Below are 50498 nucleotides of genomic sequence, written 5' to 3' on the forward strand. Positions count from 1 at the left end.
GTTCCTGACAGAAAGACTGAAATATCGGCAACTGTTTTGATCTTCCTTTCGTCCATCTGGATAAGCATCCCCATATGATGGACAGGACAACTACGTTTTCAGACTCATTTCATATTGGAAAAGACTGTAAATTGACATTCGAACTCAAACCAGCTATGAGTTAGCTATAAAGATAGTTCTTCTTGAGCTGCGCCCATCCCCTCCCTATTGTGGGTGTAGCTGCGCCCCGACCAGTTCTGCTGGGCGGGGCGTTCGGTTATACCCGGATTCGACAAAGCATTAGCCCCACAAGCCCTACAGTTGACTAACTTCCCCAAGATCAAGACGATGCCGCCTCATAACACACGATTAACGAGGCCCCCATGGTAGCTGAATCCGATATTCTTAATGCACTTTCTGTCATCATCGATCCTGATTTCAAAAAGGATATTGTGTCACTGGGTTTTGTAAAAAATGTCGTTATTGATGGTAGCAGCGTGGCATTCACGATTGAGCTGACTACACCTGCCTGTCCGGTCAAAGAAGAATTCCGCCAGGCTGCAGATGCAGCTGTATCAGCACTTCCAGGCGTCGAAGCTGTTGATATTACCATGAGCTCAAAAGTCACCGCCTCGCAGGGCAAACAGGCTATTCCGGGTGTGGCCAATATTATCGCCATAGCATCAGGTAAAGGTGGCGTTGGAAAATCAACGACTGCGGTCAATCTCGCCGTCGCCATGGCCCAGACCGGTGCACGTGTAGGCCTGCTCGATGCCGATATTTATGGCCCATCAATTCCGCGCATGATGGGGCTTGCCGGTTATAAACCGGAGATTGATCATCAGGCCAAGAGGATTTGCCCACTCGAAAATTATGGTGTGAAAACCATCTCTATCGGTTACCTGGTAGATGATGATCAAGCCATGATCTGGAGAGGGCCGATGGTGGCCAGCGCACTCGGGCAACTACTTACCGACGTAAATTGGGGTGATCTGGATTACCTGTTTATTGATATGCCACCGGGTACGGGTGATGCACAACTGACACTAACTCAGAAGGTGCCGGTCACCGGTGCAGTGATGGTGACAACACCACAGGACATTGCCCTGCTCGATTGCCGCAAAGGCATCGATATGTTCAAGAAATCCAGTGTACATACGCTGGGCATCGTAGAGAACATGAGTCAATTCATCTGCCCGCATTGCGGTGAATCCAGCTCTATTTTTGCTGAAGGTGGAGCAGAACGCCTCAGCCAGGAATACAAGACTGAAGTACTGGCTCATATCCCACTTGATATCTCTATCCGTGAAAAGGCTGATGAAGGCATACCGATTGTCGCAGCGGCTCCGGATTCAAAGCAAGCCAAAGGTTATCAGGCTCTGGCTGGAGAAGTCGCGCGCAAAATCAGCATTCAGAACAGTCGCAAAATTGATATTCCAATTATAGTTCAGGGCTAAACTGACGGTGCGCAACCCGCACTATTCAACATGCAACAATTCATGCAGGGCGGTCTTCAGGCCCGCCTTCCCGATCAGATGCCCTGGTTTTCCACTCACCCTTCTTGCGTGATGCTTTTTCTGTGAAAAACAACGTAGCGCCAATGAGCAAAACACCAACTGAGAAGGTCAACAGATCTTTGATGCCATCTATGTCCATACCGATGGCCATCTCAAAAAACTTTACGATCAGAACCATCATAATTACTTTACCCAAACGTGATTTTAGATCATCGAGACTATTAACTGACAACATATGTTCAGCAGATTCATCATTATTTTCATAGGCATGATCAATTTTACTGATATAAAGCTCATACATTCCCAAACCAAATATCATCAGCACAATGGCCAGCAGGAAAATATCAATCACCTTCACAACCATACCTACTGCTTCAGCGCGCATAACACCCCTAGCCATAGCGCTGTCTAGCTCATAATAATCTAACAACAGTTGCACCGCATAAAAAGTATCAACAGCAGAAATATAAAACATGACCAGCGCAGCTAGAATGCTGCATACCACTGCAAGCAGGACCGCCCAACGAGTTTTCCACAAAGCACGCTCGAAACCTTGTCCAATTACCGATTTATCTTGCATATTCCCTCTCAAACTCTAGCAAGCACTTTTGGAAAGTGCGCCAGTTACTTATGAATTTCCATTCAGCAAAACTCAATGCTTCACGAACGTCTTTTTACCCCGCTTCGTGTCGCCATCTCAGTAAATATTAATGCCCCAGCACTCATCAACACACCGCCAGCAAACATAAGTAAGCTCATCGTATCATCAACTTCCATGCCTATGGCCATTTCGAAAAACTTTACGATCAATATCATCATAATCACCTTGCCAAGGCGGGATTTCAAATCATCCAGACTGGAGATTGAAAGCAGATGATCAGAAGCCTCATCACCATCTTCATAAGCATGGTCAATTTTACTGATGTAGAGTTCATAGAGACCTAGGCCAAAAATCATCAACACAACTGCCAGCAGAAAAATGTCAATAATTTCAACAACCTGAGCGACGGCTTCTGCTCTAACTTCTCCCCGTTCGACATGGTCCAGCACACCAGCATAAGAAACTAGATGTTCTATCGTATAAAATGTATCAACTGCAGCAATGTAAAACATAAGCAAAGATGCAATAATACTACTGATAACCGCCACCAGAACAGACCAGCGGGTTTGCCACAAGCTATTTTCAAACACTGCCTCAAGAACTGAACGATCTTCAGATTTTTTCACGGTTTTATTCCTCCAATATCAGGGAAAGCAGGTTCAAACTGGGTATCAACCTTTATCAAAAGGCCTACAGCCAAACTACCTTTTAGACTAAATAATGTTATAGATATTTCCTGCCTAACCACGAATACAAATATCTTATCGGAGAAAGCAAGAGCAACTTGAGTGCCATAAATGCTTGATTTGCCACAAACCTAACCATTCATAAATTAAGGTTACTTTCTTGGTTCGCGTATTCATATCGATTGTTTGCCCTTTTATGCATAAGCACTAGGTTTCCGCTCCCGATATATGGAGGATATTCATGAATATACCCGCAAACAAAAAGAAAGTTTCCATCGTCTGCTTCTCCGGCGATTTCGATAAAATCATCGCCGCATTTACCATTGCTACGGGTGCTGCCGCCACTAATCGTGAAGTGACCATGTTTTTCACATTCTGGGGTCTGAATGCCCTGAAGAAAAACAAAGGGCGTGCCGCCACGGGCAATAGCATCATGGCCAAGGCATTCAATTTCCTCATGGGCGGGCTGAATAACCTGCCACTTTCTCGCCTGAACTTTTTTGGCATTAGCCCCAAACTTATGGGCGGCATGATGAAAAAGCACAATGTCGCCTCGCTTCCCGAACTGGTTGAAGCAGCACATGCGCTGGGTATTCGCATTGTCGCCTGTGAAATGGCCATGCACATACTGGAAGTTAGCAAAAGCGACATGATTGAAGAGGTGCAGGATGTGGCAGGTGTCGCAACGTTCCTCAATGAGTCTGAAGACGCACACATCATCTTTATTTAATCAAGGACGACTGATATGAAACATTTTCTCGATATTACACGCGAAACCTGCCCGATGACCTTTGTAAAGGTGAAGTTAAAACTGGCACAGATCAATGAAGGTGAACTGCTCGAAGTACTCCTGAATGAAGGGGAACCTCTGCAAAATGTGCCTCGTTCTTGTGAAGAGCAGGGTTTTAAAGTGATATCCAATGAACCAACTGATGAAGCCGGCAAACACATGCTGGTGATTGAGAAGTGACTGATCGCGCATTCTGGGAAGCCAAGTACGAGAACAAGGAAACCGGCTGGGACCGTGGTGGTTTCAGCCCGGCCCTTTCAACATGGTTGGAAACGCTAGAGCCTTGCCGCATTCTGGTGCCAGGCTGTGGGCGTGGCCATGAAGTCATTGAACTTGCTCGTCGCGGTTTTGATGTCGTTGCGGTTGATGTCGCAACACCGGCAATCAATCACATGCAAGCCATGCTGGAAAAAGAAAAACTCAGTGCCACACTCATTCACGCTGATCTATTTGAGCTTGAACTGGAACCGTTTGATGCCATCTATGAGCAAACATGCCTCTGTGCTCTGCAACCCACACAATGGGAAAAGTACGAGCAATGGTTACATACTCAGCTGAAACCCGGTGGTCAGCTGTTGGCCCTGTTCATGCAGACAGGTGCCGAAGGCGGCCCGCCATTCCACTGTGATTTATCAACCATGAAACCGCTATTCGATGTTTCCCGCTGGCAGTGGCCGGACAATAATGAGACAGTGGTTCACCCATCAGGCCGTCACGAGTTGGCTCACCTGCTTATTCGGATTTAATTCTTTAAAGCCAGCTGTTGTCGAAGCACCGTCATCATCTCATTTGCCTTGGCACTATCATATGACTTTGCTGGAAATTCACCCCAGACAGGTGCTGGCCAGGCGGGGTCGGACTTGTAACGCACGATGTGGTGGATATGCAGTTGTGGAACCATATTGCCGAGAGCTGCGATATTGATTTTGTCGGCGTTGAACTCTTTTTCGATACAACTTGCCAGCATAGATGACTCACGCATCAACTGCTGCTGATCAGCTTCAGATAGCTGATGGATTTCAGTGATGCCTTCGCGCTGCGGAACCAGAATAAACCATGGGTAATTGGAGTCGTTCAACAGCAACAGTGTACAGAGTTTGAACTGACCAACGATAAAACAGTCTTTTTCCAGTTGGGGATGCAGGATCATGATTGTTGCTCCTTGAAATGTTTCGTCAGAAACCTGTCCAACTGATTGGCAAATTTCATACGGTCTGCCTGATTAAATGCCGGAGGACCTCCGGTTACCACACCTGCACCCCGCATTTCATCCATCATGTTGCGAACACTCAAAGCCCTGCGCACATTATCCGATGTATAGAGTTCACCCCTCGGATTCAGGGCAAAGCCACCTTTTTCAATCATGCCAGCGGCAAGCGGAATATCAGCGGTAATGGCCAGATCTCCCGGTTCAGCGTGATCGACGATATAGGCATCTGCCACATCAGCTCCGGCGGCCACTTGAATGGCGTTGATATATTCCGATCTGGGATGCTGAATTTTCATATTGGCAACCAGCGTCAATGGCATGCGGGTACGCTCTGCCGCACGAAAAAGAATTTCCTTGATCACTTTCGGACAGGCATCCGCATCAACCCAGATACGCATCACAAAACACTCATAAAACGATTCGCCCGCATCAGATCACGCGGCCGACCAATATCAAACCACTGACCACGACAAACCAGCCCTGCACAACGTTTTTCAGTGATCAGTTCACGCATTGGCTGGGTTAAAGAAAAGATGTCACCAACCTTGTACTTTTCAAATCCAGCTTCATGCCAGACCGAGACACCTGAAAAGGTGAACTTCTCATCTCCATCCGCCATAACGTATCCCTGTTTCAATGCGAAATCTCCATGCAGATGATGTGAGGGATTGGGAACCAGGCCAATGGAAACCCCTGCATCAGGCAACACTGCTGCCAGCTGTTGAACATTGATATCAGATAAGACATCCGCATTGCAGATGGCAAACGGACCGTCACCGGGCAACAGTTCCAATGCTTTTTTTACCCCGCCACCGGAATCGAGCAGATGCTCTTCATCACTGATCATCAGACGACAACCGAATTTTGAGCCGTCGCCTAGAAAGTGCTTCATCTGATCGGCATGATGAAAGGTATTCACAGCGATATCCTGCACGCCCTGTGCCACAAGCCTGCGAATCACATGGGTGATAACCGGCTCACCTGCCACCAGCATCAATGCCTTGGGACGATGATTCGTCAGCCATTTCAGACGGGTTCCAAGTCCGGCTGCCAACACAACTGCCCTGTCCACATGTTGTGTCATCATGCTGCCAGTTTTTCGATGAGTTCAGGCATCTTTTCATAAGCAGCTTGCCGACCCCGATCAATTTCCTGTTCCGGATTACTGAAATCATTCCACTGGGTAAATCCTACCAGAGGTTCAATCATCACATCCGCATGTTGACGATTGGTCTTGCGCAGATGATAAGACTTCACCTGTGTCGTCCAGTCCAGCATGCCATAAACATTGCCCGGCTCGATATCACTACCCGGCCTTGAACCCACATTCACTCCAACTACCAGCTGATCAGAGCGTGCAATCATCTGCGCCTCGATCACCGGCAGATCTGAAGCCACACCACCATCAACATACTTTTTTCCGCCAACACTAACCGGATCAAAAATTCCGGGAATAGCCATACTTGCTGCAATAGCACAGGGCAGTTTTACATGTGAATCGGCTGAAAACAGATGACAATCACCACGAGGGAACTCCACTGCTGTCGTATACAAAGGGATTTTGGCATCGCTGAATGATTCGCCGCCACAAAATGAGTATGCAATATCAATCAAGGCATCGGTATCACCAATTGCACGATCAGTTGCTGCCCGGGTTAACATCATGGTCTGCTTGGCTGCTGAAGCCAGTCGGTCCAGCCAACCGGATTCCTCATCCGCTCGCCCATCCATATCCGGCAGTGATAATCTGGAAAAAGACTCATGCGCCATAATATCCATGGCGCGCTCGGTAACCTGCCTGGCGTCAGGATTGATTGCATACATTGCCCCGAACAGTGAGCCGATACTGCAGCCTATGATCGCGTCAGGCTTAAGATGATGTTCATCAAGCACTTCTAACACGCCGAGATGTGCAAGACCGCGCCCGCCACCTCCACCAAGTGCAAGCACAAAACCGTGCTTCTTTTTCCGACGGGCAGAAAACATGCGCTCAAGCAGTGTCATTCATTTTCCGGTAATGCAGCCACATCAGACAATTTATCACATAACACCTCTATCTGTGCAGTCGTCAATGGCCCTGAATCCTTACCTGCAACAAAAAAGACATCTACAGCTCGTTCACCAAAGGTTGAGACCGAAGCACCGTGCAGTGCATAACCTTCTTTGGCAATGGCATCGGCAAGCCTTGCCAGCAGGCGCGGCTGATCGGCAGTAGACACCTCTATAGCTGTTTCACGGAATGTCGCTTTGGGTAGTTCCCGCACACGCACGGGCACATTTCGCATCAATACATTCACCTTGAATGATTTATCAAACAGCAAGGCAGGCAACTGTTCTGTTGCCAGTAGTTTTTCTACCCGGGTCTGCAAACGCTCCAGATCGGAAGCGATATTAAAAGGCGTTCCATCAGAGCCCTGCAGATGGAACACATCAAGCACCCTGCCATCTTGCAACGCATAGGCCTGAGCATTGAGAATACTGGCGTGCCCTGATGTTAAAGTAGCAGCAAGCGCTGCAAACAGACCCTGTCGAGGGTGAGCAACCACGTAAAACAGTGTTTCCGAACGGTCATTATCAACCCAGAATTTCACTTCATTGCCATCGCTTTTTTTAAGCATTGGCACAATATCCATCATCTGGCGCGGAGGAAAATGCATGACGCATTGCCTGGACATCAAACCCAGAGTGCCTCGCAACCCAGCCTCATCACCCTCAAGCCCTGCAAGTACAGCCTGCACACGGGTTTGATAAAGGCGTTCGGACGTCTCACTAATGCTCTCATCATTGAGGAAATACTGCTCGGTTAAGCGATATAATTCGGCAAGCAGGGAGCCTTTCCAGTCATTCCAGACATTGGGGCCAACCGCTGCAATATCAGCCACCGTCAACAATAGCAGATACTGTAAGCGTTGCTGACTACCTACACGTTCAGCAAAAGCCCGGATCACTTCCGGATCAGTTAGATCAAAACGCTGACTTTTGACCGCCATCAGCAGATGCTCTTTCACCAGCCACGAAACCAGATCTGTAGCATCAGCATCCATGCCGATTCGCCCACAAAACTCTCTGGCCATCACCGCTCCGACATCCGAGTGATCACCCGGCAGCCCCTTGGCGATATCGTGGAAAATAAGAGCGATATATAGCAATTCGGGTCGATTAAGTTTATAGCAAACATCCTGCGCCAGCGGCAATCGGGCTTTGCGCTCCCGATGCCAGAAATTACGAGCCTCACCCACCGCCCGGATCGTGTGTTCATCCACGGTAAAAGCGTGATACTGATTAAATTGTCCCAGCCCTACGACATCACGAAACTCGGGAATAAAACGACCCAAAATGCCGGTATTATTCATCTCCGTCAGTGCCCAGTGTACATTGCGTTTGGAACGTAAAATCTGCAAAAAAATTCGCTGAGCGACAGGATTCATCCTGAACGCATCATCAATCAGCAGCACATCAGCTCGAACCTGTCTAAGCGCCCGGCTGGAGAGATGACGCTGCCCTTTCTGGGCTTCAAGAAAAATACGTAGCAAACGAAGCGGATCTTCCCTGAATACTTGCTCGTCTTTGATACCCAGGCGTTTGCCTTCCAACGTAAAACCATCTCCAATATTTCGTGTGAAAGAGAACAGTTTTGGATTCAGTTGTTCCTGAAAATGCATAAACAGCATCCCGGACACACGAGCGATTCGACCGACATGTCTAAAGTAATCTTTCATAAAGGCATCTACTGCCGGCCTGTGTGATACAGCCCGGTAACCCATTTTTTCTGCCAACAAAGCCTGCTGCTCAAAACCCAGACGATCAGAGGCCCGTTTCACCTCCAGGTGCAAGCCGGTACGACAGCGCCAGAGAAAGTCCTGCGCACTTAACAGATTGTCTCGCTCTTTCCCGGAAATCGCACCAGCGGAAACCAGACCGTCAATATCATCGTTGCCATACCAGACTTTGGCCATCCAGAATACAGCCTGTACATCACGCAAGCCCCCTTTGCCCTCTTTGATGTCCGGCTCCATCCAGAAGGCCGTTCCATCAGTACGCCCATGGCGGGTTTCCACTTCCAGAAGCTTGGCCTCTACAAATGCCTTGCGCTGTTTTTTAAAGAAGCTGTCGAGCATAGTCTGCAACTGCCCATAAAGTTCACCGGAACCAAACAGTAGCCGGGACTCCGTGGCCGCAGTGGCACTGGACCAGTCTTCGTTCACATGCTCAATCGATTCATTAACTGTACGTACAGCATGACCGATCTTGGCTCCCATATCCCAGAGTGACAACAGGAATGCCTGAAGCTCTTCCTCAACTTTTGTCGGACATTTTTCCGGCATAAGAAACCAGATATCCCAGTCTGAATGGGGAGAGAGTTCACCGCGACCTGAACCACCGACGGTAACCAGATCCACGCATTCAACTGCAGATGGTGCCTTCTCTTTCCAGAGCTCAATGAGCAATGTATTGACCTGCTGCCACATCATTCTGCTGAGTTCAGAGCCGCTTTTTCCGGCTGCAAAGGCCACCCCTACCTGATCATAGATCTCCTGCAGCTTTTGCTTGTTTGTCATCACTATTTACACTGGTAAACGTTAAATACACGTTCGCCGTCAATCACCTTGCTCATCGGTACGATGGTATCACCGTCCATTTCCGCTGCACTGTTGCGGCCCAATCGCTCAAGCTCTTCTTCCACCTGTTTTTCACCTCTGGAAACAAACAACACCTTATCGAGCAATGACACAGTCGCCTTGCCCAGATGTTTACAGCTTGTCACCTGAGATAACTCGGCCACACGCACACCCTGTGCCTGAGGATCAACCTCAACCCAGGTACAGGCAGATAAACCTGCTACCAGCAGTGCAATCAAAATCAGTTGTTTGTTCATTGTTCAACCTCATTTTTCAGTTCGTCCAGTAACGTTAATGCATCAAGCGGTCGCATGCTCTCGACATCAATGGATACCAGCCTTTGTTCCAGCCGTTTCAACCGCTCCAGGTCATTTTCCTGTTGCCGCTTCTCAGCAACAGCAAACAGCCCCAACTGTGGCTTACCTGTCTCGGCTGCCAGCTCTGAACCATGCTCCAATCTGAATAGATGCTCGCGCGCCCGTTTGATCACTTCCCGGGGTAAGCCGGCCAGCTGAGCTACAGCGATGCCATAAGACTGATCGGCTGCATCTTCAATAACCTGATGCATAAATATCACCGAACCATTCCACTCCCGCACGGTTACAGAGGCATTAAAAGCCACCTCATTATCATCAGGAAGTTCGGTCAATTCATGATAATGTGTAGCAAACAGAGTCATTACATCTTTCGATTCAATCAACCGCTCTGCCACAGACCAGGCAATAGCCAGTCCGTCCCATGTGCTGGTGCCACGACCGATTTCATCAACAATCACCAGTGAGCGAGGCTCCAACTGATTCAGAATAGTGGCCGTTTCCATCATCTCCACCATAAATGTGGAGCGCCCGCTGGTCAGTTCATCACCTGCCCCTACGCGAGTAAAAATACGTTTGGTCAGTGGAATACGCGCTTCATCAGCCGGCACAAAACAACCGGTATGCGCCAGCCATACAATCCAGGCGACCTGCCGCATATAGGTGGATTTACCACCCATATTCGGGCCTGTCAGCAGCATAAAGCGACGGGATTTCAAATCCATATGGGTATCATTGGCCACAAAGGGTTCATCACTGCCTAGATGCTTTTCCACCACAGGATGACGGCCACCGACAAGTTTCAGATTGCGCCCCGAATGCACATCCGGCCGTACATAATGACAGCTTCGGGCAAGGTGCGAAAAGCAACTGATCACATCCACACCGGCTACTGCACGGGCAGCTTGCTGAATGGCCGATGCATGCGCACATATCTGCTTGCGGATAGCTTCAACCAACCCCTCTTCACGCGCAAGAGCCGCATCGCGTGCACCGAGAATTTCAGATTCAAACTGGTGCAACTCATCCGTAATAAAACGCTCAGCATTAACCAGCGTCTGTTTGCGCACGTAATCCGATGGTGCATCTTTAGCCTGTACCTTTGAAATCTCAATAAAATAGCCGAAAACTTTATTATACTTCACGCGCAGATTCGCCAGTCCTGTCCGTTCACGTTCGCGTTTCTCATAATCGTTCAGCCAGTCTCCGGCATCTTTGGCGAGCGAGCGCAGGCGATCAAGTTCTGCATCGAAACCCGCACGTATCACACCACCATCGCGAAACACCTGCGGCGGCATCTCAATGATCGCACCATCCAGTTCATCAGCAATGGGCTCTAATCCCTGCATAGCCTGCGTCATATCTGCAAACAGACCTGTGCGATCAGCAAGCAGCTTATACAGGTCCGGCAATGCAACCAGTGCTTCTGTCAGACCACGGAAATCACGCGGACTGGCACGACTGAGTACAATACGGGTCAGCATGCGCTCCATATCACGCACCCCGCCCAGAGCATTGCGCAACGCGCTCAGGGTATCTGAATCATCGGTCAGGCTCTGTACTGCATCCTGGCGATCATTCAAACGGCCCAGATCCGTCAGTGGGTGATCTATCCACTCACGCAACAGACGTGCACCCATTGGTGTCTTCGTTTCATCCAGCACGTGGATCAAACCGCCTTTAGGATCGCCATTAAGCGAACAGTACAGTTCAAGATTGCGACGCGAGCGCATATCAATAGCCATGCCCTGTGAACGCTCAACAAATACGGGTAGCGAAAGGTGCTCCAATGCGCATTTCTGCGTTTGGCCCAGATAGACAAGTACTGCCCCTACTGCCGCACTGGCCAGTTCATGTTTATCCAGATTCAGCGATAACCAGTCGGTAACACCAAAATGCTGCTGCAACTGTTCCTGAGTAACCGATGATGAAAAGCTCCAGTCACCCGGACGGCTGACCGGAATATCAACTTGCAACTCTTCCGCTGTGGGTAGCAGTAATTCAGCAGGCGCAAGCACAGCCAGCTGCTCATCGAGCATCATCTGCCCTTCTCCTTCAAGCAGACGCCAGTGTCCACAGGAAAGCTCTACTGCAGCAAGCCCCCACTTTTCGCCCTGCCGATAACAGGCAACCAGGGGTGCGGATCTGGAATGATCGAGTAGAGATGCTTCAGTAATCGTACCCGATGTTACCACACGTACAACATCACGACGCACAGGCCCTTTCGATCCGTCAGGTGCCTCCATCTGTTCGCATACAGCCACCCGTTTCCCGGCTGCAACAAGACGGGCAAGATAACCTTCAGCCTGATGCCAGGGCACACCGGCCATGGGAATGTCATCGCCACCCGCTTTGCCGCGTTTAGTCAGCGTAATATCGAGAATTTTTGATGCATCAACAGCATCATCGAAAAACATCTCATAAAAATCCCCCATACGATAAAACAGCAGACAATCCGAATACTCGGATTTGATCTTCAAATACTGCTGCATCATGGGGGTGTGAGCTGTTGCGCCCGTCTTCTTTACCATGGGCGGTAATGTAACACGTGAGTTTGCGATGCTTAAGCCTGAGAAATAAAAAATGACTTTGACTTAAAAACGCTGAAGCCCGGGAAATATGCTTCAGGAAGGGGAGGGGGGGAATGCATATTTACCCGGGCTATATTGTTATAGCGTCTTGTTTCACTACTATCTATCGGTAGTAATGATCCATGCTTTAGCAATAATTCCACTAAAACGCTGTAGGCATACGATAGCAGTGACGAGAATGGGCTGATGTGATCTGCATCAATATTTTTCTAATGTATTGGCGAAACAAAAAAGGCTGATTGACTTCCCCCCTCATCAATCCAGAGTTTTGCCATATGACCAGAACCACTCAACAAATTATCCTGTTCATCCTGTTACTGGCAGCCGACCAGATCAGCAAATGGTGGATACAGCAGCCTGACTTCCATCCCTTTGTCGTCATTGACGGATATTTCAACATCGTGCGTGCCTATAACTACGGCGTTGCCTTCTCCATGTTTGCCGATCTGCCCGGCGCATGGCGTCTGTATCTGCTGCTGGGGGTTACTATCGGCATTTCCATCGCTGTAATCTTCTGGTGGATACAGGAAAGAAAGCGCAGGGGTATTACCTCATGGCTACTTGTACTTATTCTTGCCGGTGCTGCGGGCAATATCTGGGATCGTGCGCAACTCGGTTATGTGGTCGATTTCATTGACTGGTTTGTACGCACAGGTTCGACTGAATATCACTGGCCGGCCTTTAATATTGCTGATGCCTGCATCTTTGTTGCTGTTTCACTGCTCTTACTGACAAGTTTCAAAAAAGGCTGAGCAGCCATTACTCACCAACATCGTAGCTCCTGGGTACTTTTCGCCCTGCTTTCGGCTGCAAGTTTTGCTCTTATGGCCGCCTGCATTCGTATATTGTCCGAATACCTGCCGCAATCGGAAGTTGTATTTTTTCGTAATTTCCTAGCCCTGCTCCTGTTATTGCCACTGATGTATCGCCAGAAGATTTCATTGAAAAGCAGCGTCTGGGGCTTACATCTATTCCGCGCATTCATCGGTTTGTCGGCCATGTATCTCTACTTCTATGCCCTGTTCCATCTGCCACTGGCCGATGCCTTGCTGCTCAATTACACCTCACCACTGTTCATCGCCATGTTTGCCACCATCTGGCTGGGCGAAACATGGACACGCAGTCGTAAAATAGCAGCCATCACCGGCCTCATCGGCGTAGCCCTGCTGTTCCATCCCTCCTCTGAAATTGCATCAACTGCAGGTTTAATCGGCCTTGCTTCAGGCGCGCTTGCAGGCCTTGCATTAACCACAGTAAAGAAACTTTCAAATACAGAACCGGCTATCCGCATTGTAATCTGGTTTGCCATGCTCGCGAGTCTGATTTCATTTATTCCCATGCTGTTCGAATTCCGCTGGCCGGATGCAGAGCAATGGGGCTGGCTGGTTGCTATGGGCATATTCGGCAATATCGGTCATCTGGCTTTAACCCGAGCCTACAAACAGGCCCCCGCTTCCCAGGTTTCTCCACTGGGTTATAGCGGCCTGATCTTTGCCGGTTTGCTTGGCTATCTGCTGTGGAGCGAGATCCCTGACCTACTCGGATTGCTCGGTACTACAGCTATCGTGATCGCTGGCATTCTGGTGGCGCGTGAGCGCAGTGAACCAATGCCAGAACCACCCGGAGCAGTTCCAGCCATTGATGAACAGGAGAGAATTTAGCCTTTCTTTCTTCTCGCCGGTTTCATGCGAATATCGAACATCAGCCTGGCAACGTCTTTGAAATGTTTTGCATAATGGATATTCAAACCATCACACACACTGTCCGGCAATTCATCCACATCCACCTCATTGGCAGCGGGCAGGATCACTTCAGAAATACCCAGACGTTTGGCTGCAAGCAGCTTTTCACGCTCGCCGCCAATAGCAAGCACATCACCAACCAGCGTCATCTCACCTGTCATGGCCATGCGGGCAGGTGCTTTTCCTAATGCCAGCGATAACAATGCTGTTGCAATGGCTATGCCTGCCGACGGTCCATCTTTCGGCACAGCGCCTTCCGGCACATGCAGATGTATAAATGCCTTGTCATAAAAATCAGCCGGTGCACCAAAACGAGCCAGATTGGCCGTGACGTATGAGTAAGCGATTTCAGCAGACTCCTGCATCACTTTGCCGAGCTGGCCTGTCACCTTCATGCCACGCCGATCATGATGAGCGACAGTCACCTCCAGCGAAAGTGTAACGCCGCCCATGGCTGTCCAGGCCAGACCCGTGGACAGCCCTACTTCCTGCTTGATCGCCGACTCACGATAACGCGGTTTGCCGATATAATCTGACAGATCAGATGCCGCGATTCGCACAGGTACAGTCGCACTGCCCTCTGCAAGTTTTCGCGCTACTTTACGCAAGGTTTTCTTCATCAAGCCTTCAAGCCGGCGTACACCGGGTTCGCGGGCATAATCCTCAACCATATGCTTGATCACAGAGGCTGTAATGCTGACATCAGCACGTGTTAAGGCATGCTCTTTCAGCTGGTTCGGCCAAAGGTGTTTACGACCAATCTCAATTTTTTCACTGGTCATATAACCGGGCAGACGAATGATTTCGGCACGATCCAGCAATGGACGCGGAACCGTATCGAGCTGATTGGCTGTCAACAGGAACAGAACCTGTGACAGGTCAAAACGCACATCCAGATAATGGTCCATGAAATCGGAATTCTGCTCCGGATCAAGCACTTCCAGTAAGGCTGAAGCCGGATCACCACGGAAATCGGAACCGATCTTGTCCACTTCATCAATCATGACTACCGGGTTGGCCACTTCCAAACGCTTGAGCGCCTGCACGATCTTGCCAGGCATGGCACCGATATAAGTGCGGCGATGACCTTTAATTTCCGCTTCATCACGCATGCCACCGACTGAGAATCGATAAAACGGGCGCCCTACTGCTTCGGCAATAGCTTTACCCAAAGATGTTTTACCCACACCTGGCGGGCCTACAAACAGAATAATCGAGCCGCCAACCGCTTTCTTGCGTGCACCAACCGCAATAAACTCAAGAATTCTATCCTTCACATCATCAAGCCCGGAATGATGTTTATTCAAGGCACGTGATGCAGTTTTCAGATTATATTTTTCGCGAACAGTTTTACCCCATGGCAAACAGGTGAGCCAGTCCAGATAACTGCGTGTGACGCTGTATTCGGGGGATGAGGTTTCCAGCATGGCCAACTTCTCAAGCTCTTCATCAAATGCTTTGGCTGCTTCCTCGCTGAACTTCAATTTTTCCGCTTTCTTCTGAAATTCTTCAATCTCTTTTTCGCGCGGGTCTTCATTCATGCCCAGTTCGCGCTGGATCTCCTGCAGCTGCTCATGCAGAAAGAACCGGCGCTGCTGATCAGACACCTTCTCTTCAATATTATCGCGAATCTTGCGCTGTACCTTGCTCACATTGAGTTCACGATTGAGTAGCGTAACCACCTTTTTCAATCGTTCATAAATCGGATACGTTTCAAGGATATCCTGCAAATCTTCACGGCTGGCCGTGGTCAGACTGGCAGCAAAATCCGCCAGTCGATTCGGTTCATTCACATCAAATCGGGAAGCAAACAGGCGCAGCTCTTCCTCATACAGGGGATTATGTTTGAGCAATTCCTTGATCGTATTGATCACTGCCACGGTGTAGGCGCGAAGTTCAATATTATCTTCATAGGAAGTTTCTTCGCGGTAGTGCGCAAGCACTCGAATCGGATTTTCACTGCTAAGAAAACCTTCAATTTTGAAGCGCTGCAAACACTCCACCACCAGATGCAGGCCATGCCCTTCAATTTCTACGGCTTTGGCAATGCGGGCAACTACGCCTACATCATATAAATTCTCCGGCACATAAGACTCATTCTCATCGCGCACCATCACCAGTCCAATATGCTGCTCATGCCCTGCGGCCAGATCACGGACGATTTTTCCCATTTCATCGCCTTCATACACCAGCGGCACAACCAGTCCGGGAAACAGAGGCCTGTTCGACAGCGGCAACAGCGTCAAATGCTGCGGCAACGTCTCCTCTGAACGCACCAGTTGCGATGTTTGATCATGGGCTGCTTCATCTACAATTTCGGGATCATGTATGGTATCTGAATTCATAAGTTCTTTTTAAGGTAAAGTTAACCTGAATTCAAGACTTGAATTTGCAAAATGATGCCCCCATATTCGTTAACTAGTCACTTAAGGAGTTTTATGATGCAATGGTTTAAAGGGATTTTCCTGTTAATTGTCACCAATTTATTGATCTTTTTTACTCTGGCGATTACCGGCACCATCCTCATCAATTTCGTATTACCGGGTTTTGGTATCGATTTACGCGGCTCGCTGGCCATTCATGAATTTGCCTGGGCCATGGTATTCGGTTTCGGTGGCGCTTTTATCTCACTGTTCATGTCCAAGTTTCTGGCCAAGCGCGGCATGCGTATGCAGCAGATCACCGATCCATCAACACCCAAGGAAAAAGTCGTTTATAACACTGTTGCTGAACTGGCGCAGTCTGAAGGCATCAAAATGCCGGAAGTCTGGGTCTACTGGGATGATGTGCCTAATGCATTTGCCACAGGCCCGACACGCAACAATGCCATGGTCGCCGTTTCCTCGGGTTTGGCGATGAACCTCACCGATGATGAATTGAAGGCTGTAGTTGCGCATGAGGTCGGGCATGTCACCAATGGTGATATGATGGCTACCACCCTGTTACAAGGACTGATGAACACCTTCGTCTATTTCCTGGCCCGCATGATTTCCCGCCCGCTGATGGAACGCAACTACTGGATGGGATTTGCTGTATATATGGCGCTGCAGTTCATGCTGTCGATTCTGGCCATGATTCCGATCTGCTGGTTCTCCCGCCGTCGGGAATTCCGTGCCGATGCCTTTGCAGCTCATGCCGTGGGTGCTGAGAATATGGCATCTGCCCTGCAAAAGATTGAGGCGCTGGCACAGCGCACACTCAACTCCGAACATCGAGAAGAAGGTATGAGTGAAGATGCGCTGGCCACCATGAAAATTCATGGTCAGAGCAAAGGTTTTGCTCACCTGTTTTCCACGCATCCACCAACTGAAGCTCGTATCGCGGCACTGCGGTCTTTGCCACGCAACTAATCATAATCTAACATGGCTGCACGATGAAATATCAGACTGCAGCCATGTTAGTGATTGGCAACGAAGTACTTTCTGGACGCACCCGCGAGGCCAATGCCTATTATGCGGCCGGTAAACTGTTTGAAGCAGGCTGTAAACTGGCTGAAGTGGCCATCATTCCCGATGATCGTGAAGCCATTATCTCTACCTTGAACCGTCTGAGAGCAGAGTTTGATGCTGTCATTACTTCTGGTGGCATTGGCCCCACCCATGACGACATCACCATGGAATCCATTGCTGCGGCATTTGGCGTCGAACTGATTGAGCACAGTTATATTGTTCAAGCCATGACAGAGCATTTTGGTGTAGAGGGCCTGAATGAAGGGCGCAGACGTATGAGCCGGGTTCCTGAAGGCTCGCGCCTGATTCGTTGCGAAAAGACCATTGCCCCGGGCGCACATATCGGCAATGTCTTTATCCTCGCCGGAGTCCCCTACATTTTCGAATCGCAGATTGATTCCATCCTGCACCGCTTCGGTGACAAACCCTATCAACGCATTGAAATTGAAGTGGAACTGCCTGAAAGTCTGTTTGCCAAGCAACTCACCGACATTCAGGAGCAGTTTGCAGATGTTGAAGTTGGATCTTACCCGGGTCGTTGCGGCCCCAACCCCTGCGGCAAAATTTGCCTGAGCGGACAGGATGCAGAGCGACTTCAGCAAGCCCGGAATTCAGTCGAACAAATGCTGGAGAAAATCTCTACATCTCAATAACAGGCATTAAATCCGAATTGGAATGCGTCGGGCACCAAATGCGTCATAAAATTCATCAAAACAGCCGGGGACTTTCGCACCGCACATGATGCACTCACCTGTATCGCTAAGCCGGTGTTCAATGATCTCATACCAGTCCCGCACAATGACTCTTTCTCCACAGCCCGGGCAGAACGTCGTATCACCGGTCTGGTCATGCACATTACCGGTATAAACATAATGCAGCCCTGCTTTCAGGCCAATATCCCGTGCCCGGGAAAGTGTGGCTGATGGCGTAGGCGGCAAGTTCATCATTTTCCAGTCCGGATGAAATGCGGTGAAATGCAGCGGCACATCGAGTCCCAGATTCTGCGCAATCCAGTCGCACATGGCCGTGAGTTCCTCATCGCTGTCATTCTGCCCCGGAATCAGCAAGGTGGTTATTTCAAACCATACATCTGTTTCATGTTTCAGATAGAGCAGCGAATCCAGCACCGGTTGCAACTGCCCCGCACATAGCTTGTGATAAAATTCTTCCGTAAATGCTTTCAAATCAACGTTGGCCGCATCCATATGAGAAAAAAATTCAGCCCTCGCTTCAGGATGAATATAAGCTGAGGTGACAGCTACCGTCCTGATGCCCTGTTCATGGCAGGCTATTGCTGTATCAACTGCATATTCGAGAAAGATAATCGGATCGTTATAGGTAAAAGAGACGCTCCTACAGCCATGCTCTGCTGCAGCCTGTGCAATCTGATTCGGCTCAGCCTGATCACACAGGCGATCAAACTCGCGAGATTTGGAGATATCCCAGTTCTGACAGAATTTACATGCCAGATTGCATCCAGCCGTGCCAAAAGAGAGTACGCTGGAGCCCGGATAAAAATGATTCAGCGGTTTTTTCTCGATCGGATCAATACAAAAACCAGACGAACGGCCATATGTAGTCAGGACAATCTTGCCATCCTCGCAACGTCGTACAAAACACAAACCCCGCTGCCCTTCGTGCAACTTACAATCACGCGGGCAGACATCACACTGAACACGGCCATCTTTAAGCGCATGCCAGTAACGGGCAGGGTGATGAGTATGATCCATGGCTACTCTTTTGAATGCTCCTGTTCCCGGAATTTATTGACCTGATATTTGTAAAGCAGCACCTCTGGATGCCAGAAATCAGCTGAAAGACCCGCCTTGACCTTTAACTGGCCAAGAAACTCTTTCGCTTCAGGTATTTGTGTCCACACCTGTGGTAAAAATGTCGCTTTGTAGAGGCCGAATTTAAACACCACACCATCAACACCGGGGCGTAGCTTGGACAAGGCAATACTCTCATTGCGTGCATGCATGGCCTCCAGTGACGACAATACAGAAACCTCAATCTGAACATTGGCAAATTCATCTGCCGTAAGCGGAGCAAAACGATGATCATGAAATGCTGAAGCCACTGCATTTGCAGACACATCTTCAAGCAATGAACGATAAGTCTCCAGTGACCCTATGCAGCCTCGCAAAACACCTTGCAGATACAGTGTCACAAATGATGCGCCAGGCTCCTGCAGCCATTTGATACCATCAGTATTTATATTCCCCGCAGCCAAATCAAGTTGCCTGGCAATTGCAGCGCGTGCAATTCCCGTAAGTAACCTGCCCTTATTGACTGACTCACTCATGAGCACTCCTGTGTTCATAACACCCTATTGAAGCATAACCTACCACGCGATCTTTATCTCCAGCCGTATCACCTGAATTCCGGTAATCCAGTAACTTCAACGACATGTGCTTCTCGCGGGCAATCTGTTGCAAGGCATTGATTGCCGTGGCACCGCAAGCCTGATCATGGCTTAAATCATCTGTTTTCGCCAACACGGTTTCAATACTTTTTTCATCAATCGCCCGGGCTTCTTGATAGGCATGAAAATGGGAAAGGTCAGAGCTGATCACAACAAGTGTATCATCACCCCCCCAGAGCGCAGACATTACTTCGGCAACAGCTTCGGGCTCTACCATACCGACACACAGAGGTATCAACTGAATGTCATTCAATACTATTTGCAAAAAAGGAAGCTGCACTTCCAGCGAATGCTCCCGGGCATGGGCCTGATCATTCAAGCAGACATGTGGCAATTCAAGAGCTGCAGTCATGGACTCCTGATCCAGCTCAATCCTCCCCAATGGCGTTTCAAAGACATCACATTCCGGCAGTGCCATGCCGTAAAAGGGAACACGATGAGCCGGTCCGAATAGAAGCACACGTCTGATAGCTGTCGATTTAACAGCAGCATAGGCAAAGGCGGCAGTCAAACCGGAATAGATATATCCGGCATGGGGAACAATGACAGCTTTGGGACATCCAATAATCAGTTTGCCTGTCGCATTTTCTGCAGTTGCCACAGAGTTGTTGATAAACTGCGACAACTCATCCGCATGATCAGGATAAAACATTCCGGCAACTGCAGCAGGACGAACAGACATCAACATCACCTCATAAAGCTGGGTGATTGTAGTGTAGCTTAATCGTAGTTGTATGTCGCCTGAGCATGGAAACTGCGCCCGATATCAGTCAGGTTGAAGCTTGTTGAATCAAGATACTGTGGTCGGCTTTTATCAAACAGATCGTTTGCAGCCAGACTCAGCTGCAGCTGTTTGTTTGGCGACCAGGCAATGCGGGCATCAACACGGTTGTATGCAGGGGTAACGATACCTCCGGCTGCCTGCAGACTGGCAACATAATATATCGCACTATCAAACTGCAGCTGCCATGGTAAATCCAGCCTGGACTGCAGCGAAGCCATATTTCGAGCATTGCTCTGCAATACTTCCAATCCTGCTGTCCGGGCCGTGGACCATGATTCAGGCTTCAGGCTTTCCATATTGATATGACTATAGCTGGCTTTAAGCAGCCAATCCTTCGAAGCCTGCCACTGAAGCGTTAATTCGCCTCCGTGCACACTGCCCCCAAGTCCGTTACCAATGATACCGCCAAAGAATCCGAAATCCTCACTGGTACTCAGGCGCTTGTAACGATTGAAAAAAAGTGACAGCGATAGGTGAAGATTATCAGCCAGCATACCGCGATAGCCAGCCTCATAAGACAACTGAACCTGACTTTCCAAATCAGGGTTGGGTTGTATCAGGTTAATGCTGGGAGGAAAAGGAAAGGGAAGTCCTGATAGCGCTAGTGAAGCTGCGTCATCAAATCGGGTCGGTGTAGATACAGTACGGGAGATTGCCCCCCAGATAGTATGGTTCTGTTCGATATGCCAAAGTAATTGCGCCGAAGGCTGGTACTCAAAACCGGTATAGCTGTTGTTCTCAAACTTTGAGCCCAACGTCAGCTGTACATTACGCTCGTGCCAATATGACCTCGCCTGTACAAAACCACGATAGGTGCGGGTGTGAGATTGGGCGGGGTGATAGGATAGTAATGGATTCGCGCCAGTGGTATTGATGTTGTTAAACCGTGTCTTTCGATAACCAAGGCCCCAGTTGACTGCAAGCTGCTCTGCGAGCTTAAAATGGTGAGACATATCAAAATCATACGTATTGATATGATCAAACCTTAGCTGTTTAAAAGTCTCTTTTTTCGTTTGGTCAACGTAGGCCTGCATGCGTAAAGCGGACTCCTCCGAAAAATCATGTTGCCACTCTCCCATTAAATGGGAGCCAGAAAAAATGCCACTGCTCGGAATATTATGCAGCGTACCACGGTTTCTTGCACCCTGCAGGGAAATATGATCAACAGAGGACAGCCTGGAATCAATACGGAAATCAATACGACTCTGGTCCCAGTCATCATTGTTGTAGACAAGACCATTGCTGTTCATCTGCCGGCCATGAGCAGCGTAGCGACCACTGATACGATATGAGGTATTATAACCCAGCTCGCCCCCATATCGCAGCTTACCCATGCTATGCAGCCGGTTCCCACCACTTCCCGCAACCAGAATCCCTTGTGTATCCAGCGATTTCTTGGTAATGATGTTGATCACCCCGGTCATGGCATTGGCTCCCCAGATGGCACCTCCGGGACCACGAATCACTTCAATGCGCTTGATGTTTTCCAAGAGGAGGTCTCGGCGAAACCAGTCCACACCCGATGTAAGCGGCGTGTAAATAGAACGGCCATCAACCATCACCAACATTGTTCGGGCAAATGTCCCATTGAAACCACGTGCTGAAATCGCCCATGCCGAGGCAGATGTTCGGGCGACTTGCATGCCGGGAACCATGCGCATCAATTCAGGTACCGTCTGCATGCCGGAGCGTAAAATATCTTCACTACTCAGTACGGTGACCGCAGCTGCAGCATCATCCAGCGGCATGGCCCATTTATCGATGGTCGTTACTTCGACATTCATCAATTGCGCCATATCCATTTCAAGCAGTGTAGATGTATCTGCTTCGGCAGCTGTGACCTGCGTAGAAGATAAACTTGCAGCCATAATCACTGGCAGCATTAACTTCACTACGCACGTCCACCGCAATGTGTTGATTTCCATCCCCTCTCCTTATTATTCGATTTCCCATTCATAGGAGTACAGCTGTACATGCCCAAACGGCATGGCCTCCACAGCATGCGAAAAATTAATCCAAAAAGACGATAAACATAATCGTTGCAACACGTACAGCTACAGCAGAGCGAATAAATTGAGGTAACTCACCCCAAAATGCAAGCCGATCAGCAAAAGTGTTGAAAAAGGTGGCTACAATATCAAGCCGCTCACTTGAGCAGGGCGCTCTCTGAGCGTGTTTCTTTTTACAGGTCTTTAAGCTTCTGATTGCTCAGTAGTACAATTAGTTCTGGCTCCGTCCTAAACCAAACCAGTGATCCGACAGCTAGCTTACTAAAATTTTTCCGAAACGCTTGAGCTTCCCTATCTTCAAAAGCGGTCAGGAACTTAACACTGTCAACGGGTATCTTTGACCCTTCTACAATCTGCAAAAGAGTTTCCCGGCGGGCCTCAGTAATAGCTCCATCAGAAGCCACAATTTCGCAAAACAGGAATTCAATAGGATCTCCAAATTCTGCTAGAATTAGGTCCGGAAGTTCCATATTAAGGTCAAATCGTAACCCTACACTTTCGGAGAGTTCCTTGAGATGCAGGTGCTCTTTCTGATCACTCTCGCTTATCCATAGTACAGCGGGGTCCTCCATGTGCCGCTTTGTATAGTCTTCAATCAACCCTTGAATGATTAGAGATGACGGTCCCGCAGAAATACGGATTTTAGTTTCATCTGGCATTTCTATGAGTATGTCGCCTTTTTTGGCCTGAATGCCTTTAGCCTTAAGTGCCATCCGCTGCAGAACAGTTTGGTCAAGATGGGTCTTTCTCCATTCTTCAATAGCGGTATTCAAGGCTTCATCAGTCAAATCAGGAGCAAACAAAGCTGAAAAGTGATTAGCCAAGGCTAAAGTTGGCTTTGGGGATGTTGTTGCATAGCCAGGAAGCTTTGTCACAACACCAAATTTAATTAATTCATTTTTTATAAGATCATCTCGAATAGGCTCCCTCGTTCCATCACTATACCACCTGACACCTTCTGGCTTGAACTTGGGCTTTGTTGTTGATGAGGACCATTCTATTCGCTCTTGGTCTGATTTCTTCTTTGCCTGCTCTTCGGTAAAGAGGTAAATGAAGGAAGGTCTTAAATACTGCTCATTGCCATCTATGAATCCGCCATATTGAAAGACAAAAATGACTTTGGCTGCCATGTCACCAACAAGAATTGTTCTGTCTGGGAAAGATTCTGGAAAAATCAAATTTAGCCGTCTTCTTATTTCCTCTAAGGTTGATAGAGCTGGGAGTTGAACCAAGCCCCCAGTATCGTTATTATACATTCCTTTCCCTCCCAATGTTCTTATGCGGCCAATCTCTCTCTATTCTCGTTTGCAAGAGCATTTTCGACAACGGCATCAATTTCATCCAGCGACAAACCCAACGCACTTTGGCCTATGTATCTAATAATATCCAATGATGGAAGAGGAAGCCTACGAAGGTCGGTTGCATTGATTTGAGTATTACCAGCAACAGCTCTTAGGTATTGATTTACAACTCTGCTATTTAGGTAGGCCGCAAGCCCCACCGCTTCTGCCTCAGTCACATTACCACCAGGGCGATAAATGTAATTGGTATGGTTTTCCAAACCTATGACCGCCCCTGGAAGCGACCCCTCAATATAGGGAGCTGCAACAACCCTTCGCTCATCTTCTTTCGGGCTAAAGCGCCTCATCACAACCATGTTTTCATTCGGAACCAGCATCCAAGCGGATGCAGCATTTGCAACAATATGTTCCCGTTTCTTTTTGATAGGCCATTGAACCGCCATGTGTTTTATATGCTGCATCCAAAGAAAAGGGACGGTTTGCTTGGATTTTCTCAAGCGGACAAACTTATCAGCCCTGAATGCAACAATAGGACCAGTGCTAACTTTTAAGCTATAGTTTTCGAGGGTCGATCCCCATGCTTTCAAATCGATGCCATTTACATGGGTTGGGAGAATAAGCATTTGGTCATCATCGTCATCAATGACTTGGTTCAACGGCATATTATTCAATTGGGAGTTATGCAAATCAGCCAAACCAGCACTTGAGCTTACGATCACATTCTGGTTTGATTTAGCTTTCGTAGTAGCCCAAGTAATCATCGCCTCTTGAAGAATTTCATCATCAGTAAAATGTTCTGTTCTGCTCTCAAATGTGTGCATTGCCTCTATGTGCAGATTGTTGAACAAATGTTTCCTCATGGCAGCAAAATAAGCACCGTTAGTCCAGCTTCGTGGGGTTATGAAACACCACTTTCCATTTCTCTTAAGCAGCTTTGCGCAAGCCGCCATGAACAACCCATAAATGTTTGGCTGGCCATAAACAGCATAGCTATGCTTTTCAGCTCGCTCATCAGAAGCATTGATTTTGAAATAAGGCGGATTGGCTATGATCACATCGGCAATAGCCTTGGAAGATAGAGCCATTTGAGATAGCAGGAAATCGCCATGTTTTATAGAGACAGTTAGTGAAACTCCCTTAAGTTTTGCCCTGTTGCGAAGGTTGTTAGCGAGCTTTTTTAAAGTTGGGATCATTCGGCCATCTAGTTCACACAAAATCAATTTGATGTTTTTTGGCTTAGTGTCACAATCCATCAGTCCTTCTATTGCGGCGGCTGCAAGAACCCCGCTGCCTGCTGCTGGATCAAGCACACAAAGGGAAGACTTGTGTGCATGAGGAATGCACCGTTGAGACATAAACCGAGCCACGCTTGGCGGTGTCATGTACTGCCCCATTTCCTTTTGCTCTGCGGCTTGCAGTTTGCGAGTGGCTTCTATCCCATTTCGATAAGCGTTATCTACAATTTCGTTTTGTTCCATACCTGTCCACTCTCCCTTTTGTATAATAAGCTCAATACAGAATTACTTTCAAGTAGAATTCCTATTACCCGAAATAAATAATATCTTCCAAAGGCACGACACCCTTAGCTAAACCAATCCGCATTGCGGGTGTTTGCTTATCTTTTCCTGCAAGACAATAGTTGTAATAAACCCTGAATATGTCCAATAGCTTGATAATGCTTTCAGGATTATATGCTGAATAACCAAACCATCTACGCGCCGTGCTACTTGCCGAAGATATAGGACGTTCAAGCAATGATAACCTGCGTCTAACCTGCATAAAGAAGCAATCAATCCCGTGCATGGATGCCTTGTTGTATAACCATGCTTGATGATCCTCATCATAATCATCATAATCGGTTAAATAACATATCGCCTTTTCAGGCTCGCTCATATTTGGAAATGGATGCAACAACCATTTATCCTTCCATTTGCCAATCTCTGCCATGGATGCCATGCGCTGCTTAATCAACATCAATTTGATTTCATTTTCTGAAAGGTCGGGGTATTGTTTTTGCACTGCCTTGAACTCTTTGCGTGAATCAGCCAACACATGCCTTTTTTCATCAACCGTAAGGTTCTTATTTAACCTTACATAAAATGCATCACAGCTACGATTGCTAATTTCTTTCTGAAACGCTGATAAGCAAGCGGCTCTGATACCTGAGTCCTGATCGAGAAAGAAGCGAACTTTATCCACATTGCCAAGCAGCTTGTGCAAATGGAAGAAATGTCCATACATCGTATAATCAGAATGAACCTGCATACCCCTCGCTGGTAGCCTATTTGTACTACCAAGGGCTTCTGATACTTCCACATCATCACGGTTGATTGCTTGGGCGTATGTACCTTCAATATCACCAGTCAAATCCATAGCAAGCCTCTTATTCGCCTGTGACCGCATGGCACCCTCATCATAATCACTCTGCAACCAGAGTCGTGCATGCCTTCTATAGGCATGCTTATATCCCTCATCAATCAAGGACTCTGTTTCTATTAATTCATGATCAGCCGATGAATCATAATTAAGGTGCATACCAAACACATAACCTGTTTGATTATCGGCACTACCAATAGCTGTGAGTTTTACATTGCGCTTGTCATCACGCCTTGACCAATTTACCACATATTCTTGCCTATCCACACTCACATAAACGCGATCAAGATGTTTACCCATAAGCCTACGTTCTCTTTCACCAATAAATACAAGGCACTGGCGATGTAAGAAGTCTATTTTGCTATAAATAGTTTCCATGTGAACATCCGCAATTTCACAAATTCGCCTGAATGGTGATTTGTTCATAAGCAGCTTAAATATCAGTTTGTTTTTATGTGGCGCTTTATGCCCAGTGGTAGCCTGCTTTACTGAAAAAGACTTTTTACATAGTTTACAACGATAGCGTGGTGAGCCTGACTTGGTTTTACCAAAAGATTGATAAGCCGCTTTACCTGCGCTAATTCCAACAGTGTGATTGAGGCACAGTTCATCAGGGCATGTTGGTTCATCAAGAGGCTCAAGGTATGCGCCAAGCCTATTCACTTCCTCATCAATGCCTTGGTTGCTTTTTATCGGAAAAAGCTCACCACAGTCCTTACAAATCAATTTAGCCACAGGCTTTTTACTTCCAGCCGTTAGGTGATAGTTATCACCTTTACTGTTTTGACTGGCTGCGACACCGTAATGATCACAAATAGGGTTCTTGCAAAAATTCACCTGAATTTCACCTCTTTCAAGTGGAATCCTTGGTATATTGTTTTGACAAGATTTCTTGCTCAAGTGACGTATCCTCTTAACCGTTAGCGTTAAAGGGATTGTATCTTATTAGGGCTATACTATCAACACCTTTATTGATCGGCTTGCCCAAAATGGGGGGATTGTGTTTCGCTTAATCGTAGCTGTATGTCGCCTGAGCGTACCAGCGCTGCTGGACCAGGGATGAGTATTGCATCGAGTTGTCTTCATTTTCCCGATGTTTCAAATTCATCAAATCCTGTCCGACAAAGCTTATCTCGAGCTCTTCAACAGGTTTATAAGCCACGCGCACATCCAAACGGTGATGGCCTGTTACGTTATTGTCTCGGAAAGGACCGTTAAAATAGAGGTTCGCATCAAACTCGATTTCCTTGATTGGATTCCAGCTCACCCCTGCATGGAAACGACTCTTGGGATCTTGCTCTCTGTTTGAACGTACGGTCCAGATAGTTTCGCCATCAGCAACAGGATAATCGACATAGTTCTGATGCAAATAGGTATAAGAGCCTTTGAATGTCAGTCCTTCTGAGGCTTCAATTCTGAAATTAGCCTCAATACCATCACCTTTGCCATTCAGCACGTTGGTTAAATACTCAGGGACAATCGCCTGCGGTATGAGCGGATTTGCCAGGTTTCGATCCTGCCAGGTATCCAGAACTCCCTTATAGATCGTTTTAAAAGCCGTGACTTCAATCAGACTTTTACTGGTAGGGCGTACGCGAGCTCCAATCTCATAGGTCTTCACCTTCTCAGTCTGGGCTCTTCCGTCACCAATCTGTCTGACCAGACATGCAACCCTGGTAACTGGCGAAGTCCAGCATCCGGAAGCTTTACGATTCCAAACCAGACCATTTTCCAGGTCATTCGGTGTACGTACTGATTTCGATGCAGAGGCCCATATGGCCCAGTTATCATCAGATGCAATAGCGCGAATACTCGGTTGGGACTCCCATTTGGTGTAGGAGTTTTTCTCCATTTTCACACCACCAATAATACGAAATTTGCCATCAAATAGAGACAGTTCATCATTGACAAAGAATGAAGCAAGACTAGTGCTTCGTGATGGCATCTGAAATTGTGGCGTGCTATCAAAATGTGATCGAATACCGCGAAGATTAGTACCAATAGAAATATTCTGGTTCAGCACATCGGAAAAATCGAGCTGGAAGTCACCATCAAAGCTCTCTTTTTTCTCACGGATAATTCTCGTATGTACCTTGTATTGATCATAAAACAGCTGCCCTTTAAAGGCGATATTAGAGGTCAGTTCCTTTTCCATACGCAACACAAGATTTTTGCCACTGTATCCGTTATCGCTATTCGACAGATTGATGAAATTCAAAGGTGTTGGATTCGGCATCCAATACCCAAGCTGTCCACTATGAATCTGATAAGCATCACCATGCAGGGAAATATTGGTTGTAGCATCTGCCTGCCAGTCAAGACGGAAGCCCTGCTGCTTCATGCGTCTGAAGTCATAGGCATCAGTAATACCGTTTAAAGATAAACCACCATCTCGGGTTTCGCGCATGGCATACAGCCTGTAATCAAGCTTGCCGATGCTGGCTCCATATCTGATGTTGCCAAAGCCTGTTTCTTCAGTGCCGGTGCCGGCAGTAACGCGCAAACCCTGGGTGGCTCCGGCGTTTTTAGTGATGATATTGATCACACCATTCACTGCGTTCGAGCCCCAGATCGCCCCCCCGGGTCCACGCACAACTTCAATGCGCTCTATCTCTTCAAGCGGGTAATTCTGAGCCACCCACCAGACGCCGGAAAATGTTGTATTATAGACAGGACGACCATCGACCATGACCAGCAAAAGGTCGGTCCAGAAATCGGTCTGGCCACGAATGCCTATCTGAAACTGGTTTGAGTTGGTCTGGGAAACCTGCAGGCCCGGAGCAAGCCTCAAAGCATCTGGAATACTGCGCACACCGGAGCGGCGAATATCATCATTGGTGATAACAAATACCGCACCTGCCGTAGACATATATGTCTCTTCACGTTTGGAGAGAGTTGTAACTTTCACATTCACCAGGTCTTCAATATTCATCGAAAGCAGGTCATCCGGAGAATAGCGCTCTGCAGCCATTACCGGTATCGACGATAACCCTGCAGCCATTACCGGCAACACAAGCTTAATCATGCGCGTCCAGCGCGATGTGATGGCCTCCATTCCCCCTCCTATCAATATGATTCCCCAAACAGAGTAGTGTTAGTGCTGGCCCCGAACTTTAACGCATCAGACAGCAGATTTCGACAGTTGCGCTAAATGTACATCAATACTCATCATCTCTGTCCTTATGACTTCGTACTTATCATATCAAGCACTTCTCTCAACAATTTCAACGAAAACGGCTTCTGTAAAAAACCGCTTGGCTGAACTGTGTCGAACTGGCCTGACACTGTGTCATTGCTGTAACCACTACAGATAATCACCGGCAATGTTGCATTTAGATCACGCAGCCTGGATAAAGTCTCCTTGCCGCCCATCTTCGGCATCGTCATATCCAGCAGAACCAGATCAATTTCTGCCCGGTGCTGCTTGTAGATTTCAAACCCTTCCACACCATCGGAGGCAAGCATCACCTTGCAGCCCAACTTCTTCATTAATCGGTCAACAACTGTTCTGACCATGACTTCATCATCAATCAGCAAGATTGTACGCTCACTATCCCTATACGGCGTTATTTCAACATCCTCGTCCATCAAATCAATCATTTCACCATTACTGACCGGCAGAAGCACTTTAAAGCGTGTTCCTCGACCCGGCTTGCTGCTGACCTGAATCACGCCCTCATGTGATCGTACAATTCCCAGTACAGCACTCATTCCCAATCCACGTCCTGTAAATTTAGTGGTAAAGAAAGGATCAAACATTTTATCCATCGTTTCTTTATTCATGCCGCAGCCGTTATCAACCACCTCAAACAGAACATACGAACCGGGCTCTCTGATCTCATCAATAAATTTACTTTGCAGGTCACTTTTACCGGCCTGAATCAGGCTGGTAGTAATGGTGATATTGCCCGGCGTTTCATCCCCGATACTTTCAGCCGCATTGGTGACCAGATTCATGATAATCTGCTGCATCTGGGTTTTGTCTGCATTTACATTCGGCAGGGCATTGGAAAGATCCAGCTTCAGAGAAATATTTTTGGATATCGACACATCAATCAGTTGCAATGCTTCCTCGATAAGCATCGTCATATTCACTTCGCTTCTTAAAAATATACCCTGGCCGGAATAGGCCAGCATCTGCCTGCACAAATCAGCCGCCCTGTTTGACCCTGTAAGAATATTTTTCAGCTCATGGTCAACAGACTCCCCTTCCAGAGCATTGATCTCTGCCAATTCAGCATTCCCCATAATACCTGCGAGAATGTTGTTAAAATCATGTGCAATACCGCCGGCAAGAACGCCGAGCGACTCCAGTCGCTGCACATGTGCCATTTGTTCTTCCATATTTCGTTTCTGCTCTTCAGCCTGAACCATCAGGGTAATATCACGCACAACGCCTTCTACACCGGATAGTTCACCCGGTTTGTTATCAATCCGATGCGCAGAAATTGATACCCAGATTGCATAACCCTGTTTGTGTTTCAATTGTACTCTTTGGTTAATTACAGCTCCGCCATGCTGCTCCAGTGCTTCAGTCACCTGAGGGAAACGTAATCCATCCACAGACAGACTCTCGAGCGGCATACCAGCAATTTCACTGGCCTGATAACCGAGCAAAGCCTCCACCGAAGCCGACACCCAATTCACAGTACCGTCGGCATGAACCCGGTAGTAGGTATCAATCATATTATCCAGAGTTGACTGCAGTTCATCTCTTGCAGACTGCAACTCACTGGTACGTTCAACGACCCTCTGTTCCAAAGCCTGATTATTCTGCGCCAATACCCGCTCTACGCTTTTCTGTTCCGTAATATCCACAAAAGCACTGAACAGGACCTGTTCTCCTTCGAAAAACATCATGCTCATTGATAACGATATCCAGAGAGACTCACCGTCACTGCCAACTACTTCCAACTCATGACCATGGAATTCACCCTGTTTTTTCAATTTCTCCAGTATCACATCACGATCTTCCGGATGCCGGTAAAAATCAACTGCGTTAAGTTGCATCTGGCCCTGTTCATTAACCCCGATCAGCCTTGCCGATGCCTGATTGTAAAACAGCACATGTCCGTCAGACGGGCGCGTCACGATTACTGGCACCGGAGCAAGTTCGACAATATTGCGGAAGCGCTCCTCGCTCTCTTTCAAGCGCACATGATTCTGCTCAATCGTATCAAAGCTCTGCTGGATTTTTTCAGCCATCTGGTTGAAACCCTGCAGCAAATCCTGAGTTTCTCTGTTATAAACAGGCTGATCCGCCCTGATCATATAATCCTGATGAGTGCCCATCTTCCGCATCAGGCCAGCCAGCGAACTGATCGGCGAAGCTATTCTTGCCTGCAGTCTGGATGCCAGCAGTAAGCCAAACACGAGACACCCGACCATCACCATGATCACCGTGATAAAGCCGGCATTTTTACTCTTTTTCAAGTGATTCATGTCGGATTCAAGATAGATTACACCTACAGGACTGCCTTTGTGCTCAATAACTCTGAATAACTTCAGTCTGCCATCTGTATAAGCGCTACCAGGGACAGACTGGAACTCAATCGACTGGTTTACCCCTGCAGTGTCGCCTTCTGCAGTATAGGTAAACAATTCATTGCCATCATAGGTGAACAACTTCACTACTGAGACATCCGGGTCGAATTTCATGGCCTGCAAAAGTTCGCCTGCCATACGCTGATCGTTGAACATCAGGGCAGGCCTTGCAGCTGCACCTATGATGTCACTCTGAACTATCAGAACCCGTTCAGCCTCTTCTTCAAGTAACACCTGATTATGACTGATCCATACACCGCCCATAATGAGCACGGTGATACCAAGTGTTAGCACGAAAAAGAGCTGAAGCTGGCGCTGAATAGAAGTAGAAATTATTCTATTCATTGTCCCTCCCGACAATCTCACCCAATTGCAGGAGTTGCGCGCTGATATAAAGACCGGCGCGATTGACTGCCTGTAAATTGACGACAAAGGTGAGTTTTTCGTTGTGGTATTTTATTTCGACCATTCCGCCCTGCTCAGCAAAGCCGGGAACATCTGAAATGGTCAGAACCGGGCTGCCTTCAACCAGCTTGAGCAACTGACTGAAATGACCCCTGTCCGATTCCCCGATAAAGAGGACCGAACTATTTTGAATGCAGCTTGTCTGATTGCATGACTGCAAGGCCAAACCGAGTTTCTGTGCCGCGGGTTTGGCAATAATACGCTTTAATGTGTCATGAATTTTCTGGTTATGCAGGACATTAATCAGAACACTGTCCTTATCCGGCGCTGCGTCTTTCGCAAGGCTGTTTTCCGGCCAGTCGGTAAAACGAATGAAGTTAAAAATATATACAGCAGTAAGGTCGCTCACACCTGCCCTGACTCGCTCTGCAGCATATGCGGGGCCCGCTGCAAAAAATGTGAGCAGTAGCAACATCAGGCAGCCACAGAAAAAGTGGCGCAATGTTTTAGATTTAAGTATCAAACCGGCGACCTGTGGAGCAGGCCATGAAACAAGCCTCATCATCATATACGATAGCATTAGCTGTGACTGCTAATGCTTGATATAAAGCCAAAATCACATGCCTGATTGAACGCTTCAACAACACCTCTCCATAAGCTTTACCATGTTGAAATCACCGGAATTCAGCAGGTGTTAATTGATTATAGTTGAAAGTGGCTAAAACCCAAGTTTATAGCGACAGTTGGCGAACCGGGATGCCCTGGCCAGCCAGGAACTGTTTGGTTTCATCGATAGTGAAAGTACCGAAATGGAATATGGAAGCGGCAAGCACTGCATCGGCCCCTCCCTCCTTCAAACCTTCTGCCATGTGCTCTAACGTGCCTACACCGCCAGATGCCACCACATTGGCCGTAATCGCATCGGAAACAGCACGGGTTAAGGGTATGTCGTAACCGTTTTTAGTGCCATCTGCATCCATGCTGGTCAACAGAATTTCGCCAGCCCCGTAATCGGACATACGCTTCGCCCATTCCACAGCATTGATGCCGGTTGGTTTGCGGCCACCATGGGTAAAACATTCCCAGTGATCATCTACAGCCTTGGCATCCACTGCCACCACGATGGTTGAGGAGCCGAATCGCTCTGCAGCATCCTTGACCAGCTCTGGATTAAAAATAGCTGCTGTATTGATCGATACTTTATCGGCACCGGCATGCAGAAGATTTTCAATATCAGACAATGCTTTTACACCACCACCTACTGTAAGCGGCATAAATACATGCTCAGCTACTTCGGTCACCATATGATAGAGCGTATCACGGCTTTCATGGCTGGCACGGATATCAAGAAAGGTCAGCTCATCCGCCCCTTGCGCATCATATTTGATCGCAGCCTCGACCGGATCACCGGCATCAATGATATCTACAAACTGGACGCCTTTGACCACACGCCCGTGAGCCACGTCCAGACAGGGAATAATGCGCTTGGAAAGCATTAGCCGAGCACCTTCATGGCAGCAGCAAAGTCGATGGTGTTTTCATAAATGGCCCGTCCAGTAATCGCGCCACAGATCCCATCATCCACATGTGCAGCGCAGGCTGTCACATCATCCATTTTAGCCACTCCGCCGGATACAATAACCGGAATAGAAACTGCTTTGGCAAGATTCACGGTTTCGTCGATATTCGGGCCACTCAACATGCCGTCACGGGCAATATCTGTATAGATAATCGCAGAAACACCTGCATCTTCAAACTTATGCGCCAGATCTACAGCGCTGACATCGGTTACATCATCCCAACCATGTACGGCAACCATGCCGCCCTTGGCATCAATACCGACACAAATCTGGCCTGGAAATGCCTTACAAGCCTCTTCCACCAGTGATGGATTTGATACTGCAATCGAGCCCAGGATCACACGCTGGATACCGAGATTCAATGTGCCCTCAATCATGGAAAGATCTCGCAAACCACCACCGAGTTGCACTGGGATATTCATTTCAGCACAGATCGCACGAATCGCTTGCTGATTGGCAGGTTTGCCGGCAAATGCACCATCGAGATCGACCACATGCAAGCGCTTGGCGCCAAGAGACTGCCAGTGCGCAGCCATGGCTGCAGGATCATCACCATAGTCCGTCGCATCATCCATACGCCCCTGCTTCAGACGTACACAGTGGCCGCCTTTCAGATCAATGGCGGGGATCAGTTCAAATTCATTCGCAGACTTTCGGGAAATTACGGATTCCATTGTTGGAATGCCTCCATTAGCGCGAGACCGGCGCGCTGTGATTTTTCGGGATGAAACTGCACCGCAACGATATTGTCACGGCCAATAGCAGCAGCGAACGGATAATCGCCATATGAACATGCTGCCAACAGATGTTCAGGGTCCTCAGGCATGCAACAGTAAGAGTGTACATAATAGACCTGGCTACCGGCCAGCGGTGCCAGCACAGGATGCATCTCTTTCTGGGATGAAAGCACAACATCATTCCAGCCCATATGCGGAATCTTGAAACCGCGTTGCGGGTGATCTTCAGGGAAATGTTTTACCGCTCCCGGAATCAGGCCCAGGCCCGGATAACGGCCGAATTCGTGCGACACATCCATCAACACCTGCATGCCCAGACAGATGCCAAGAAATGGTGTGCCCGAGGAAACAGACTCACGCAGAGCCTCATCCATACCATTTTCCTGGAGCGCCGCCACGCAGTCACGAAATGCACCCACGCCGGGCAAAACGATACGATCATAGTTTTTCAGGGCTTCTGCATCAGTCACCAGTTCAACCGAAGCTCCGTTTTTCTCCAGCGCTTTGGCTACCGAATGCAGGTTGCCCATACCATAGTTAATTAATCCAATCATGATTCACCACAGAGTACGCAGAGGACACGGAGAAAAAGAAATAGCTAATTTCTCAAAACTATCCATGTCCACTGCATTGAATTGTCTTTTAGTGATCAAAGCGCGCCTTTCGTCGAAGGAATTCCACTCTGACGCGAATCGAATTCAACAGCCATGCGCAGAGCACGACCGAATGCCTTGAATACTGTTTCGATGATGTGATGGTTATTGCCACCGCGCAGGGCATCGATATGCAGGGTAATGCGGCCGTGATTACTCACAGCCTGAAAAAACTCCTTGAACAGATCGATATCAAATCCACCAACGGTCTCCTTAGGGAAATCGATATGGTATTCCAGACCCGGACGGCCGGAGAAATCGAGTACAACCCGGGAAAGCGCCTCATCCAGAGGCACATAGGCATGGCCATAACGTACGATGCCGGATTTATCGCCAATAGCATCCCGCAACGCTTCACCGAGGCAAATACCGATATCTTCAACCGTGTGGTGATCATCAATCTCGCGATCTCCTTTGGCTTCAACACTGAGATCAATTAAGCCATGGCGGGCAATCTGCTCCAGCATGTGATCAAGAAACGGAATCGAAGAATTCAACTCGGCCTTGCCTGTGCCATCCAGATCAAGACTCAGGCTGATCGAAGTCTCTTTGGTCGCACGATCAATCGATGCATTTCGACTCATATCAAAATCTCCCGAAGCGCGGTTAGTGCCGCATTGTTTTCATCTTCACTGCCAATGGTAATACGCAGGCAATTGCTCAGCAGCCTATCAGAACCATGCATATTCTTAATTAATATTCCCGCCTGTTTGAGTGATTCAAACATAGCGTTTGCATCCGCCACCCTGAACAGCAGGAAATTGGCCTGTGACGGGAACACCTGAACACCATCGATTGCAGCCAATGCTTCAGCCATACGCTCACGCTCCCCACGAAGTACTTCGACCTGTTTTTCAAACAGATCGAAATGATCAAGCAGGAAATCGGCAGAAGCTTGTGTCAGGGCATTAATATTATAGGGCATACGCACTTTATTCAGCTGTGCAATCACCTCGGCATCACCCAGCAGGTAACCCATACGCAGTCCAGCCCAGCCTACCTTGGAAAAGGTTTTCAACACCATGACGTTGGGCGCAATCAAATCGGTATGTGTGCGCTCCGAGAAAGGACCATAAGCCTCATCAATGACCAGCATACCGCCCATGCCTTTGGCAATTTTCTCAACCCGCTCCTGCCGCCACAGATTACCGGTCGGATTATTCGGGCATGCCAGAAAAGCAATTTCAGCTTTTTCACGCGCACAGACCTGCAGAAAATGCTCATCTTTCATGGTGAAATCTTCAGCCAGAGGTACGGTTGCCACAGGTCGTTTCAACCACTGCGACACCAGATTATACATCACGAACGTCGGGCCTGGTATGACACAGGTTCCCGGCACAGTGGCAATCAATATCATCTGGATAATTTCATCAGAGCCGTTACCAAGTAATACCTGCTCAGGCTGCAGACCCTCGCGCTTGGCGATCTTTTTACGCAGCTCGAACATGTCTGCATCCGGGTAGCGATTGATCTCAACGTCAGACAATCGCTTCGCCCATTTCTCACGCAGGTCTTCCGGCATGGAAAACGGGTTTTCCATGGCATCCAGTTTAATCATGCCGGAACTGTCCGGCACGTGGTAGGCTGAAAGAGCCTTGATATCGCCTCTTATCACTTATGCCATCCGTTCGGGAGCGTGACTCGGCTCATCCATAAACCTCGCCCTGCGGGCGTGCTACGCATGTCCAAACGGCTATCCTGCCTTTTTGTCCTGCCCATATTATTCAATAGCATGATCATTTCTTGCCGTTCAAGCGTAACTCAAGCGTCAGGGCATGTGCCTGCAGACCTTCACGATGCGCAAGGTGTGCAGCAGCAGGGCCGATCTTTTCAACAGCTTCACGCGTAGCACGGATTACACTGCTGCGCTTCTGAAAATCATAAACACCCAGCGGACTTGAAAAACGAGCTGTACGATTGGTCGGCAATACATGGTTAGGGCCGGCGATGTAATCACCGAGTGCTTCAGGTACAAAGTGACCGATAAAAATCGCGCCTGCATGTCTTATTGAAGGCAGAATCTCATCCGGATTCTCCAGTGCCAACTCAAGATGTTCCGGCGCAATGATATTCACCACATCGGCGGCCTCATCCCAATTCTGCACATGAATCAGCGCACCATGTGTTTCCACTGATGCACGCGCAATTGCTGCTCGCGGCAACACAGCCAGATGTGCTTCAATGGCATCAGCCACCTGAGCCAGCAGATGTTTATCCGTTGAAACCAGAATACTCTGAGCTGCCTCATCATGTTCAGCCTGAGACAGAAAATCCGCTGCAATCCAGGCCGGATTTCCACCATCTGCCACCACCACGATTTCAGAAGGACCGGCAATCATATCAATACCGCAGGTACCGAATACCTGACGCTTGGCCGCGGCAACGAATTTATTCCCCGGGCCGACAATTTTATCCACAGCTGGAATCGTTTCAGTACCGTAAGCCAAAGCCGCAACTGCCTGTGCACCACCTACGGCAAAACCGCGCTGCACGCCGGAGACATACGCTGCCGCCAGCACCAGCTCATTCATTTCACCGCCCGGTGTTGGGACCACCATGACAATCTCTTTAACACCTGCAACCAGTGCAGGGACTGCATTCATCAATACTGAGGAGGGATAAGCCGCCTTGCCGCCGGGCACATACAGACCTACTCGATCAAGCGGGGTCACCTTCTGCCCCAGCGTCATGCCAACGTCATCAGTATATTCCCAATCGTCCTGCTGCTGATGCTCGTGATAGGCGCGGATACGATCAACTGCCAACTGCAGTGATTCACGATCCATATCGGATACGGCATGCCATGCAGCTTCCATACGTTCACGCGAGATTTCAATACTATCACCATCACAGGGCCAGCCATCGAAACGTTCGGTATATTCGCACAATGCCGCATTACCGCGTTTTTTTACATTGGAGAGGATATCCGCCACCAACCCCTGCACATCCTCGCCGGTATCAGCTTCACGCGCCAGCAATGCATCCAGCTGATCGGCAAACCCTTCCTGCTGTGAATCCAGTCTCAAAATCTTGCTCATAACTCTACCCTTAACCGTTATCGGACTGTTCAACAGCCTGACGTAACTTTTCAATAATCGGCTGAATCTGGCCTTTTCGCGTTGCGAAGCTTGCCGGATTCACAATCAAACGACTGGAGATATCACACAATGTGGTCTCTTCAATCAATCCGTTTGCACGCAGTGTGCCGCCTGTTTCCACCAGATCGACAATGCGTTCAGCCATATCCACCAACGGAGCCAGCTCCATGGAACCGTAGAGGTGGATGATTTCAGCATGCACGCCCTGTGCCAGATAATATTCACTGGCCAGATGGTCATACTTGGTTGCCACACGAATGCGACTACCGCGCTCAGGGGCGCCAGCCTCAACCAGCTCTTTCGGTCCACATACACACAGACGGCAACGACCGATTTTCAAGTCCAGTGGTTCATACACATGCGGCCGGTATTCCAGCAATGAATCACGGCCTGCAATACCCAGGTCAGCGGCCCCCTGCTCAACGTAGGTACAGACATCTGCTGCACGGATAATCAGAAAACGGATCTCTTCTCCGGCAAACGTTCCGCCCACCATCAACTTGCGGGTTTTCTGTACGTCTTCAGCCGGAGTCAGGCCTGCCGCAGCTAACAACGGCAATGTCTGCTCCAGAATGCGGCCCTTGGACAACGCAATCGTCAAAGGTCTTGTATCAGGCATCTAAACGAGCTCCCTGCATCCAGTTTTCACTTACACTATGGCGTTTGATGCGTGCGCCGAGTTTGCTTAATTTTTCTTCAATACGCTCATATCCACGATCGATGTGATACACGCGTGATACGACTGTCTCGCCTTCAGCAGCAAGCGCTGCCAGTACAAGCGAGGCCGATGCACGCAGGTCCGTAGCCATAACAGGTGCGCCCTGCAAACGTTCACAACCAGTCACAATAGCCGTGTTACCGTCGAGACGGATGTTCGCCCCCATACGCGCCAGCTCCTGCACATGCATAAAACGATTTTCAAAAATGGTTTCCCGAACCACACTCGTGCCATCCGCCAATGTCATCAAGGCCATAAACTGGGCCTGAAGATCGGTTGGAAAACCAGGATGAGGCAGGGTAGAAATATCCACTGCTTTCAGTCGGCCATTGGCTTTGCAGCGAATATAATCTTCGCCGGTTTCAACCGTGCATCCCGTCTCTTTCAGCCGAGCCAGAAATGCTTCGAGCATGGAGGGATCAACATCCGTCACAGTCACATCGCCACCGGTAATCACACCTGCAGCAAGATAAGTAGCCGCTTCAATACGATCGGCGATGGTGGTCATCTCACCACCATGCAGGCGTTCCACGCCCTGAATCACGATGCGATTTGTGCCGTCGCCTTCAATATCCGCACCCAGTGAACGCAATGAATCCGCCAGATTGACGATCTCAGGCTCACGGGCAGAGTTATCAAGCACAGTCATACCACTTGCAAGCACTGCCGCCATCATCAGGTTTTCAGTACCTGTCACAGTCACCTGGTCAAATACAATATGCGCTCCACTCAATCCATTGGGCGCATGGGCAACAATATCACCCTGCTCCACATCAATCTCGGCCCCCATCGCTTCCAGACCTTTCAAATGCATATCAATCGGACGTGCGCCAATAGCGCAGCCCCCCGGAAGACTCACCTTGGCTTCACCAAAGCGGGCCAGTAAAGGTCCAAGCACAAGTGAAGATGCGCGCATGGTTTTCACCAATTCATATGGCGCCTCGGATTTGGTAGCAGGCCGCGTATCCACATGCAGGCAGTGCTGGTCGTCATAAGTAACTTCAGCGCCCTGCCAGGCCAGCAATGTCATCATCGTAGAGATATCTTTCAAATGCGGGATCCGGCGGTAGGTCACCGAGCCATCCACAAGAATTGCTGCCGCAAGCAACGGCAGCGCAGCATTTTTTGCTCCGCTGGCCTCGATTGTACCGGACAGCACTTCGCCACCCCGAATAATGATTTTATCCATAAAATACCTGCACCATAAAGGCTGCGAACGCTAGCCGCTCAGCCCATTGCAAACAATGCCTGTAAAACCTTCGAAATGCGACTTCAGCAGACAATGGCTGACAGCCAATTTACAACGGTTATGATTGCCACTATGTCCGTTTATACAGAACTCTCCGAATCCGATATTAAATCCATCCTCACCGACTATGATCTAGGTACGCTGACCTCATTTGAAGGCATTGCGGCCGGTATCGAGAACAGCAACTTTTTCATCAATACCGAAGGCTCAGAAAACTCAGCGCGTTTTGTACTGACCATCTTTGAACGCCTGGATGCAACAGAGCTGCCATATTTCATGCGTCTGATGCGCCATCTGGCACATAACGGCCTCTCCTGCCCGGATGTTATGCAGCGCACAGATGGTTCGCTGCTTTTTGAGATTCACGGTAAACAGGGCTGTATCGTTTCCTGCCTCTCAGGTCGCACACTGGATGAACTCAATGAAACACAATTAAGCGCTTCAGGTGAATCGCTGGCACAACTGCATCTGGCCGGCTCCGATTTTGATGAAGCAAGAGAAAACCCGACCGGCCCTGACTGGCTGGCAGAAAATATTGCTGCAGTACTGGAAAAAACCACCGCCGTGTATGGCCCTGAAGCCGGAGAACTACTCACCAGCGAACTGGCATTCCAGAACTCATGTGTCTGGGATTCGCTACCAGACGGCGTGATTCATGGCGATCTGTTTGTCGACAATATCCTGTTTGAGGGTGAAAAGGCATCCGGCATTATCGACTTCTATTATGCGCATAGTGCAGCCTATGCGATGGACATCGCCATCACCCTGAATGCTCAGGCAGTATTGCTGGGTGAAAATGATCAGGCCCGCATTGATGCATTTATGGATGGATATGAATCCCTGCGTCCATTACAGGAGGAGGAACGTGACGCACTACCCCTGTTACTCAGGCTCGCAGCCCTGCGTTTCTGGGTCTCACGCTTATATGATGCCCTGTTCCCGCGTGGTGGTGCTATGACCCAGACCAAAGATCCGGAAGAGTATCGTCATAAATTGCTTTTTCACCGCCATGCCCGGTAACAGAGCATAAGCCGGATAACATCATCTGAATCAGCGCATTAAACTCATAGACAGTCAGTTTATTTGGCTGATTTTTCCATGCCTATCAACTGGAACAGCTCAAGACGTGATGACGGGTTATTCATGAATGCGCCGGTCAGTTTGGACGTTGTCGTCCACGAGTTTGGCTTGTGAACGCCACGATGACACATACAAAAATGCTGGCATTGGACAATCACAGCCACGCCTTTCGGATCTAATACCTCTTCAATGGCATTGGCAATCTGCATGGTCAGCTTTTCCTGCACCTGCAAACGCTTGGCATAACCCTCAACCACGCGTGCAAGCTTGGAGAGACCCACCACGCGGCCACGCGGGATATATGCAACATGCGCTTTGCCGACAAACGGTACCATGTGATGTTCGCAGTGGCTGTGCACATCGATATCTGAAACCAGTACGACTTCATCGTAACCTTCAACCTCTTCAAAGGTCTTTTCCAAGTGTTCGCGCGGGTCTTCCCTGTAACCGGAAAAGTGTTCATGCATGGCAGAGAGCACACGGGCTGGCGTTTCCTGTAAGCCCTCACGCCCCACATCTTCACCAATGTATTCAAGCAGGCCGCGCACATGCTGCATGCCTTGTATATTTTTCGGGTCATTCAAATCCAGATCGTCAGTCACAGCTCTCTCTTCCTTTTCCGTTTCAGGCATGCACCATAGCGCAAACTTTAACAACGCAACACCCATTATAGGTGTTGGTATTACGGGAGAGCCGATGCTTACAATGGATCTGTTACGCCACGGTGCGCTGCAAGGAGGAGTGAAATACCGAGGCCATGTGGATGACCCACTGACACTTGAAGGGCGTTCCCGGATGGACAAGGCATGGGCTGAAATCAAGGGAAACATTAATCTTATCATCAGCTCTCCGCTGTCCCGTTGTGCAGAACCTGCGCTTGACTGGGCCAGACAAAGTGACATCGAATGCATTATCGAACCGCGTGTCAGGGAAATGTATTATGGCGATTGGGAAGGCAAAACCATCCCTGAAATTCAACAGCAATATCCGGGCATTCTGGAACAGTGGCGAAGCAATCCGGAAGGTATGCGACCACCCGGTGGTGAATCGCCAGAAGAATTACGCCAACGCATAGCTGAATGGTGGACAGAAACCTGTATCGAATACGATGAGCGACAGATTCTTCTGGTTTCCCACTCAGGCGCTCTGCGTATGCTCATCGCGCATATCCTTGCCGCACCGATTGCGTCCACACGACATCTGGAAATGCCCTATGCATGCAGAAGCAGGCTCTCATATCACAATGGCAAAAACAGCCTCCTCTTTCACAACAGCAATCCATTAGCATCAGAATGACAGGTCTGCGGCCAGCTACTGCCCCCCCTTTCACCTGTTTTGATACCCATACATCTGAAAATGGCGCAGACTTGGTCTATAATAGCGCATAGCTGTTATAGCCGATGGCAAGTCATTATTCAGGAGACAGATATGCTGCTAAATTATTTCACATCCGCTTTAATCGCATTCAGCGCACTATTTATATTTTCATCTACTCTTCAGGCAGGAGAATCCTCTGCCGGTACAAAAATCGGCATTCTGACCTGTGAATCTATTCCCAACACCCGGCTGAATCTGCTTATTCATTCCACCGTGGATGTGAAATGTAAGTATGTCTCCTCTGATCGCAGTACGACCGAATATTATATTGGTGAGACAGGCGTCCAGTTAGGTCTGGATATTGCCCACAAAATACGTCAGGCGCTGGTATTTGCCGTACTTGCTGCAGACTTCAAACAGGGAAACCATAAACTGGCAGGTAAATATATCGGAGCAGGGGCGTCCGTCAGTTTAGGTGCAGGGGCCGGCGTGCAGGTGCTGGTTGGAGATGGTCAGAACAGCTTTTCGCTTGAGCCCGCGTTTGAGGGTAACGAAGGCATCGGGGCAACTGTTGGTATCACTTATCTCTATCTTGAGGCTTTTGACTAAAGATCGAACCACCACATCAGCCTCGCTTGTCTGGTGTGACCGAAGACACTGAATCAATATAAAGACAGCAGAGTATTCGCCTGATTAAGGGATTCACAGGTAACTACTATGATTATGCTGAATTTAACACGTCCGATCCAATGTATTGCAACTGCTACCATCGCCTGTCTGATGCTGGCTCAGCCGGCCTTTGCTGCCGATCAAGACATCATACCACCAACAGATTCCACTCCTTCCAGTGAGCAGGGTGACATCAATACAAATCCAACTTCAGCTGAAGTTCCAGCCGGCAAAATCATCGTGCCCTCTGCACAAAAAGATACGGGTACTTCGACAGGTCAGGAGATCGCTCCGGCAGACGCCACAGTTGATTCTGTTGAAACAGTAGCCCCCATCATCAGCAATGAAATCAATGCATTTGAAACCGAAGGCAACACCCTGATTGATACAGGCAGAATTCAGCAGCACCTGAGTGGCTTTCTGGGTTTGAAGAAGAACAGCACAAACCTGTTCAAGGTGAAGGTCTCCGTATTGAAACTGTACCAGTCATCCGGACTTAAAGGTGTCAGAATTTCTTATCCGCAAGCTGCATCTGACGGCACGGTCCACATAACAATTGCTGAGGGAGGCCTCAAAGCTGAAACAACAAATAGCGACATGGGTGAAGGCCTCGATCAGTCATCAGAGACAACGACTGCAAGCCAGGATGATGATGGGGCCATAATCACGCCTGATAGCGGCAATGAACCAACTCAGGATGTTAGCACAGCCCCGAACAGAGAGTCTGAACAGCCAGCAATTGCAGAGACAGTCTCAGCTGAACAGACAACCGTAAAAGATGAAGAGGTATCTGTAGACAAGCCTGAAACCCAGGCTCAAGCAGATGCCGCAATGAATACAGCAGAAAACAGACAGGAACCGGCTCCACTACAGCCTGAAACGAAATCCGAACAGGCTGAAAATACAATGACAGCAACCATCGAAAAAACAGATTCCCCCTCAACCATGCCGCTTCCAGAAGCCCCCGCATGGCTGGCTGATGGCTGGCAACAACTCGAGGCGGGAAATACCGATGCAGCCATGGCGATCTGGCAGCGTGAAGTAAATAAAATGCACGCCTATCGTTATCTGTCATTTATCGGTGTTTACATGAGTCAGGATACCGCTATCAACATCCTCAAACGAGCAGGTCTTGAATATCATGCCCTGATGCTGGTTGCAGAGCGCGAAGGTAAACAGGCCTACTATGTTCTTTCAGCCCTTAAAACTTCTTATGATAAAGCACAGCGTCAGCTTGAATTGGCCGGACTGCGAAAAAGAATGGGCATTGAATACATGTATGCCAGTGCCGCCAGAAGGTTTCATGGCACAGCTGTTGCGGCTGAGGTCAAAACAAAGTCTGAAGCTGTCGAGGCCCTGACTGACAAGGCAAAACCCGACGTACAGAAAGCCCCGGTCAGAAAAAAAGTAGTCAAGAAAGCACCGCGTAAAGCGCTGGCAAAAGCGCCCGCCAAAGCGGCTGTAGAAAAGAAACCGGAACCACCGGTAGTAGCAGAAGTGGAAAAGCTGGATGGTAAAATTTCAGGTTTTGAAATCTATGGCAACAGCCTGATCTCGGATAAAATCATCCAGCAGAAACTGCGCCCCTATCTGGGTGACAACAAATCATCATCAGATCTGATGCAAGCCAGAGATAAAATCACACAACTGTATCAGGGACGCGGCTACCCCGTTGTCGCTGTATCCATGCCTGAAGATGTCAAAGGTGAAATCATCCCTGTACGGATTTATGAAGTCAGCGGCACGAAAAGAGCGCTGGCAAGATAGTCATTCCTGATGATACATGAGTGCGGGGCCTGAAACCGGCTCCGCACTCTTCAGTTCAGCACCACTTAATGGATGGCAATTGATTTGGGTTTGGCACTTTCCCGTTTGGGTAGCCTGACTTCCAGCACACCATCTTTCATAGTGGCTTCTACTTTTTCAGCATCGACATTGCTTGGCAGGCTAAAGCTTCTGGAGAATTGACCGTATGCACGTTCAACACGATGTACATTCTCCTCCTTCACATCCTTCTCATAACGCCTTTCGCCTGAAAGTGTCAGCACGCCATCTTTCACCTCAAGGTGAACATCTTTCTTTTCAATGCCTGACAATTCAGCCTGTACCAACAGAGCATCGTCAGTCTCTTTAATATCAACTGATGGAGCCCACTGGCCTGCATCACGTGCCACATCAAAATGATCACCATCAAGCAGGCGGCTGAGTTGCCGATTCATGCTTTCAAGTTCGTTCCATGGTGTCCAACGCATCAGGGTCATAACACACCTCCTTAAATAGATTTTCTGGCCGGATTCATCTGCCGGCAATTTATATATAGGGCGTTATTTTATCAGTTCAAGGGTTGATGCAGCCAGAATATCAGTTCATTGTATTATCAAATCAGCTGCAAATGCCCGCATCTTTTTCATTGCTCTGGCCTCCAGTTGCCGCACCCGCTCGATAGAAATGCCAAACCCTTCAGCCAGCTCACTTAATGTAACAGGAGGATCAATCAGGTGCCGTTGCCGGATGATATATCTATCGCGCTCGGATAAGATCGCCATGGCCTCTTCAAGCTGATTCTGAGTGAATAGTGCCCAGTCTTTCTCAACCAGAAGCTGCTCAGGTGTATCATCCGGTGCGGGCAACTCCAGAATCTTTTCACCATCGGCATCGATGGCATCAATAGAAAAGTCACGTCTCAAAAAAGATGAGGCTATCGTCTGGTAGGATTCTCCAGTGGTTCCATGCTCTTTAGCCACAGTATCCAGATTCCTGCCTTCAAGGGCGGCAATGGCATTCTCTGCTTTCTGGAGCCCTGCAAAAATCCGTTTCTGCAATTTATTGGTGCCCATTTTAACAATGCTCCATGAGCGCAGAATAAAATCATGAATCGATGCTCTGATCCAATACGAAGCATAAGTTTTAAGTCTGAAACCGCGGTCAGGATCAAAGCGTTTCACTGCATGCATGAGCCCTAAAGTACCTTCCTGGATAAGGTCCTCCTCCGGCAAACCAAAGTGACGATATTCTCGTGCAACAGCAGCTACACTGTGAAGGTTGGCATTAATCAACTGCTGTACTGAATCCAGATCGTGATCACGTTGCCACTTGCGGGCAAGCTCATCCTCCTGCTCTCTGTCTAACTTGGGAATTTTGCGTAATTCCTGATAAAAGAAATCAAGACTGGTTAAGGCCTTCAGCGAATCGTTATTTGCCAATACAACCTCCTGGTCAGAAGAGAGTTTATAGTGCGATTTTCCGGGCAATACATGTGCGCAAAGAAAAAAAATAGGGAGTTCAAAAACAGTGGAACGAAATGCTTGCAGTGCATCTCAACTTTGTATGTGACTAAAAAACCATAATTAAACCCCTTTATTTGACGAGTTTAACGGCCACCTCAGCAATATAAGCACCATAGCTGCGAGCGGCTGCCAGAGCAGCATCGGATACCGTTGCAGGCATGCCTGTATGGTCTCCACTGCGTCCATAAGCACCCCACTGCAATCCACCGTCGGCATAACCGGGCAATGATTTAGGGAAACCGACTACGATCATGCCGTGTTCAAGAAAGTTGGAATGCAGTGACACCATGGTCGTTTCCACACCACCTCCGGCACCACCAAAACCGCCACCGGTCGCAAACACAGCTCCAAGCTTGCCCTCCAGAGTGCCCTCCATCCACAACTTGCCAGCCCGATCAATCAACTGTTTCATCTGCCATGCCATCGAACCCATGTGAACCGGAGTGCCGAAAACAATGACATCAGCAACCACAAGATCATCCAGAGCGGTATCTATTGCAGACTTCAGAGTGATATCTGCAGTCGAGCAACTGACTCTCATTCCTGCAGCAATGGCATCAGCCATTTTTTTCGTGTTGCCGTAATCAGAATGGCAGGCGATTAATACGTTCACAAAGCTCTCCTCTTCCCGAATCCATGACTGCCATTGTTACTGATCCGAGAAAAAAAACCAGCGCACTTTAGAATCAATGCAATTAACGCTAGCTTGCGGCCTCTTTTTGCGATGATGGATTCATATCGCACCACCGCTTGGGTGGAAATGCAGTTATAGTTGGAGATGCCAGTGACAAACAGTTTTAATGCCAAAGATACACTTCAGGTCGGGGATAAGGCCTACACCTATTATCGGCTGAATGCTGCAGGTGACGTGAGCCGTCTTCCCTATGCCATGAAAGTGCTCTTGGAAAACCTGCTACGCCGCGAAGACGGTCTGAATGTGACCGCGAGCGATATCAACGCATTGGCCAACTGGGATGAGAAAGCAGAACCGAATCACGAGATTGCCTATATGCCTGCACGCGTACTGATGCAGGACTTCACCGGCGTGCCTGCAGTTGTGGATCTGGCTGCGATGCGTGATGCCATGGCATCCCTAGGTGGTGACACCGCTAAAATCGAACCGCTGGCACCTGCCGAACTGGTGATCGATCACTCTGTACAGGTGGACAACTTTGGCCACGCCGATTCCGCGGCTAAAAACACCGACATTGAATTCCAGCGTAACCGCGAGCGTTACAACTTCCTCAAATGGGGACAAAATGCCTTTGAAACGTTCAAGGCTGTGCCTCCTGGCTGTGGCATTGTTCATCAGGTGAACCTTGAGTTTCTTGCACGCACCGTATTCGTGAACAATGAAGGCGTAGCTTATCCTGATACGCTGGTCGGTACCGATTCTCACACCACCATGATCAACGGCCTCGGTGTTCTGGGCTGGGGTGTTGGTGGCATTGAAGCTGAAGCTGCCATGCTCGGCCAGCCGGTTTCCATGCTCGTACCTAAAGTCGTCGGTTTTAAACTGACCGGTGAACTGCCTGAAGGTGCCACAGCTACTGATCTGGTGCTGACCATTGTTGAAATGCTGCGTAGCCACGGTGTGGTGGGTAAATTTGTTGAATTCTATGGTGAAGGGCTTGATTCACTGCCACTGGCAGATCGTGCCACCATCGCCAATATGGCCCCTGAATACGGCGCGACATGCGGTATTTTTCCGGTTGATGAAGAAACTCTGAACTATCTGCGTCTCTCCAACCGCTCTGAAGAAAACATCGCTCTGGTAGAAGCCTATGCCAAAGCACAGGGCATGTTCCGCGAAGCTGATTCACCGGAAGCCATCTACAGTGAATACCTCTCACTCGATATGGCATCGGTTGTACCTTCTCTGGCAGGTCACAAACGTCCGCAGGACCGTATTGCACTGACTGAATCCAAAGCCAAATATCAGGAAACAGTTGAAGCGGTAAAAGCCGAAGCTGGCATTTCAACCAAGGCTGTCTCCACCACGATTAACGGTGAAGAAGTTACCATTGATGATGGCGCAGTTGTGATTGCAGCCATCACCTCATGCACCAATACCTCCAACCCCTCAGTCATGCTGGGGGCTGGACTTGTGGCTAAGAAGGCTGCTGCGCTCGGCCTGAACTCAGCCCCGTGGGTGAAAACATCACTCGGCCCCGGCTCGCTCGTGGTCACTGAATATCTGGACAAGGCAGGCCTCTCATCCGAACTGAACAAGCTTGGTTTTAATACTGTTGGTTACGGCTGCACCACCTGTATCGGTAATTCGGGGCCTCTGCCTGCAGAAGTTTCTGCCGCAATTGCAGAAGGCGATCTGGCTGTCACTTCCGTACTCTCAGGCAACCGTAACTTTGAAGGCCGTGTACATGCAGAAGTGCGCATGAACTATCTTGCTTCTCCGCCACTTGTCGTGGCTTATGCCATCGCAGGCACAATGAATATCGATCTGTATAATGACCCGATCGGTCAGGATCAGAATGGCAATAATGTGTTCCTGAAAGATATCTGGCCAACGCAGAAAGAAGTTGCCGATGTGGTCGCATCATGCGTGACTGCTGAGCAGTTCGAAAGCTCTTATGGCAATGTCTATGCTGGTGACAGTAACTGGCAGAATCTCGCAGCACCGACCGGTGATCGTTTCGCCTGGGACTCGGATTCCACCTATATTCAGCACCCGCCATATTTCGAAGGCATGACGTTTGATCTTGATCCGATCAGCGACATCAAGGGCGCACGCGTACTGGCTCTCTTGGGTGATTCAGTTACCACTGACCACATTTCCCCAGCCGGTGCGATCAAAGCGGACTCTCCGGCGGGCCGTTACCTGCAGGAGCGTGGTGTTGATGCGAAAGACTTCAACTCCTACGGCTCTCGTCGCGGCAACCATGAGATTATGATGCGCGGCACCTTCGCCAACATCCGCCTGCGCAACAGGCTCGCTCCGGGCACAGAAGGTGGCGTTACCATCCACCAGCCATCCGGCCTGCAAATGAGCATCTACGATGCTGCCATGAAGTATATTGATGAGGGTGTTGCCTCCATCATCCTTGCCGGCAAAGAGTACGGCTCCGGCTCCTCACGTGACTGGGCAGCCAAAGGCCCGCGACTACAGGGTGTTCAGGCTGTGATTGCTGAGACCTATGAGCGCATCCACCGCTCCAACCTGGTTGGCATGGGCATCCTTCCTCTGCAGTTCAAAGCAGGTGAATCAGCTGAATCACTTGGTCTGACTGGTCATGAGTCTTACGACTTTGCAGGCATTGGTGATGGTTCCGCTAAAGAGTTGAATGTCACCGCCACAGCAACGGATGGTTCGGTTAAATCTTTCACCGTTGATGTACGCATCGACACCCCGAAAGAGGTCGAGTATTACCAGCACGGCGGCATCCTGCACTACGTGCTGCGTCAGCTCGCCAGCTGATCTAACCAAGCTCCAAACAAAGAACCCCGCCTTAGTGCGGGGTTCTTTGTTTGAGCCTCCCTATTCCGGATAAATTATCAGGATAGATGATTTGCACATTTTTCGCCCGAAAGGTGAAAACCATGGGTGGCCTGAATGACAAAACTGGGCACCATTGGAATGAAGTGATTCACTTTGACTACTGACTGCTTCAAACCGGCCCAGACTAATGGGATGGTCCGCTCCGTCCCCTAACGGCATCGCAATGTGCCAGAATGGAGATATTCCATTACGAAGAAGGACGGAGCGAACTATGAGAGATAATAGCGAAGTATTTGAAATATCAGTAGTCG

The 50498-nt window shown here is 48.7% G+C and carries 45 protein-coding genes; 13 read left to right on the forward strand and 32 right to left on the reverse strand.

Annotated features, from left to right (window positions below):
• Positions 1–362: 362 nt before the first annotated feature.
• Positions 363–1436, forward strand: coding sequence for an iron-sulfur cluster carrier protein ApbC (gene apbC / locus MMIC_RS10125; protein WP_072660359.1), 1074 nt, complete (start codon positions 363–365; stop codon positions 1434–1436).
• Between the two features lie 40 nt (positions 1437–1476).
• Here apbC and MMIC_RS10130 read toward each other — a convergent pair whose 3' ends face one another.
• Positions 1477–2076, reverse strand: a complete 600-nt coding sequence (locus tag MMIC_RS10130) for a YqhA family protein (protein WP_072660360.1) — start codon at positions 2074–2076, stop codon at positions 1477–1479.
• Positions 2077–2156: 80 nt separating this feature from the next.
• Positions 2157–2723 carry a YqhA family protein gene (locus MMIC_RS10135; protein ID WP_072660361.1) on the reverse strand — a complete coding sequence of 189 codons (567 nt, stop codon included), beginning with the start codon at positions 2721–2723 and terminating at the stop codon, positions 2157–2159.
• A gap of 301 nt (positions 2724–3024) precedes the next feature.
• Between MMIC_RS10135 and MMIC_RS10140 the strand changes: the two genes are divergently transcribed.
• The 3 genes from MMIC_RS10140 to MMIC_RS10150 are packed head-to-tail and all read left to right on the forward strand — an operon-like array spanning position 3025 to position 4319.
• A complete protein-coding gene (locus tag MMIC_RS10140; RefSeq protein WP_072660362.1) occupies positions 3025–3513 on the forward strand; it encodes a DsrE/DsrF/DrsH-like family protein in 489 nt (162 codons plus the stop codon).
• Between the two features lie 15 nt (positions 3514–3528).
• Positions 3529–3753, forward strand: a complete 225-nt coding sequence (locus MMIC_RS10145) for a sulfurtransferase TusA family protein (RefSeq protein WP_072660363.1) — start codon at positions 3529–3531, stop codon at positions 3751–3753.
• Positions 3750–4319 (forward strand): methyltransferase domain-containing protein, encoded by a 570-nt coding sequence (locus MMIC_RS10150; protein WP_072660364.1) that lies wholly within the window; start codon positions 3750–3752, stop codon positions 4317–4319. The genes MMIC_RS10145 and MMIC_RS10150 overlap by 4 nt, the downstream gene beginning before the upstream one ends.
• Here the strand turns inward: MMIC_RS10150 and MMIC_RS10155 are convergent.
• Genes MMIC_RS10155 through mutS form a run of 7 tightly spaced genes read right to left on the reverse strand, consistent with a single transcriptional unit; the run spans position 4316 to position 12247 of the window.
• Positions 4316–4723, reverse strand: coding sequence for an HIT family protein (locus tag MMIC_RS10155; protein ID WP_072660365.1), 408 nt, complete (start codon positions 4721–4723; stop codon positions 4316–4318). The two genes, MMIC_RS10150 and MMIC_RS10155, sit on opposite strands and share 4 nt — an antisense overlap.
• The gene (locus tag MMIC_RS10160) at positions 4720–5181 is read right to left on the reverse strand and encodes a YaiI/YqxD family protein (RefSeq protein ID WP_072660366.1); all 462 of its coding nucleotides are present in this window, start codon (positions 5179–5181) and stop codon (positions 4720–4722) included. Before MMIC_RS10160 ends, MMIC_RS10155 begins: the two co-directional genes overlap by 4 nt.
• Entirely contained in the window at positions 5181–5870 is a 690-nt protein-coding gene (locus tag MMIC_RS10165) for a nucleotidyltransferase family protein (RefSeq protein WP_072660367.1), read from the reverse strand. Before MMIC_RS10165 ends, MMIC_RS10160 begins: the two co-directional genes overlap by 1 nt.
• Positions 5867–6787, reverse strand: coding sequence for a patatin-like phospholipase family protein (locus MMIC_RS10170; protein ID WP_072660368.1), 921 nt, complete (start codon positions 6785–6787; stop codon positions 5867–5869). Before MMIC_RS10170 ends, MMIC_RS10165 begins: the two co-directional genes overlap by 4 nt.
• The gene (glnD, locus tag MMIC_RS10175) at positions 6784–9342 is read right to left on the reverse strand and encodes a [protein-PII] uridylyltransferase (RefSeq protein ID WP_072660369.1); all 2559 of its coding nucleotides are present in this window, start codon (positions 9340–9342) and stop codon (positions 6784–6786) included. The genes MMIC_RS10170 and glnD overlap by 4 nt, the downstream gene beginning before the upstream one ends.
• Positions 9343–9344: 2 nt before the next feature.
• Complete coding sequence (locus MMIC_RS10180; RefSeq protein WP_072660370.1) at positions 9345–9659, reverse strand: DUF4156 domain-containing protein; 315 nt, start codon at positions 9657–9659, stop codon at positions 9345–9347.
• Positions 9656–12247: a DNA mismatch repair protein MutS gene (gene mutS / locus MMIC_RS10185; protein ID WP_227819475.1), complete on the reverse strand. Its 2592-nt coding sequence runs from the start codon at positions 12245–12247 to the stop codon at positions 9656–9658. Before mutS ends, MMIC_RS10180 begins: the two co-directional genes overlap by 4 nt.
• Positions 12248–12582: 335 nt before the next feature.
• Between mutS and lspA the strand changes: the two genes are divergently transcribed.
• Positions 12583–13059: a signal peptidase II gene (gene lspA, locus MMIC_RS10190; protein WP_072660372.1), complete on the forward strand. Its 477-nt coding sequence runs from the start codon at positions 12583–12585 to the stop codon at positions 13057–13059.
• Positions 13060–13065: 6 nt separating this feature from the next.
• Complete coding sequence (locus MMIC_RS10195; protein WP_072660373.1) at positions 13066–13968, forward strand: DMT family transporter; 903 nt, start codon at positions 13066–13068, stop codon at positions 13966–13968.
• Here the strand turns inward: MMIC_RS10195 and lon are convergent.
• Positions 13965–16394, reverse strand: a complete 2430-nt coding sequence (lon, locus tag MMIC_RS10200) for an endopeptidase La (protein ID WP_072660374.1) — start codon at positions 16392–16394, stop codon at positions 13965–13967. The genes MMIC_RS10195 and lon overlap by 4 nt on opposite strands.
• Positions 16395–16490: 96 nt before the next feature.
• On the opposite strand from lon, the gene htpX reads away from it, so the two are divergent.
• Both htpX and MMIC_RS10210 read left to right on the forward strand, forming a co-directional pair.
• A complete protein-coding gene (htpX, locus tag MMIC_RS10205; RefSeq protein ID WP_072660375.1) occupies positions 16491–17399 on the forward strand; it encodes a protease HtpX in 909 nt (302 codons plus the stop codon).
• A 23-nt stretch (positions 17400–17422) separates the two neighbouring features.
• Complete coding sequence (locus tag MMIC_RS10210) at positions 17423–18151, forward strand: competence/damage-inducible protein A (RefSeq protein ID WP_072660376.1); 729 nt, start codon at positions 17423–17425, stop codon at positions 18149–18151.
• A gap of 6 nt (positions 18152–18157) precedes the next feature.
• Here the strand turns inward: MMIC_RS10210 and amrS are convergent, their stop codons facing one another.
• From amrS to murA, 18 genes are all read right to left on the reverse strand, one after another.
• Positions 18158–19228 carry an AmmeMemoRadiSam system radical SAM enzyme gene (amrS, locus tag MMIC_RS10215; RefSeq protein WP_072660377.1) on the reverse strand — a complete coding sequence of 357 codons (1071 nt, stop codon included), beginning with the start codon at positions 19226–19228 and terminating at the stop codon, positions 18158–18160.
• 2 nt (positions 19229–19230) lie between these two features.
• The gene (gene amrA, locus MMIC_RS10220) at positions 19231–19803 is read right to left on the reverse strand and encodes an AmmeMemoRadiSam system protein A (RefSeq protein ID WP_072660378.1); all 573 of its coding nucleotides are present in this window, start codon (positions 19801–19803) and stop codon (positions 19231–19233) included.
• Positions 19796–20605: an AmmeMemoRadiSam system protein B gene (gene amrB / locus MMIC_RS10225; protein ID WP_072660379.1), complete on the reverse strand. Its 810-nt coding sequence runs from the start codon at positions 20603–20605 to the stop codon at positions 19796–19798. Before amrB ends, amrA begins: the two co-directional genes overlap by 8 nt.
• Positions 20606–20643: 38 nt before the next feature.
• Positions 20644–22632, reverse strand: coding sequence for a TonB-dependent receptor plug domain-containing protein (locus MMIC_RS10230; protein ID WP_072660380.1), 1989 nt, complete (start codon positions 22630–22632; stop codon positions 20644–20646).
• A 257-nt stretch (positions 22633–22889) separates the two neighbouring features.
• Positions 22890–23972, reverse strand: coding sequence for a BsuBI/PstI family type II restriction endonuclease (locus MMIC_RS10235; RefSeq protein WP_072660381.1), 1083 nt, complete (start codon positions 23970–23972; stop codon positions 22890–22892).
• Positions 23973–23992: 20 nt separating this feature from the next.
• The gene (locus MMIC_RS10240) at positions 23993–25495 is read right to left on the reverse strand and encodes an Eco57I restriction-modification methylase domain-containing protein (protein ID WP_072660382.1); all 1503 of its coding nucleotides are present in this window, start codon (positions 25493–25495) and stop codon (positions 23993–23995) included.
• 64 nt (positions 25496–25559) lie between these two features.
• A complete protein-coding gene (locus MMIC_RS10245) occupies positions 25560–27293 on the reverse strand; it encodes a hypothetical protein (protein WP_072660383.1) in 1734 nt (577 codons plus the stop codon).
• 109 nt (positions 27294–27402) lie between these two features.
• Positions 27403–29448 carry a TonB-dependent receptor plug domain-containing protein gene (locus tag MMIC_RS10250; protein ID WP_227819476.1) on the reverse strand — a complete coding sequence of 682 codons (2046 nt, stop codon included), beginning with the start codon at positions 29446–29448 and terminating at the stop codon, positions 27403–27405.
• A 125-nt stretch (positions 29449–29573) separates the two neighbouring features.
• Positions 29574–32282, reverse strand: a complete 2709-nt coding sequence (locus tag MMIC_RS10255; protein WP_072660384.1) for a PAS domain S-box protein — start codon at positions 32280–32282, stop codon at positions 29574–29576.
• Positions 32275–32910: a YfiR family protein gene (locus MMIC_RS10260; protein WP_227819477.1), complete on the reverse strand. Its 636-nt coding sequence runs from the start codon at positions 32908–32910 to the stop codon at positions 32275–32277. Before MMIC_RS10260 ends, MMIC_RS10255 begins: the two co-directional genes overlap by 8 nt.
• A gap of 163 nt (positions 32911–33073) precedes the next feature.
• Positions 33074–33838 (reverse strand): imidazole glycerol phosphate synthase subunit HisF, encoded by a 765-nt coding sequence (gene hisF, locus MMIC_RS10265; protein WP_072660385.1) that lies wholly within the window; start codon positions 33836–33838, stop codon positions 33074–33076.
• Positions 33838–34596: a 1-(5-phosphoribosyl)-5-[(5-phosphoribosylamino)methylideneamino]imidazole-4-carboxamide isomerase gene (gene hisA / locus MMIC_RS10270; RefSeq protein WP_072660386.1), complete on the reverse strand. Its 759-nt coding sequence runs from the start codon at positions 34594–34596 to the stop codon at positions 33838–33840. The genes hisF and hisA overlap by 1 nt, the downstream gene beginning before the upstream one ends.
• On the reverse strand, positions 34584–35213 hold the full coding sequence (gene hisH / locus MMIC_RS10275) for an imidazole glycerol phosphate synthase subunit HisH (protein ID WP_072660387.1): 630 nt from the start codon (positions 35211–35213) through the stop codon (positions 34584–34586). Before hisH ends, hisA begins: the two co-directional genes overlap by 13 nt.
• Before the next feature lie 95 nt (positions 35214–35308).
• On the reverse strand, positions 35309–35896 hold the full coding sequence (gene hisB, locus MMIC_RS10280) for an imidazoleglycerol-phosphate dehydratase HisB (protein ID WP_072660388.1): 588 nt from the start codon (positions 35894–35896) through the stop codon (positions 35309–35311).
• Entirely contained in the window at positions 35893–36927 is a 1035-nt protein-coding gene (hisC, locus tag MMIC_RS10285; protein ID WP_083530564.1) for a histidinol-phosphate transaminase, read from the reverse strand. Before hisC ends, hisB begins: the two co-directional genes overlap by 4 nt.
• 121 nt (positions 36928–37048) lie before the next feature.
• Positions 37049–38350, reverse strand: coding sequence for a histidinol dehydrogenase (hisD, locus tag MMIC_RS10290; RefSeq protein ID WP_072660389.1), 1302 nt, complete (start codon positions 38348–38350; stop codon positions 37049–37051).
• Positions 38351–38360: 10 nt separating this feature from the next.
• Positions 38361–39029, reverse strand: coding sequence for an ATP phosphoribosyltransferase (gene hisG, locus MMIC_RS10295; protein WP_072660390.1), 669 nt, complete (start codon positions 39027–39029; stop codon positions 38361–38363).
• Positions 39022–40317 carry a UDP-N-acetylglucosamine 1-carboxyvinyltransferase gene (murA, locus tag MMIC_RS10300; protein ID WP_072660391.1) on the reverse strand — a complete coding sequence of 432 codons (1296 nt, stop codon included), beginning with the start codon at positions 40315–40317 and terminating at the stop codon, positions 39022–39024. The genes hisG and murA overlap by 8 nt, the downstream gene beginning before the upstream one ends.
• A 132-nt stretch (positions 40318–40449) precedes the next feature.
• Between murA and MMIC_RS10305 the strand changes: the two genes are divergently transcribed.
• A complete protein-coding gene (locus MMIC_RS10305; RefSeq protein WP_072660402.1) occupies positions 40450–41397 on the forward strand; it encodes a homoserine kinase in 948 nt (315 codons plus the stop codon).
• 59 nt (positions 41398–41456) lie between these two features.
• On the opposite strand, the gene folE is transcribed toward MMIC_RS10305, so the two are convergent.
• Entirely contained in the window at positions 41457–42059 is a 603-nt protein-coding gene (gene folE, locus MMIC_RS10310) for a GTP cyclohydrolase I FolE (protein ID WP_072660403.1), read from the reverse strand.
• A 94-nt stretch (positions 42060–42153) separates the two neighbouring features.
• Between folE and MMIC_RS10315 the strand changes: the two genes are divergently transcribed.
• The 3 genes from MMIC_RS10315 (at position 42154) to MMIC_RS10325 (ending at position 45210) form a co-directional block, all read left to right on the forward strand.
• Positions 42154–42753: a histidine phosphatase family protein gene (locus tag MMIC_RS10315; protein ID WP_072660392.1), complete on the forward strand. Its 600-nt coding sequence runs from the start codon at positions 42154–42156 to the stop codon at positions 42751–42753.
• A gap of 132 nt (positions 42754–42885) precedes the next feature.
• Positions 42886–43383 (forward strand): DUF992 domain-containing protein, encoded by a 498-nt coding sequence (locus MMIC_RS10320; protein WP_072660393.1) that lies wholly within the window; start codon positions 42886–42888, stop codon positions 43381–43383.
• Positions 43384–43491: 108 nt separating this feature from the next.
• On the forward strand, positions 43492–45210 hold the full coding sequence (locus MMIC_RS10325; protein ID WP_072660394.1) for a POTRA domain-containing protein: 1719 nt from the start codon (positions 43492–43494) through the stop codon (positions 45208–45210).
• A 65-nt stretch (positions 45211–45275) separates the two neighbouring features.
• Here the strand turns inward: MMIC_RS10325 and MMIC_RS10330 are convergent, their stop codons facing one another.
• The 3 genes from MMIC_RS10330 to MMIC_RS10340 all read right to left on the reverse strand — a co-directional run bounded on the left by MMIC_RS10330 (position 45276) and on the right by MMIC_RS10340 (position 47343).
• The gene (locus MMIC_RS10330; protein WP_072660395.1) at positions 45276–45704 is read right to left on the reverse strand and encodes an Hsp20/alpha crystallin family protein; all 429 of its coding nucleotides are present in this window, start codon (positions 45702–45704) and stop codon (positions 45276–45278) included.
• Between the two features lie 105 nt (positions 45705–45809).
• The gene (locus tag MMIC_RS10335) at positions 45810–46646 is read right to left on the reverse strand and encodes an RNA polymerase factor sigma-32 (protein WP_072660396.1); all 837 of its coding nucleotides are present in this window, start codon (positions 46644–46646) and stop codon (positions 45810–45812) included.
• Positions 46647–46800: 154 nt separating this feature from the next.
• Positions 46801–47343, reverse strand: coding sequence for an NAD(P)H-dependent oxidoreductase (locus MMIC_RS10340; RefSeq protein ID WP_072660397.1), 543 nt, complete (start codon positions 47341–47343; stop codon positions 46801–46803).
• Positions 47344–47508: 165 nt separating this feature from the next.
• Here MMIC_RS10340 and acnA point away from each other — a divergent pair, with 165 nt between their 5' ends.
• Positions 47509–50166, forward strand: a complete 2658-nt coding sequence (acnA, locus tag MMIC_RS10345; protein WP_171966502.1) for an aconitate hydratase AcnA — start codon at positions 47509–47511, stop codon at positions 50164–50166.
• The last annotated feature ends 332 nt before the right edge of the window (positions 50167–50498 follow it).

Origin of the sequence: Mariprofundus micogutta (assembly GCF_001895085.1) — a bacterium.
In the GTDB taxonomy this organism is placed as follows: Bacteria; Pseudomonadota; Zetaproteobacteria; order Mariprofundales; family Mariprofundaceae; genus Mariprofundus; species Mariprofundus micogutta.

Excerpts from the sequence above, each read along its gene's own strand:
- MMIC_RS10330 (WP_072660395.1), bottom strand. The coding sequence starts at position 45,704 with ATGACCCTGATGCGTTGGACACCATGGAACGAACTTGAAAGCATGAAT.
- hisF (WP_072660385.1), bottom strand. The coding sequence starts at position 33,838 with ATGCTTTCCAAGCGCATTATTCCCTGTCTGGACGTGGCTCACGGGCGT.
- MMIC_RS10240 (WP_072660382.1), bottom strand. The coding sequence starts at position 25,495 with ATGGAACAAAACGAAATTGTAGATAACGCTTATCGAAATGGGATAGAA.
- htpX (WP_072660375.1), top strand. The coding sequence starts at position 16,491 with ATGCAATGGTTTAAAGGGATTTTCCTGTTAATTGTCACCAATTTATTG.
- MMIC_RS10255 (WP_072660384.1), bottom strand. The coding sequence starts at position 32,282 with ATGAATAGAATAATTTCTACTTCTATTCAGCGCCAGCTTCAGCTCTTT.
- hisH (WP_072660387.1), bottom strand. The coding sequence starts at position 35,213 with ATGATTGGATTAATTAACTATGGTATGGGCAACCTGCATTCGGTAGCC.
- MMIC_RS10320 (WP_072660393.1), top strand. The coding sequence starts at position 42,886 with ATGCTGCTAAATTATTTCACATCCGCTTTAATCGCATTCAGCGCACTA.
- apbC (WP_072660359.1), top strand. The coding sequence starts at position 363 with ATGGTAGCTGAATCCGATATTCTTAATGCACTTTCTGTCATCATCGAT.
- MMIC_RS10130 (WP_072660360.1), bottom strand. The coding sequence starts at position 2,076 with ATGCAAGATAAATCGGTAATTGGACAAGGTTTCGAGCGTGCTTTGTGG.
- MMIC_RS10155 (WP_072660365.1), bottom strand. The coding sequence starts at position 4,723 with ATGATCCTGCATCCCCAACTGGAAAAAGACTGTTTTATCGTTGGTCAG.
- mutS (WP_227819475.1), bottom strand. The coding sequence starts at position 12,247 with ATGGTAAAGAAGACGGGCGCAACAGCTCACACCCCCATGATGCAGCAG.
- MMIC_RS10250 (WP_227819476.1), bottom strand. The coding sequence starts at position 29,448 with ATGGAGGCCATCACATCGCGCTGGACGCGCATGATTAAGCTTGTGTTG.
- MMIC_RS10165 (WP_072660367.1), bottom strand. The coding sequence starts at position 5,870 with ATGATGACACAACATGTGGACAGGGCAGTTGTGTTGGCAGCCGGACTT.
- hisA (WP_072660386.1), bottom strand. The coding sequence starts at position 34,596 with ATGGAATCCGTAATTTCCCGAAAGTCTGCGAATGAATTTGAACTGATC.
- MMIC_RS10315 (WP_072660392.1), top strand. The coding sequence starts at position 42,154 with ATGCTTACAATGGATCTGTTACGCCACGGTGCGCTGCAAGGAGGAGTG.
- glnD (WP_072660369.1), bottom strand. The coding sequence starts at position 9,342 with ATGACAAACAAGCAAAAGCTGCAGGAGATCTATGATCAGGTAGGGGTG.
- amrB (WP_072660379.1), bottom strand. The coding sequence starts at position 20,605 with ATGTCTGTTCGTCCTGCTGCAGTTGCCGGAATGTTTTATCCTGATCAT.
- MMIC_RS10325 (WP_072660394.1), top strand. The coding sequence starts at position 43,492 with ATGATTATGCTGAATTTAACACGTCCGATCCAATGTATTGCAACTGCT.
- hisG (WP_072660390.1), bottom strand. The coding sequence starts at position 39,029 with ATGCCTGATACAAGACCTTTGACGATTGCGTTGTCCAAGGGCCGCATT.
- MMIC_RS10235 (WP_072660381.1), bottom strand. The coding sequence starts at position 23,972 with ATGTATAATAACGATACTGGGGGCTTGGTTCAACTCCCAGCTCTATCA.
- amrA (WP_072660378.1), bottom strand. The coding sequence starts at position 19,803 with ATGAGTGAGTCAGTCAATAAGGGCAGGTTACTTACGGGAATTGCACGC.
- MMIC_RS10230 (WP_072660380.1), bottom strand. The coding sequence starts at position 22,632 with ATGGAAATCAACACATTGCGGTGGACGTGCGTAGTGAAGTTAATGCTG.
- MMIC_RS10140 (WP_072660362.1), top strand. The coding sequence starts at position 3,025 with ATGAATATACCCGCAAACAAAAAGAAAGTTTCCATCGTCTGCTTCTCC.
- lon (WP_072660374.1), bottom strand. The coding sequence starts at position 16,394 with ATGAATTCAGATACCATACATGATCCCGAAATTGTAGATGAAGCAGCC.
- MMIC_RS10260 (WP_227819477.1), bottom strand. The coding sequence starts at position 32,910 with ATGATGATGAGGCTTGTTTCATGGCCTGCTCCACAGGTCGCCGGTTTG.
- lspA (WP_072660372.1), top strand. The coding sequence starts at position 12,583 with ATGACCAGAACCACTCAACAAATTATCCTGTTCATCCTGTTACTGGCA.
- MMIC_RS10145 (WP_072660363.1), top strand. The coding sequence starts at position 3,529 with ATGAAACATTTTCTCGATATTACACGCGAAACCTGCCCGATGACCTTT.
- murA (WP_072660391.1), bottom strand. The coding sequence starts at position 40,317 with ATGGATAAAATCATTATTCGGGGTGGCGAAGTGCTGTCCGGTACAATC.
- MMIC_RS10305 (WP_072660402.1), top strand. The coding sequence starts at position 40,450 with ATGTCCGTTTATACAGAACTCTCCGAATCCGATATTAAATCCATCCTC.
- MMIC_RS10170 (WP_072660368.1), bottom strand. The coding sequence starts at position 6,787 with ATGACACTGCTTGAGCGCATGTTTTCTGCCCGTCGGAAAAAGAAGCAC.
- hisD (WP_072660389.1), bottom strand. The coding sequence starts at position 38,350 with ATGAGCAAGATTTTGAGACTGGATTCACAGCAGGAAGGGTTTGCCGAT.
- MMIC_RS10180 (WP_072660370.1), bottom strand. The coding sequence starts at position 9,659 with ATGAACAAACAACTGATTTTGATTGCACTGCTGGTAGCAGGTTTATCT.
- acnA (WP_171966502.1), top strand. The coding sequence starts at position 47,509 with ATGCCAGTGACAAACAGTTTTAATGCCAAAGATACACTTCAGGTCGGG.
- amrS (WP_072660377.1), bottom strand. The coding sequence starts at position 19,228 with ATGGATCATACTCATCACCCTGCCCGTTACTGGCATGCGCTTAAAGAT.
- MMIC_RS10210 (WP_072660376.1), top strand. The coding sequence starts at position 17,423 with ATGAAATATCAGACTGCAGCCATGTTAGTGATTGGCAACGAAGTACTT.
- hisB (WP_072660388.1), bottom strand. The coding sequence starts at position 35,896 with ATGAGTCGAAATGCATCGATTGATCGTGCGACCAAAGAGACTTCGATC.
- MMIC_RS10160 (WP_072660366.1), bottom strand. The coding sequence starts at position 5,181 with ATGCGTATCTGGGTTGATGCGGATGCCTGTCCGAAAGTGATCAAGGAA.